The following is a 57,671-nucleotide window of genomic DNA, read 5'->3' as shown; positions in this document are numbered from 1 at the left end:
CCCGTGGCCGTGCTGGCGATCGTGAAGAAAGAGCACACCACCGATCCCGCGAAGATCCGCCAGATTCTCGAGGCGAATCCGAAGTTCAAGGAACGGCTGGCCACTTACGGCCTCGCGCCGTCCTATGGGCCGAAGAACATTCGCTCGGGCCCGGGTTTCATCACCAAGGAAAACCTCGACAAGGTTATCAAGTACGCAGGTCAGTACCGCTGATTCTTTACTCTAGCTAGTCACGCGCACGGCGGGCACCGCTTCGATTCCGGGCGGGCCGCCCGCCGCCACCGCGCATTTCACCGGCTGTCGTTCTCGCCACGCATCCTCGCGTGCGAGTCGCACACGGCCGGGCTCCAAGGAGACATCATGGGTGTAGCCGGCAAACACTTCCCACCGCACGTGAAGACGAACACCGGCGAGGCAGCGCCCTCGCTGCCCGATTCGGATGAACGGCTGCGCAAGGAATCCAGGTTCGGCCATGTGCTGAACCGCCCCGAATTCGCCGCGATTTCCGGCGCGGTACTGGTGTTTCTCGTTTTCGCGCTGACGGCCGGCAACTCCGGCATGTTCAATCTCGACGGCGTGATGAACTGGTCGCAGGTCTCCGCGTATCTCGGCATCCTCGCCGTGGGCGCGTGTCTTTTGATGATCGCCGGCGAGTTCGATCTCTCCATCGGCTCGATGATCGGTTTCGCCGGCATGATGGTCGCGATTCCCTCGGTGTATTTTCATTGGCCGATTTCGCTCGCGATTCTCTTCGCATTCGCCGGCTCCATGCTGCTCGGTGCGCTGAACGGCTATCTGGTGATGCGTACGCGGCTGCCTTCATTCATCGTCACGCTCGCGTTTCTGTTCATCTTGCGCGGCCTCACGCTCGCGCTCTCGATCATGTTCGCGGACCGCACGATCGTCTCCGGCGTCGGCGACCTTGCGCAGCAGGACTGGCTCGCGGATACGCTGTTTCACGGCGTCGCGCTGAACGGTCTTTTCACGATGCTCGCGCGTCACGGCATCGGCACCATGCTCGACAACGGCCACGCGCTCGTGCCGGGCATTCCCAAGGTGATTCTGTGGTGGCTCGCGCTCGCTGCGATCTGCGCATTCGTACTGGCGAAAACACGGGCGGGCAACTGGATTCTCGCCGTGGGCGGCGATGCCAACGCGGCCAAGAACGTCGGCGTACCGGTGCGTCGCGTGAAGATTTCGCTGTTCGTGCTGACCGCGTTCTGCTCGTGCCTCTTTGCGGTGCTGCAGGTGTGCGACATCGGATCGGCCGCGGCCGACCGCGGTTTGCAGAAGGAATTCGAAGCGATCATCGCCGCGGTGATCGGCGGCACCTTGCTCACGGGTGGCTACGGTTCGGTGATCGGCGCGTGTTTCGGCGCGTTGATCTTCGGCGTCGTGCAGATCGGCATTACCTACACCAATGTGAGTTCCGACTGGTTCCGTGTGTTCCTCGGCGTGATGCTGCTGATCGCCGTGCTGTTCAATCACTATGTGCGCCGCCGCGTCGCGCAATCGTAACGAGGAGACGACCATGTCCGATACGAATACCGCAGCGAATGGCGTGGACAGCTCGAACCCGAACGCGAGCGCCCCGCAGGAAGACGTGATCCTCGCTCTCGAGAACGTCAACAAATACTTCGGCAAAGTGATCGCATTGAGCGGCGTGACCTTGCGCCTGAAACGCGGTGAAGTGCATTGCCTGCTCGGCGACAACGGCGCGGGCAAGTCGACGCTGATCAAGACCCTTGCAGGCGTGCATCAGCCCTCTTCCGGCCAGTATCTGGTGGACGGCAAACCGGTGCTGTTCGAATCGCCCAAAGATGCGCTCGATCTCGGCATCGCCACCGTCTATCAGGATCTTGCGCTGGTGCCGCTGCTTTCCGTGGCACGCAACTTCTTCATGGGACGCGAGCCGCAAAAGAAGCTGTTCGGCTTCCTGAGCGTGATGGACCTCGAAACCAGCGCCACCACCGCGCGCGACAAGCTCGCCGAAATGGGCATCAATGTGCGCGACGCGCATCAGCCGATCGGCACGATGTCCGGCGGCGAGAAACAGTGTCTGGCGATTGCGCGGGCGATTCACTTCGGCGCGCGCGTGCTGATTCTCGACGAACCGACCGCCGCGCTCGGCGTGAAGCAGAGTTTCAACGTGCTGAAGCTGATTCACAAGGCGCGCGCCAAGGGCATCTCGGTGATCTTCATCACGCACAACGTGCACCACGCGTATCCGATCGGCGATTCGTTCACGGTGCTCAATCGCGGTAAATCGCTCGGCACGTTCACCAAGGACACCATCAGCAAGGACGAGGTGCTCGACATGATGGCCGGCGGCGCCGAGATGCAGAAGATGATTGGCGAACTCGAAGGCGCGACGATCTGATTCATTCGCGCGACGGGCGGGCGTCGATGCGCCCGCCGCCGCGCCCAGCTATTCAGGAAACTTCATGAATCACTCCAGCACATCCAGCGGGACCCCGTCCGCTTCGGCGCCGGCGAGCGGCAGCCGCTTCGCGCCGGGCCGCAGCCGCGACATCGTCTGCCTCGGCCGCCTTGCCGTCGATCTGTACGCGCAGCAAGTGGGCGCGCGCCTCGAAGACGTGTCGAGCTTCGCGAAGTATCTCGGCGGGTCGTCGGCGAATATCGCGTTTGGCTGCGCGCGGCTCGGCCTCGCGTCGTCGATGCTGGCGCGCGTCGGCAACGATCACATGGGCCGCTTTCTCACCGAGACGCTCACCAAGGAGGGCTGCGACGTCAGCCACGTGCGCATCGATCAGGAGCGTCTGACCGCCCTCGTGCTGCTCGGCCTGAAAGACCGCGATACTTTCCCGCTGATCTTCTATCGCGAGAACTGCGCGGACATGGCGGTCGATGAAGCGGATTTCGACGAGGCTTTCATTGCGTCGTCGAAAGCGCTACTGATCACCGGCACGCACTTTTCGACCGAACAGGTGAACCGCACGAGCCGCCGCGCGCTGGATTACGCGCGCCGCAACCAGGTGCGCACCGTGCTCGATATCGACTATCGTCCGGTTCTTTGGGGTCTTACCGGCAAAGCGGACGGTGAAACGCGCTTCGTCGCGAGCGAAGGCGTCACCGCGCATTTGCAGCGCATTCTGCCCTTGTTCGATCTGGTGATCGGCACCGAAGAGGAATTCCGCATTGCCGGCGGCAAGACCGAACTGGTCGACGCGCTCGCGATGGTGCGCGCCGTCACGCCGGCCACCTTGGTGCTCAAGCGTGGACCGCTGGGCTGCCAGATCATCGACGGCGCGGTGCCCGCCTCGCTCGACGACGCGCCGATTCACGGCGGCGTGGAAGTCGAAGTGCTGAACGTGCTCGGCGCAGGCGATGCGTTCGCCTCGGGATTTCTCTCCGGATGGTTACGCGATCAGCCGCTCGAAGCGTGCGCGCGCGCCGCGAACGCAAGCGGCGCGCTGGTCGTCTCGCGCCACGGTTGCGCGCCGGCCATGCCGACGCCCGCCGAACTCGATTACTTCCTGCGCGAAGCGAAGGCCGATCCGCAGCGCATGCGCCGCCCGGATCGCGACGCGACGCTCGCGCGTTTGCATCGCGTCTCGCCGGCTCGTAAACAATGGGACGAAGTGCTCGGCTTCGCCTTCGACCATCGCAACCAGTTCTTCGAACTCGCGCAGCAAACCGGTGCCGACGAAGCGCGCATTGCGCGTCTGAAGGGCCTGTTCGTCGAAGCCGTTGCGCAGACCGAAAGCGCGTTGGGATTGCAGAACCGCATTGGCGTGTTGATCGACGACCGCTACGGACAGGACGCGCTGAACGCGGCCACCGGGCGCGGCTGGTGGATCGGCCGGCCGGTGGAACTGCCGGGCTCCGTGCCGCTCGTGTTCGATCATGGCCGGTCGATCGGCACCACGCTGATCCCGTGGCCGCAGGAACATATCGTCAAGTGCCTCGTGCAGTTTCATCCCGACGAGCCCATCGAGCAGCGTCTCGAACAGGAAGCGCAACTCCGCGCGCTCTACGACGCGACCCAAGCAAGCGGCCATGAATTGCTGCTCGAAGTGATTCCGCCGAAACACACGCACCTGCCGCAGGCACCGGACACCGTGTATCGCGCGTTGAAGCGTCTGTACAACATTGGCATCTATCCCGAGTGGTGGAAGCTCGAACCGATGGACGCCGCGCAATGGCGCAACGTCGACGCGCTAATCGCCGAGCGCGATCCATATTGTCGAGGCGTGGTGCTGCTCGGTTTGTCGGCGGCCGTCGAGCAGTTGGACGAAGGCTTCCGCGCGGCGGCGCAATCGGCGACGTGCCGCGGCTTCACGGTCGGGCGCACGATCTTCCACGAGCCGAGCCATGCATGGCTCGCCGGAGAAATCGGCGACGACGAACTGATCGCGCGCGTGCGCCGCACCTTCGAGACACTGATCGCTTCGTGGCGTGCAACGCGTGGCGCGAGCGCCGCGCAAGCCGGCGCGCCGAACCATGTCCATCAGGAGCAAGCCGCATGAATCAGCGCGTATTGCATCACGACGCGGCGTCCGCCAACGACGCCAGCCACACTCGCGCGGGCTCGGGCGGCACGGTGCGCCTGACGACCGCGCAGGCGCTGGTCCGCTATCTCGCCGCGCAACGCGTCGCGACCGAGGACGGCCAAGGCACCGAGCCGTTATTCGGCGGCGTATTCGCGATCTTCGGTCACGGCAATGTGGCGGGGATCGGCGAAGCGCTGTATCAGCACCGCGATGAATTGCCCACCCTGCGCGCCCACAACGAACAGGCGATGGCGCACAGTGCTATCGCCTATGCGAAGGCGCATTTCCGCCGCCGCATGATGGCCGTCACGACGTCGATCGGACCGGGCGCCACCAACCTCGTGACGGCGGCGGCGCTCGCGCACGTGAATCGTTTACCGGTGCTGCTGCTGCCCGGCGACATTTTCGTCTCGCGCGCGCCCGATCCCGTGTTGCAACAGGTCGAGGACTTCCACGACGGCGGCGTCTCCGCCAACGACGCGCTCAAACCGGTGTCGCGTTACTTCGATCGCATCGTGCATCCGGCGCAATTGCTCAATGCGCTGCCGCGCGCCGTGCGCGTGCTGACCGATGCCGCGTTGTGCGGTCCCGTCACGCTCGCGTTGCCGCAAGACGTGCAGGCGCAGGCATGGGATTTCCCTGTCGATTTCTTCAAGCCGCGCGTCGTCACGTTTTATTCGCCCGCACCGCGCGTCGATGAAATCGAGGCCGCCATCGCGCGTCTGCGTCATGCGAAGCGGCCGTTGATCGTCGCGGGCGGCGGCGTGCTCTACGGCCGCGCCACCGATGCGCTGCACCGTTTCTCGACCACGCACGGTATTCCAGTCGCGGAAACGCAGGCCGGCAAAGGAGCGCTCGCCTGGAACGATCCTTTGAACGCGGGCGCGCTCGGCGTCACCGGCTCGCCCGCCGCGAATGCACTCGCGCACGACGCCGATTGTGTGCTGGCCATCGGCACCCGCTTGCAGGACTTCACCACCGGCTCGAACACCTTGTTCACGCAAGCGGACGTGATCGCGATCAACGCCAATGCCTTCGACGGTCTCAAGCATCGCGCGGTGGTGGTCGAAGCCGACGCGCGTCTTGCGCTCGACGCGCTCGCCGAACCCCTGCAAGGCTGGCACGCGGACCGCACGTGGACCACGCGCGCGCACAAACTCGCGGCGAGCTGGCGCGATACGGTGAGCACGCTCACGCATGCGCCGCAACGCGACACCGTGCTGCCTTACGAGGGCGATGTGATCGGCGCGGTGCAGCGTTCAAGCGCCAGTTCACCCGCGAACGATATCGTCGTCTGCGCGGCCGGTACCCTGCCCGCCGAATTGCACAAGCTGTGGCGCGCCGGCAAACCGGGCGCGTATCACGTCGAGTACGGCTATTCGTGCATGGGCTACGAGATTGCCGGCGGACTCGGCGTGAAGCTCGCACGGCCCGCGCGTGAAGTGATCGTGATGCTCGGCGACGGCAGCTATCTGATGATGAACAGCGAGATCGCGACCTCGGTGATGATCGGCGCCAAGCTGATCGTCGTGGTGCTAGACAATCGCGGCTATGGCTGCATCAACCGCTTGCAGCAGGCGTGCGGCGGCGCGCCGTTCAACAATCTGCTCGAGAACTGCGTGCAAGGGCCGCTCGGCGCGCCGCAGATCGATTTCGCCGCGCATGCGCGTGCCCTCGGCGCGCAGGCCGAACACGTCGCGAATATCGCGGAACTCGAGACTGCCCTGGAACGCGCCCGCGCTGCGGATCGCACCTACGTCATCAGCATCGATACCGATCCCGCCCGCACCACCGACGACGGCGGCTGGTGGTGGGAGGTGGCCGTACCGGAAGTGTCGTCGCGCCCCGCTGTGCGCGACGCGCGTGCGAAGTACGAAACGCAACTCGCGGCCCGCGCCGAACCGGCTGGCTCCGCGCAAAACACCGGCCCCACCGACAACGAATGAGGACGTCCGCATGACTGCTTTCGACGTACGTATCGGCATCAATCCGCTCTCGTGGATGAACGACGATCTGCCTTCGCTCGGCGGCGAGACGCCGATCGAGGTGGCGTTGACGGAAGGCCGCGAGATCGGCTATCAAGGCTTCGAACTCGGCAACAAGTTTCCGCGCGAACCGCAGTCGTTGAAGACGCTGCTCGCGCAATACGATCTCGCGTTGGTCTCCGGCTGGTATTCCGGACGCCTCGCGCGACGCAGCGTGGAAGAGGAAATCGCCGCCGTCGGCCCGCATCTCGAGCTGCTCGCGCAAAACGGCGCAACGGTGATGGTGTACGGCGAGGTCGCCGATTCGATTCAGGGCGCGTCGCAGCCGCTTTACCAACGCCCGCGTTTTTTCAGCGACGCGCAATGGGCCGAGTATGCGGCGCGCGTCGACGAATTCGCGCGTTATACGCTGAGCCGCGGCGTGCGGCTCGCCTATCATCATCACATGGGCGCTTATGTCGAGACGCCGGCCGACGTGGATCAATTGATGGCGCGCACCAGCGACGCCGTCGGCCTGCTGTTCGACGCGGGGCACATCACGTTTGCCGGCGGCGATCCGCTCGCCGTGCTCGACAAACATATCGGGCGCGTTTGCCACGTGCATTGCAAGGACGTGCGCCCCGCCGTGATGAAGCTTGCGCGCAATCGCAACTGGAGCTTTCTCGACGCGGTCATCGCCGGCGCCTTCACGGTGCCGGGCGACGGCGCGGTGAATTTCCCCGCGATCATCGAGCGCTTGAAGCGGCACGGTTATTGCGGCTGGCTGGTGGTGGAAGCCGAACAGGATCCGGTCGTGGCGCCGTCGTTCGAATATGCGCAGAACGGCTACAAGACATTACGCACGCTGGTCGATGCGCCGCTCGGCGCCGCCGGCGGCACTGAGCAGGAGGCAGCATGAGTTTATTGGTGAAGGCGCAGCGCGAAGGCCAGACGATCGCGCGAGTGACACCCGAGTCGGCGTGCTGGCGGTACGTCGGTTTTGCCGCTTACCGGCTGGGTGAGAACGAGGTCGTGCACGTGTTCGAACCGTCGCGTGAGGTGTGCATCGTCGTGCTCACGGGTGCAGTCGATATCGAAACCGCGGACACTAAATGGCGTTCGCTGGGTGCGCGCGACAGCGTGTTCGAAGACGCCGCGCCGTACGCGGTGTATCTGCCGCCGAACGTGCGGGTGACGGTCCGCGCATGTCGAGACGCCGAGATCGGCGTGGCGAGCGCACCGGCCAAAGGCGAATTGCCGGCGAGGTTGATCGAGCCTGCTTCGATGAAGCGCTCGACACGCGGCAAAGGACTGAACACGCGATACGTATGCGATATTCTTCCGCAGACCGAGCCCGCGGAGTCACTGTTGGTGGTGGAAGTCAGGACGCCCGGCGGACACGCTTCGAGCTACCCGCCGCACAAGCACGACACCGACAATGTCCCGCACGAAAGTTCGCTCGAAGAGACTTACTATCACCGGCTCGACCCGCCGCAAGGGTTTGCGTTTCAGCGCGTGTACACCGATATGCGCGACATCGACGAGTCGATGGCCGTCGAGAATCACGACGTCGTGATGGTGCCGCGTGGCTATCATCCGGTGATCGTGCCTTACGGGTATGACTCGTATTATCTGAACGTGATGGCGGGTGGACAGCGGGTCTGGCATTTCCGCAATGATCCGGCGCACGAGTGGATCATCAATAAGGACGCTTGATGTTGCGACCTGCGCGGCGCTTTCGAAAACACCGCGCAGGCTTCGCAAAAACTCATGCTACTTTCTGACGGCCAGATCGACATCCAAGCCGCCGTCCTCGCCCATCTTCACTGTTCCCTTCGACACGTCCTTGCGATAGCCGTACAGGTCGAACTTCATCGCACCGGGGTTCGAACTGTCCTTGATGAACGTGCGCGTATTCGTCACCAGCGAATTGAACATCTTGACGTCGCCGGATTCGATCCAGACGAAGCTCTTGCCCGCGCCCGCGGGCGGTTTCGCGGCGGCGACATTGCCGTCGCGCTTGAACTTCAGCACGAGACCTTCGTCGGTGACAGTGGCGCTCGCGAGACGCCCTTGCAAAACCGGCGGCGGAAACACCGTGTACTGATCGAACACCAACTCATTGTCCTTGAGCGCCACGCCTTTGCGCGTGAACGGCGTGAGCGAAGCGAGCGGAATATCTAGCGCACGCAGCAGGCCGGCCTGCGGCACGCCGAGCACTTTCACCGACGTCGGTTCATACACGAGATGCCGCCCATCTTTGGCGACGAGCGTGCCGCTCATCGTGGTCGGCAGCCACACGCCGGGAAAGTGATTCCACAACTTGATGCCACCCGTGACTTCGAGCTTGCCGTCCACCGGCTTCAATTGCAGGTCGTTGAGCGAACGCGGCTCGTAGTCGAGCAGATAGTCGTTGAAAAGCGCCGCCATTGCGGGCCAGGGCTCCACGACCTCGCCGCCGATGATGCGGATATCGTACTGATCAGGATCGTCCAGATCGACCGGTTGTCCCGGCTGTTTCGGCACCATCTGCGCGTCCAGTGAGCGCACGTGAAAACCGATGCGCCCCGCCACGTAGAAGTCGACGTTCTCGACGTGGATCAACGGCGCGGGTCCCGACGAACGACGCTCGTCAGTGAACACCGAACCTGGCGTCGTCATGCGTTGCCCGGAAAACGCCGCACGCGTGCCGACCGGAATCGCGTGCGCCACCGACGCGCTTTGCACAGACAGCGGCACGCGTTGCCACACGAGCCGCGCCTGCGCGAGCGCGGCCTGCTGCGCTCGAATGAAGCTGTCGTTAAAGCGCGCACTTGCGCTGCCTGTTTGTATCGGCGCGTCTTTGTCCACGCTGGCTAGCGTCGTATATGACGGCAGATGAACGTCCAGCGCGCCCGCTTCATCGAAGGTGAAATAGCCGGCCGCCATCTGTTCGCGGTAGTGGTACAGGTCCAAAACGAACGGCGCTTTGCCGTCGATCGGCGTGAGCGCCATGTCGATGTTCATCGGCATCGAGCGCATGAATTTCACGTCGCCGCCCTGCACCAGCATGCCGCGCGCGGGCATCGTCGCGGGCCAGACGATGTTCGGCACAGTACGGTCGCCGAGCCTGAAGCGCACGCCAGCGGCGCTCGTCTCGATCTGCGTGATCGTCATATGCAAGGCAGGCGGCGGCGTCAGCCTGGCCACCTGCATCACGACGTCGTCGCCATCGAGTCGCGCAATCGGCGTGTCCACTTTCAGCAGGTCGGCCATCTTCACGTGCGCGGCCTGCATCAGCTTGTCGGCGCCGACGCCGGCCACTTCGACATGATCGGCATGAAAGACGAGTTCGTCGGCATTGCGCATCGACAGCGATCCGCTCAGCACGATCGGCACCCATGTCTCGCGATGCATCTCGCCCGTAATGCGCAGGGTACCGCCGTCCTGCGGCACGACGCGCATATTGCGCAGCGGCGAGCCCTGATACTGGAACAGGTAACGGTTGAAGATCGCGGTGAGCTTCGCACTGTCGAGCGTGATCTCGCCGCGGTGGACGTTGATCGTCACGCTGGTCGGGTCGTCGAACACGATCGGCTGGCCAGGACGCGCCGGAGTCAGCGTCGCCGCCATGTCGTGAATCATGAAGCCGATGTCGCCGGTCACGCGGAAGTCGACGTCGCGCGCGAACATGAGCGAACCGTCGATGCCGGAATCGCGCAGCGTCAGCGGACGGCTGCGCGATTCGGTCATGCCGCTCGCCGACGGCACGCGCGCGGCGACGCTTTGCTCCGCGGCGAGTTGTTTGGCCTTGGCGAGTTCGAGTGCGGGACGTGTTGAAGATGCGGGTTGTGCGGCGAGTGCGGGATCCGGCGATGTGGCGGCATTCGCGCGGCTGTCGAAGGTGCTGGCATTGTTGCCCGCTGCAGCGGCTGTCGAGCTCCCTGGGCTTGACGGCGTGGACGCGGTGTCGCCGGTGGTCGAACTCGCGTCGGCGCAGGCGGACATCAGTAGCGCGGCCGTCAACAGCGCGGCGCCCGCGAAGATCGGCGAAAGCAAGGTGTGCTTCGGCTTCAGATCTTGCAGCGAACGCGTCCTCGCTCTATTTGCCGACGCCTCGCACAATGCGCGTTTCTGTCTCATGATGTCTCCTCCTGAAGCCGCGATGCGTCTTTCGCGCGCCCGGCACGACATGGTTCGTCGCGCATACGGTGGCTTTAAACAGCAAGCCGCGGTCGCGCGTCTTTTACCCGATTGTCTTTATTTGTCAGCGCGCTGCCGACAAGATTTCTGGAGGACGCTCACCAAACGATCAAGCGTTTGAATCGCTGCAACAATTGATTCGAAAGCCGCATGCACGGGGCGTGAGCGGCATGTCGGCAAATGGGATTCAAACGGTATGATTTGGCGCGATTCGAGCGCCGCGCGCGGGACGCATGACTCGGCCAATGCCCGAAAGATTCAACAGCACGGCAAGACGATCGCCAACCGCCATGCCGCGCCGCAATAAAACACCGTGGGCACGCGGCTCTCGCTCAACCCACGCCGAGCCAGTCCCGCATCACGTCGGTCCGCTGCAAGAAAGACGTGAGCGCACCATCGAACACGATTTCGCCATGCCCCATCACCGCAACGCGGCTGGCGATGTCCTGCGCGATCACGAGACGCTGTTCGATCAGCAGCATCGCCACGCCGCGATCGCGCAGCGTCCGCAAGCATCGGGCGACCTGCTCCATCACCAGACTTGCGAGACCCTCGCCGGGTTCGTCGATGACGAGCAGATCGGGGTCGCCGAGCAGCGCGCGGGCGAGCGTCAGCATCTGCTGCTCGCCGCCCGACAGCGCGCCCGCACGCGTGCGCTTTCGTTCGCGCAGCACGGGGAAAAGCGCGTAGGCGTCGTCGAAGTTGAAACGCGGCGCGCGGCCGCGGTCCTGTGGCGCGACACCAAGTTGCAGATTCTCGTGCACGCTCAGCGTCGGAAAAACGTCGCGATGTTCAGGCACGTAGCCGAGTCCGAGACGCGCGATCTCGAAGGTCCGCAGACCGCCGAGCGCGCGGCCCGCGAAACGCAACTCGCCTTCGCTGCGCACGAGGCCCATGATCGCGCGTGCGAGCGTCGAGCGGCCCGAGCCGTTACGGCCGACCAGCGCCAGCACTTCGCCCGCCTCGATGCTCAGCGTGACGCCGTGCAACGCCTGGCTCGCGCCGTACCACGCGTTCAGCGCGCGAATGTCGAGCAAGGCGCTCATGAGCCGAACCCTTCGCCGAGATACGCGGCGCGCACCGCCGCGTCCGCGCGAATCGCCGCCGGTGTGCCGCTCGCGATGATGCGTCCTTGCACAAGCACCGAAATGCGATCGGCGATCGCGAAAACCGCGTCCATGTCGTGCTCGACCATCAGCAGCGTGCGGCCCGCCGTGGTCTCGCGAATCAGTTCGATAGCGCGCGCCGCTTCCGCGCGATTCATGCCGGCCGTCGGCTCGTCGAGCAGCAAGGTATGCGCGCCCCCCGCGAGCGCGATGCCGAGATCGAGCGCGCGCTGCTCGGCATAGCTGAGCGTGCCGGCCTCAACGTGACGGCGCTCGCTCAAGCCGACTGCTTCGAGCACTTGTGAGGCGCGCGCGTCGACCGTGCGCGAGCCGCTGAAACGCTGCCACCAGCGCGTGCGGTCGCGCTCCGCCAGCATCGCCGCGCAGCGCAGGTTGTCGAACACGCTGAGGCGCGTGAACACGCTGGTGCTCTGGAAGCTGCGCGCGAGTCCGCGACGCGTGATCGCGGCCGGCGCGAGGCGCGTGATCTCGGCACCGAACAGATCGATGCGCCCGGCGTTCGGCCGCGCGCCGCCGGCGATCAGATTGAAGAGTGTCGACTTGCCCGCGCCGTTCGGACCGATCAGCGCGTGGCGCTCGCCGGGTTGGATCGCGAGATCGACGCCGCGCAGAATCTGCGTCGAACCGAAGCGTTTTTCGATGCCGTAGAGCGCGAGCGCGGGGATCATTGCGAGGCTCCGGCCATGTGCGTAGCGCTTGAGCGCACGGCTGTGAGAAGCGCTTGCGCGCGGATCGCGAGCGCCGGGATCATCGTGAGCCTCCGGCCATGTGCGTGGCGCTTGAGCGCACGGCTGTGAGAAGCGCTTGCGCGCGGATCGCGAGCGCCGGGATCATCGTGAGCCTCCGGCCATGTGCGTAGCGCTTGAGCGCACGGCTGCAAGAAGCGCTTGCGCGCGAATCGCGTAGTGCGCGGACAGTCCTCCCAGCGCGGCCAACACGAAGACTGTGGCGCCGAAGCAAAGCGGCGACGCGTTGATCCACGACGGCATACCGGGGACGTTGAACACCTCGCCATCCTCCGCACCAAATTGCACCGCGTAGGCCCATTGCACGGCGAGCACGGTGGCCACCGTCCACAGCAATGCGGCGGCCGTGCTCCACAGGTACGCCGCACGGCACCGGCGCCAGCCGTTTGCGGCCACACGTGCCATGAAACGCTGCATGAAGCCCGCCAATCCATCCGGCGAAATCACCACGACGACGATGAAGAACAGCCCCAGATAGAACAGCCAAGCCCGCGTGACACTCGCCACCGCAACGCTGAAAAACGTCAGCACGACCGCGCCCGCGACCGGCCCGAAAAACGCCGCCGTCCCGCCGATCACCGTGGCGATCAACACCGCGCCCGAGCGCATCATGCCGACGCTCTCCGTCGACACCAGTTCCACATTGATTAGCGCCAACGTCCCCGCGATACCCGCAAAAAACGCCGACATCACCACTACGCCATAGCGAATGCGACGGGGGTAGCAGCCGATCGCCGCGGCCCGCACCGGATTGTCGCGCACGGCGTTGGCAAGGCGCATGACAGGCGTACGCGAAAGCGCGAACATCGCCGCACACGCAAGCAGGCACCACACGGCGATCAGCACATAAGCCTCGCGCGCCGGGCCGAAGCTCCAACTTCCCAGCAACGGTCCGCTCGCGCGATCGATCGCCACGCCCGCTTCGCCGCCGAACCAGTCAGGCAGCGTCCACGCGGCGGCCGCCACGAGTTCGCCGAGACCGAGCGTGATCATCGCGAAAGCCGTGCCGGCGCGCCGCGTCGAAATGAAACCGAACAGCACGCCGCACAGCGCGCCGCCGATCCCGCCGACCAGCGGCAGCACCACGAGCGGCACGCCGATCCGGTTGAACACCTGCGCGGCCACCAACGCGCCAAGGCCGGAGTAAGCGGCATGACCGAACGACAGCAGTCCCGTCTCGCCGAGCAGCAGGTTGTATGAAAGCGCGAACACAATCATCGTCGCGGTCTGCGCGAGATAGGCGAGCAGCCAGCTTTGCGGCCAGATGAAAGGCGGCACGGCGAGCAACAGGATGAGCGCAAGCCACGGCGCAAGCATGCGCCATAGCGCGCACGGCGCGATCGCGGACAGCGCCGATGATTCGCTGGCCTCACGCATGATCGTCGCGCCGCCCGAAAAGCCCGCGCGGGCGCAGCGCCAGCATCGCCACCAGCAACAGATAGGGAATCAGCGGCGCGAGCTGCGCGAGCGTCAGCACGTCCCATTCGACGGGGAGCGTGGCGTCGAATATCGACAGCACGTCGCCCAGCGACACGTTGCTCGCCACGGCCAGCGTCTGCACGCAACCGACCAGCAGCGACGCCGCCAGCGCGCCGCTCAGCGAACCCAGCCCGCCGATCACGACCACCACGAACACGATCGAGCCGAGCGACTCCGCCATCCCCGGCTCGATCACGAAGAGCGGTGCGCCGATCACGCCGGCCAGCGCGGCGAGCGCCGTGCCGGCCGCGAACACGCCGGTGAACACGCGCGGCACGTTGTGGCCGAGCGCCTCGACGGCGCTCGCGTGCGTCAGCGCCGCGCGCACGATCAGGCCCGCCTTCGACACGCGCAACACCGCGAACAGCACGGCCAGCATGGCGAGCGACACCGCCATCATGAACGCGCGGTAGCGTGCGAAGGCCGCGCCATATACCGTGAAAAGCGGCCCGTCGAGCAAAGCGGGCACAGTGGCCGAGAGCGGATTCAAGCCCCAGCCGAGCTTGACCAGTTCGCCGAGCAGATACGCGGCGCCGAACGTCAGCAGCAACTCGGCGAGGTGGCCATGCACGCGCACGCGCCGCAACAGCCAACGCTCCAACGCCGCACCGATCAACCCGACGACAAAGGGTGCCACGACCAGCGCGCTCCAGAACCCCGCGTGCGCCGCCACCGAAAACCCGACGTACGCGCCGAGCATGTAGAAGCTCGCGTGCGCGAAATTCAGCACGCCGAGCATGCTGAAAATCAGCGTCAAGCCCGCCGACAGCATGAACAGCAGCAGGCCGTAACTGACGCCGTTCAGCAGGTTGATGACGAACGACTGCACGCGCCTAGTCCGGCTGTTCTGCGACGCTCAACGGTTCGAGCGCCGCGCGCAATTCGGCGGGCAAGTTCACCGGGCGCCTTGTGACGCGATTCACATACACATGCACGAAGTGTCCTTGCGCGGCGGGTTGATCCTCGCCTTCCTTGAAGAGACCGACCTGATAGCGCACGCTCGACGTGCCGAGCCGTATGACGCGCAGGCCCGCGTCGATCCGGTCGGGAAACACCAGCGGCGCGAAGTAGTTGCACTGTGTCTCGACCACGAGTCCGATCGTCTCGCCCTGCTCGAAATCGAGCACGCCGGTGCGGATCAGATACTCGTTCACCACGGTGTCGAAGTAGCTGTAATAGACGACGTTGTTCACGTGGCCGTAGACGTCGTTATCCATCCAGCGGGTGGGGATCGGCAGGAAATGCGGGTAGGCGCTGCGCGCGGCGGATGCGGGTTTGTTCATGCTGGCGGGGTTGTCTCGGGCGTTATCGTGAACGTTGTGCGGCCGTTGGTTTCGTCGAAGCGACTCGGTCAGCATGCGGCGCGAGCGCCTTCGCTACCGGCGCACGGTCAGACAGGAAATATAAGCCATGCCGCTCCTCGCTGAGCGCGGACTCATCGACATGTGTGTCGGCCGGCTCACTGTCCCGGTCTTTCGACAAACTCGAACGGCAAGCCGCGTCGCCGCATCCATTCGCCGAGCGCCTGGCCGGTGCCCGCGCGCCATGGCCGCAATTTGGCCGGCTCGACCAGCCGGTACTCCAGCAATTCCGGCGACAACGCAATCGTGCCGTACGCCTTCACGTGATACGCGATGATCAGTTCGTTCTTGCGGATGAACTCGTACACGCCGATCAGTTCGACCGTCTCCGCGTGCAACGAGGTTTCCTCGAGCACTTCGCGCGCAATGCCCTCTTCCGGCGTCTCGCCGTTTTCAAGGAAGCCCGTGATCAGCGCGAACATGCCCTCCTGCCAGGCGGCATTACGCGCCAGCAGAATCTTGCCTTCGTACTCGACGATCGCCGCCACCACCGGCAGCGGGTTGTTCCAGTGGACGTAGCCGCACGCCGGATCGGGGCAGGTCTGGCGGATGCGGCCGCCTTCGTGTTCGGCGTCGGCGCGCTCGGTCAAAGGCGTGGCGCAGCGTGGGCAAAATCGGTGTTCGGTCATGGCGAAGGGGACGTTCCGTTTGTCTTGTGTGATGGCTTGCAGCTTTTGGGGGTGACGCTCGGTTTGCGGTTGCCGTTCTAGTCGGTGCGCGAAATGGTGCTCGGACTCACGTTCTGGCCGGTGCGTGAAATCGTGCTCAGGTTCACGTTCTGGCCGGTGCGCGTCGGCGCCCAGGTTAGCGCGCGATCTCGACGCGCCAATGGCCCGGCACTTTAGCGCCCCTGGTCGAACACGGTCTCACGCCGTACACAACTCGCGCACCTCGGCGGCGAACCGCTCGACCGTTTCCGGCTGTGTATCCCACGCGCACATCAGCCGGCATCCGCCCGCACCGATGAATTCGTAGAACTTCCAGCCGCGCGCGCGCATGGCCTTGGCGGCCTGCGCGGGCAATTGCGCAAAAACCGCGTTCGATTGTCCGGGAAACATGATGCTCACGCCCGGAATTTCCTGCAACCGCGTCTGCAGCAGTTGCGCCATCGCGTTCGCATGACGCGCGTTGCGCAACCACACGTCGTTATCGAGCAGACCGAGCCACGGCGCGGAAATGAAGCGCATCTTCGAGGCCAGTTGACCGGCCTGCTTCAGGCGGTAGGCGAAATCGTCCGCGAGCGCGCGGTCGAAGAACACCACCGCTTCACCGACCGGCAAGCCGTTCTTGGTGCCGCCGAAACACAGCACGTCGACGCCCGCGCGCCACGTGATCTCCGACGGATGCACGTCCAGCGCGGCGACCGCGTTGGCGAAACGCGCGCCGTCCATATGCACTTTCAGATGACGCCGTTTGGCGATCGCGGCGATCGCGCGCACTTCCTCGACGCTGTAGACCGTGCCGACTTCCGTCGATTGGGTCAGCGTGACGACTTTCGGCTTCGGATAGTGGATGTCGGCGCGGCGCGTGACCACCGCTTCGATCGCATCCGGCGTGAGCTTGCCGCCGATGCCCGGCGCCGTCAGCAGCTTCGAGCCGTTCGAGAAGAACTCCGGGCCGCCGCATTCGTCGGTTTCGATGTGTGCGAGTTCGTGGCAAATCACCGAGTGATACGACTGGCACAGCGACGCGAGCGCCAGCGAATTGGCCGCCGTGCCGTTGAACACGAAGAACACTTCGCAGTCGGTCTGGAACAGTTCGCGTAGACGGTCGCACACCTGGTTGGTCCAGGAATCGTCGCCGTAGGCTGGTTCGTGGCCGCTGTTGTTGGCGGCGATCAGCGCGTCGAGCGCCTCGGGACAGATGCCGGCGTAGTTGTCGGACGCGAAATGTTGCATGGCTGGCGGCGCGTCCGGCAATGGGCGCGCTGGGATGACGGGAAAGCGGTCATTTTAGTGCGCTCGTCGGTTATTTGTTTTTCGGCGGATGCAGCGTGGGCAGCGACGCCTTTATCGATGTGCGCTCAGTTGCAGCCGCAATCGGGCATGCGGCCTCGGCCGCGCGGCATGCGCGCGACGACGATCAGCCCGGCCGCGCCCAGCAGCAACGCGCCCGCCGCCAACCACAACGCCGGCGAAAACGATCCGGTCTGCTCGGCGATCGGCGCGGCGACGAGCGGGCCGACGATCTGACCGACGCCGTAGGCCGCCGTCGCATAGCCCATCAGACCGGCAGCGTCGTCGCCACGCAGACGCCGGGCCTCGCGCATCGCGAACAGGGTGGTCGCGGTGAACGGCAAGCCGATCAGAATGCTGCCGAATGAGAAACCACCCGCCGTCGGCCAGACGATACCGAGGGCGATACCGCACGCCTGCAGCACATAGCAGCCGGCGAGCAAGGTGCGGTTGTCCCAATGCACCGGCAAACGCGCCGCCAGCAGCGCGCCGACGATCAGCGCCGCGCCGAACATCGGCCAGAACAGGTCGGGCCATGATGAGCCGGGCAATGCGTGACGTGCGATGACGGGTAGGAACGTCGCGGTGATGATGTAGCCGAAGCCGGGGACGCCATAGAGGAGGATGAGCCAGAGGGCGTCGGCGTGGTGGGGGGCGGCGTGGCGGCCGGCGCGGATCGTGGTGGGTTGGCTGGCGGGGTGTTGGATTGGTGCGGCTTGCGGCGCTGCGCTTTGGGTTGCTGCGCCGCGAGTTTCAGCGCCGAAGGTTCCGGCGCCTTGAGTTACTGTGTGTCGAGTTCCAGCACTTTGGAATTGAGCGCCATAGGTTCCAACGCCGCCGGTTCCGGCGCCTTGGGTTGCGGCGCGTTCCGGCGCGCCGAATTGGCCGGCGACACGTTGGCTCGTCGGGCCAACACTCGCCTGATCACCGCTACCAGAACCAACCATGCGCGCGCGCAGACTTTTTCCCCCACTGCCGGACGCCGCGCCGAACACTGGCCAAACCACAACCGACAGAATCGCGGCAATCAACCCAAACCCAAGCCACCCCACTGTGGCCCCATACCCACCGGCCACGCTGACCAGCAGGCCCGTGCCGACGATGCCCACGCCCGGCCCCGTGTAGATCACCCCGCCCCACCCGTGCGCACCAAGCTCGGCGAGCCGCCGCAAGCCCCACTGGGACGCGAATACGAACGTCCAGGCGCTAACCGCACCCGCGATGAACCGCACCGCCGCCCAGATCCAGAACTGGCTCGTCACGCCCATCATCAGCGTCAACAGCACCGTCGCGGCGAGCCCCGCGCGCACCATGCGCGCCGGCTCGATCCGCAGCGCCGCGCACGTGAGCGCGCCGATGAAATACCCCGCGTAGTTGAACGACGCCAGCCAGCCGCCATGCTGAATATCGAACTGCGGCTGACCGAAAGCGCTACCGTGAAGCATCAGCGGCAAGAGCGGCGTGAATGCAAATCTCCCGATACCGAGCGCAACAGCCAGCGTGACCATGCAGGCAAGCGCCGCGTGGCGGGCGGCGTGGCGTCCGGCGAAGCTGCCGTGAGCGGCGGATGCGAGATTGTTCATAAGCGGGCGGCGATAAATGCGGTCGGCGAATCAGATGGCTTACATCCATGGTAGCTTGACCTTTCAATCACGAAAAATGAATAATTCGGATATCACCCATCGTTTAGAGAGAATCATGGATCTGGCCGCCTTGACCATTTTTCGCGCCGTCGTGCGGGAAAACGGCGTGACGCGCGCTGCTGCCAAGCTCAACCGCGTGCAATCGAACGTCACCACGCGCATCAAGCAGCTTGAAGAGCAACTGGGCACCGACCTGTTCATCCGCGACGGCCGCCGTCTCGTGCTGACGCCCGCCGGCGAGACGCTGCTGCCCTACGCCGAGCGCCTGCTCGCGCTCGCCGACGAGGCGCGTCACGCGGTGCGCGAGGACCGTCCGAGCGGGCGGCTGCGTTTGGGCACGATGGAAAGCGTCGCGGCAACGCGTCTTCCCGCCCTGCTCGCCCGTTATCACCAGCAGTGGCCCGCCGTCGCGCTGGAACTCGAGATCGGCACGACCGGCAAGCTGATCGAGCGAGTGCGTGAATTCGAAGTGGATGCCGCGTTGGTGGCGACGCCGTTGGACCGGGCTGCGCTCGGCGAATTATTCGAGTCGGTGCCTGTGTTCAGGGAAGAACTGGTGATGCTGACGCCGCGCGGGCATCGCCCGATTCGCGACGTTCGGGACATTGCGCTGTCGACGCTGATCGCGTTCGAGCGTGGCTGTGCTTACCGGTCTTATATCGAGAAGTGGTATCTGGAGCACGGCGTGAGGCCGGCGCGCGTGCTGGAGCTGGGTTCCTATCACGCGATCGTGGCTTGCGTGGCCGCGGGCGCGGGGGTCGCGGTGGCGCCACGGTCGGTGCTGAATTTGCAGACGGATGCCAGCAATATCGCGGTCCACGAGCTGCCCGATATCGGCGTGATCGAGACGCTGCTGGTGTGGCGACGCGGGCACTTTTCGTCCGCGCTGAATGCGTTGAAGCAGGCGCTGGTGATGCGGCAGGATGCCGTGAGTTTGCCCGAGGCCGCGACGGCTGCGGAAGGGGCGTCCTGATTTTTTGACTGCACGGGCGCGGTGTGGCGCCAACCCACTACCGCACGCCAGACCCTCAAAAAAAACTTAGGCCACGCGACACGCCCAGATTCCGGCGCCCCGCGTGGCCCAATCACATCAGAATCAAAGCTGGCCTTCGACCCAACCCTTGACGCCGGCGAGTGCCGCCGGCAGATTCGCCGGCTCGGTGCCGCCAGCCTGCGCCATGTCCGGACGGCCGCCGCCCTTGCCGCCCACTTGCTGCGCCACGAAGTTGACCAGCTCGCCCGCCTTGACCTTCTTGCTGGCGTCCGCCGTGACGCCGGCAATCAGGCTCACCTTGCCGCCTTCGACCGAGGCCAGCACGATCGCCGCGCTCTTCAGCTTGTCCTTCAGCTTGTCGACGGTTTCGCGCAGCGTCTTGACGTCCGCGCCTTCGAGCGTAGCCGCCAGCACGTGCACGCCGCCGACTTCGATCGCCTGACCGGCCAGCTCGTCGCCCTGGCTCGACGCCATCTTCGACTTCAGCGCGCTCAGTTCCTTCTCCAGCGACTTCACCTGGTCCTGCACCTGCGTGATCCGCTGCGTCAGCTCCGAAGGTTGCGCCTTCAACACAGCCGCAGCCGCATTGATACGCGCGTCGAGGTCCTGCACGAAGCGCACGGCGTTGTCGCCCGTGATCGCTTCCACGCGCCGGATGCCCGCCGCCACGCCGCCTTCCATGACGATCTTGAAGAAGCCGATATCGCCGGTGCGATGCACGTGCGTGCCGCCGCACAATTCACGCGAGAAGCCCAGGTCGAGCACGCGCACTTCGTCGCCGTACTTTTCGCCGAACAGCGCCATCGCGCCGCCCTTCACCGCTTCGTCGAACGGCATGACGCGCACGATGCCCGGCGCGTTCGCCAGCACCTCGGCATTGACGATTTCCTCGACACGGCGGATTTGCTCGTCCGTCATCGGCGCGTTGTGCGCAAAGTCGAAACGGGTCTTGTCGGCGTCGACGAGCGAGCCCTTCTGCTGCACGTGCGAACCGAGCACTTCACGCAACGCCTTATGCATCAGGTGCGTGGCCGAGTGGTTGCGTTGCGTGCGAGCGCGGCGCACCGCGTCGATTTCCGCCTTGACGACGTCGCCCACCTTCAGCGTGCCCTGCTCGAGCGTGCCGTGATGACCGACCACGTCGGCCTGCACCTTCAGCGTATCGCTCACCGCGAAGCGCAAGCTCGCGTTGGCCAGCACGCCCTGGTCGCCGACCTGGCCGCCCGACTCCGCGTAGAACGGCGTGTGGTCCAGCACGACGACAGCCTGCTGGCCGTGGCTGACTTGCTGCACCGAGGCGCCGTCCACATACAACGCGACCACCTTCGCGTCGTCGAAGACGATTTCTTCGTAACCGTGGAACGTGGTCTTCGCGCCCGAGTATTCGAGGCCTTGCGCCATCTTGAACTTGCCCGCCGCGCGAGCCTGTTCGCGCTGACGCGCCATGGCTTCGTCGAAGGCGGCTTCGTCGACCGTCACTTCGCGCTCGCGGCACACGTCCGCCGTCAGATCCAGCGGGAAGCCGTACGTGTCGTGCAGCTTGAATGCGAGTTCGCCGTCGAGCGTCTTGCCGCCCTTGGCTTCGAGGTCGGCCAGCGCGCCCTCGAGAATCGACATGCCGTGTTCGATGGTCTCGAAGAAGCGCTCTTCTTCCTGACGCAGCACGTCGGTCACGCGTTGCTCGGCTTCCTTCAGTTCCGGGTACGCGCCGCCCATCTGCGCGACGAGGTCGGCCACCATGCGATGGAAGAACGAACCCTTCTTGCCCAGCTTGTAGCCGTGGCGGATCGCACGGCGCACGATCCGGCGCAGCACGTAGCCGCGGCCTTCGTTGCCCGGAATCACGCCGTCGACGATCAGGAACGAGCACGCGCGGATGTGGTCGGCGATCACCTTCAGCGAGTTGTTGGTCAGATCGCTCACGCCGGTTTCGCGCGCGGCGGCCTGGATGAGCGCCTGGAACAGGTCGATCTCATAGTTGCTGTGCACGTGTTGCAGCACGGCGGCAATACGCTCCAGACCCATGCCGGTATCGACGCACTGCTTGGGCAGCGGCGTCATGTTGCCTTGGGCGTCGCGGCTGAATTGCATGAACACGAGATTCCAGATCTCGATGTAGCGGTCGCCGTCTTCCTCAGGCGATCCCGGCGGGCCACCCCACACGTCCGGGCCGTGGTCGTAGAAGATTTCCGAGCACGGACCGCACGGACCGACGTCGGCCATTTGCCAGAAGTTGTCCGACGCGTAGCGCGCGCCCTTGTTGTCGCCGATGCGGATAATGCGCTCGACCGGCACGCCCACTTCCTTCGCCCAGATGTCGTGCGCTTCGTCGTCTTCGTGATAGACGGTCACCCAGAGCTTGTCTTTCGGCAGCTGGTACACGCCCGTCAGCAGTTCCCACGCGTAGTGGATCGCGTCGCGCTTGAAATAGTCGCCGAACGAGAAGTTGCCCAGCATTTCGAAGAACGTGTGGTGACGCGCGGTGTAGCCGACGTTTTCCAGATCGTTATGCTTGCCGCCGGCGCGCACGCTGCGCTGCGCGGTCGTGGCGCGCGAATACGGGCGCGATTCCGCGCCGAGGAACACATCTTTGAACTGCACCATTCCCGAATTGGTGAAGAGCAGTGTCGGGTCGTTGCCGGGCACAAGGCTCGACGAGCGAACGATCGTATGGCCCTTCGATTCGAAGAACTTGAGGAATTTCTCGCGGATTTCGGCGGCTTTCATAGCGGGCGGGGGACGGTCCTGGCTGTTACCGGCGGCATCGTGGGATGCGCCAACTGTTTGTTTCTTAAACGACTGATTATACGGGATCGGCGCCCGTGCGCGGCAGCTCGCCCCGCATGGTTGGCCGTTCGGCCAGGTTTGAGCGGGCGGCGTGGGACATGGCGGGACTTTGCGGGGCGCGTCATTCGTCCTATGCCGTTCGGCCGACTGCGCCCGCGCGCGGGAATCGCTTAAGATTGCCTCCATTCGCGGCGCCTTACGCGCAGCCTGGCTACATAGGAGACATCTACCAATATGGGCGCTCTCAGTCATATCCGCGTGCTGGATCTCACACGCGTGCTCGCCGGACCCTGGTGTGCGCAGACTCTCGCCGATTTCGGCGCCGACGTGATCAAGATCGAACGCCCCGAAGTCGGCGACGACACCCGCCACTGGGGGCCGCCGTACCTCAAGACGCCTGACGGCGAGGACACGCGCGAGGCCGCGTATTACCTCGCGGCGAACCGCAACAAGCGCTCGGTCACCGTCGACATCGCCTCGCCCGAAGGCCAGCGGATCATCCGCGAGCTGGCCGCGCAGAGCGACGTGGTGCTGGAGAACTACAAGGTCGGCCAGTTGAAGAAGTACGGTCTGGACTACGCGTCGCTCAAGGAAGTGAAGCCCGACCTCATCTACTGCTCAGTGACCGGCTTCGGGCAGACCGGGCCGTATGCGCAGCGCGCCGGGTACGACTTCATCGTGCAAGGCATCGGCGGCTTCATGAGCATTACCGGCGAACGCGACGGCCAGCCGGGCGGCGGCCCGCAGAAGGCCGGCGTCGCGATCGCCGACCTCATGACCGGCATGTATTCGACCATCGCCGTGCTCACCGCCCTCACCCATCGTGACCGGACGGGTGAAGGCCAGTACATCGACATGGCGTTGCTCGACGTGCAGGTCGCCATGCTCGCCAACATGAATTCGAACTACCTGGCGAGCGGCCAGCCGCCGGTGCGCTGGGGCAATGCGCATCCGAACATCGTGCCGTACCAGACCTTCCAGACGAGCGACGGCTGGATCATCGTCGCGGTCGGCAACGACGGGCAGTTCCGCAAGTTCGTCGAAGCGGGCGGCCGCCCGGAACTGGCGGACGACGAGCGCTTCGCCACCAACCCGGCGCGTGTGCGCAACCGCGAGATCCTCGTGCCGATTCTCGCGGACATGGTCCGCCTGCAGGGCAAGCAGCAATGGATTGCCGCGCTAGAAGCGGCAGGCGTGCCGTGCGGGCCAATCAACGATCTCGGCGAGGTCTTCGAGAATGAGCAGGTGGTGGCGCGCGGGCTACAGGTGGATCTCCCGCATCCGTCGGGCGGCACGGTCAAGCTGGTGCGCAATCCGATCAATATGACCGGCACGCCGCCTGAAGCGCTTGCGCATCCCCCCACGCTCGGCGAGCACACGGAGAGCATTTTGCGCGACGTGCTCGGGTATGACGAAGCGAGGATCGCGGCGTTGCGGGGGCAGTCGGTGATTTGAATCCGCTGGGGGCGCGCTGGTCGCGTTCAGCGCGGGCGTTACTCAGCGACGGTTTGGCGCGCCGAACGACTCCAGCCACTCGCGTCCTTGGTCCCAATCGCCGAGCCCGCTGTCCGCGTTGATATGGCCGCGCGGTCCGATGTCGATCCAGCGGCTGCCCCACGCGTTCGCACAGGTCTGTGAAAACGGCACGCCGCCGTAGGGATCATCGCTGCTGGCCACGACAATGGTCGGAAACGGCAGCCGCTCGAGCGGCACCGGTGCGAAACCGCGCGCGTCCTGTGGAAAATGCGCCTCGGCGGGATCGGGCAGCGCGACCAGCAATGCGCCCGCGACCTTCGCAAGTTGCGCGGCGCTCGCGTATTGCGACGCCCAGAAAGCCGTCGTGAGGCAGCCGAGGCTGTGCGCGGCGAACACCACGGGCGCGTCGGCGGCGGCCACGGTGGCGTCGAGCGTGCGGCACCAGGCGTCGCGCTCAGGGTGGTCCCAGTCCGGCATCGGCACCCGTACGAATGCCGGATTCAGCGCTTCCCAGCGCGTCTGCCAATGGCCGGCACCGGAGTTCTGGTAGCCTGGCAGCACCAGCGTGCCTGGTTGTTTTTGTCCGCTCATCGCGTTCCCCGTTGTTGGTCGTTATTCGCAGTTTATTGTTTTTGCCGATGGTTCTACCCGCGCCGCCGTGAGTCCGCATCAGCGCTTCAATGCATCACGCGCCCCACACCCACGCCGCGCGGATCCGCCGCCGGCTCAGGCGTCGTGCCCTCGATGCGAATCATCTGCACGTCGCCGTTGAACGACTGCCCCTCGAGTGTGTAGCCCCTGGCTTGCAATTGCTCGGCCAGTTCGCCCGTGATCGGACGATACGGCTCGAAATAGATCGTCTTCTGCGGCAGCAACTGATGATGGAAACGCATGGCGGCGAGCGCGTCGGTAGGCGACATGTTGAAGTCGTACAGATCGGTCATCACCTGGAAAATCGATGTCAGGATGCGCGAGCCGCCGGGCGTGCCGATCACGAGCGACACCTTGTTGTCCTTCAGCAGAATGGTCGGCGTCATCGACGACAGCGGCCGACGTCCGGGCGCCACCGTGTTCACTTCGGCGCTGCTTGCGCCGGACGCGCTCGCGCCGGCGGGCTTGGTGACGAAGTCGTCCATGGCGTCGTTCAGCAGGAAGCCGCCGCCGTCCACCACCACGCCCGAACCGAAGTCTCCGTTCAGCGTGTAGGTGTTCGACACGGCATTGCCCCACTTGTCGACTACCGAGAAATGCGTGGTTTGCGCTTTCTCCGGGGCCGCGTCGCCGAGGCCCGGCTTGACCTGCGCCGCGCCCGGCACTTCATCGGGTTTGACTTCGTCGGCGCGCTGCGCGAGGTAGGCGTCGTCGATCAGTTTGCCGACCGGCACTTTGTACGCATCCGGATCGCCCAGGTATTGCTGGCGATCGGCGAACACGCGGTCCTCGATCTGCGCGATCAGATGGATGTACGGCACGGAGTTCAGCTCGAGGCCGTCGAACGCCTGCTTCAGATCGGCTTTCATCTTCAGCATCTGGATCAGCCCGACGCCGCCCGAGCTCGGCGGCGGCGCAGTGACGACCTGATAGCCGTTCCAGTCGGCGGTAAGCGGCTGGCGCCACACCGCCTTGTATTGAATCAGATCCTGTTTCGTGACCAGACCGTGGCCGTACATCTGCTGGGCGATCAGATCTGCCGTGCGGCCCTCGTAGAACTCGCGCCCGCCGTCGCTCGCAATGCGCGACAACGTCTGTGCAAGCTCCGGCTGGCGGTACGTCACGCCCGCCTTGAGATTGGAGAAGTAGGCGTCGAAGTTGGTCTTGCCGGCGAAGCTCTTCGCCGCCACGTCGTGGCGTTGCTGCAACCACGGCTCGACCTGGAAACCGTCGGTGGCGTAGCGAATCGCGGGCGCCAGCACCTGCTTCCACTTCAGTTTGCCGAAACGCTGCTGCGCCTCCCACATGCCCTCGACCGTACCCGGCACGCCCACCGCGCGATGCCCGACGGCGCTCATGCCCGGCAGCAGGTTGCCCTTGTCGTCGAGATACATCTCGCGGGTCGCCTGTTGCGGCGCGCGCTCGCGATAGTCGAGAAAGTACGGCTTGCCGTCCATGAACACGGTCATGAAGCCGCCGCCGCCGAGATTGCCTGCGTCCGGCGCGGTCACGGCCAGCGTGAAGGCGATGGCGACGGCGGCATCCACCGCATTGCCGCCGGCGGCGAAGATCTGCTGCGCCGTGTCCGCGCTGTAGCGGTCCGGCACGGCCACCGCCGATGCGTCGAATACGGCCTTGGGCGGTGGCGTTTTTGCCAGCGCGGGCACGGGCGCGACGACGACGCCGGTGAACGCGGCGAGCATGGCGGACACCGTCAGGATCCGGGCCAGGGAAAGCGAGGTGAAAGGCGCGCGAGGCGCGCCGTGCGTCGGGACAGACATCCGAGAAACTCCGGCAACTAAGGGCGCCATGGTGCACGAACGGCAGGAATTCGTGCAAGGCGACAAAGGGCGGTGCGGCCTGTGTGGACGGCTGCGACGAGTGCACGCGCTGCGCGTCATGGCGCAAGCTGCACTGCCCCGGGAAACTATCGGGCGGCGGGCATGCGAGGCGAGGCGAGACGGCTGGTGCGCCGCCCCATGCGCGGTGATTTCTCGCTCGCGGCAGGTTGATGTTCCGCGATGACGGCCAGGCACTGCGCGGCATGGCCCGAACGCGGGCGCATACGGCCCATTGTGGCGTCCTGAAACCCCGCGCGGACGTGCCACGCAGCCCTCGCGGACGAAGCCGCGCCGCTCGCATCCTAAGTCGCCGGCGCGAGTGTGAACAAACCGTTTTACCTCCTGTTACAGCGCCGGCCTGACCCCTGAATTGCCGTCAAAACCGCTCAAACGTTGGCTGCACGCCGCACTCGCCTGCTGCGACGGGACTCGTCAGGTAGAATTGTCGGATAAGTGGACGCATTGCGCGCCCCCGACAGACTTTGACCTTCTCGCATGAATACCGAACGCAACGACGCGCCAGCGGCATCCAATTTCATCCGCAACATCATTGACGACGACAACCGCACCGGCAAGTGGGGCCAGCGCGTCGAAACGCGCTTTCCGCCCGAGCCGAACGGCTATCTGCATATCGGCCACGCCAAGAGCATCTGCCTGAACTTCGGCGTGGCGCGCAGCTACGGCGGCGTGTGCCATCTGCGCTTTGACGACACCAATCCGGAAAAGGAAAGCGTCGAATACGTCGACTCGATCATCGACGCCGTGCGCTGGCTTGGCTTCGAGTGGGAAAAAGGCGGCAAGGAAGAGCTCTACTACGCGAGCGACTACTACGACAAGCTGTACGAGTTCGCCGAACTGCTGATCGAGCGCGGCAAGGCCTACGTGGACAGCCAGTCGGCCGAGGAAATGCGCGCGAACCGCGGCTCGGCGACGGAAGTCGGCACGCCGTCGCGCTTCCGCGAGCGTTCGGTGCAGGAAAACCTCGACCTGTTCCGCCGCATGAAGGCCGGCGAGTTCCAGGAAGGCGAGCACGTGCTGCGCGCCAAGATCGACATGTCGTCGCCGAACTTCAATATGCGCGATCCGGTGATCTACCGGATCCGCTTCGCGCATCACTACCGTACCGGCGACAAGTGGTGCGTGTACCCGATGTACGACTACACGCACTGCATCTCGGACGCGTTGGAAAACATCACGCATTCGCTGTGCACGCTGGAGTTCGAGGACCATCGTCCGCTGTACGACTGGATCCTGAACGAGCTCGCCGAGGCCGGCATTTTCACGCGCCCGCTGCCGCAACAAATCGAGTTCTCGCGCCTGAACCTGACCTACGCGATCACCAGCAAGCGCAAGCTGCTGCAACTCGTGACCGAAGGCCACGTGGACGGCTGGGACGATCCGCGTATGCCGACCATCGTCGGCGTGCGCCGGCGCGGCTTCACGCCGGAAGCGATCCAGTTGTTCTGTGAGCGCATCGGCGTGACCAAGGTCGATTCGTGGATCGACATGAGCGTGTTCGAAGGCGCGCTGCGCGACGATCTGGACGACAAGGCGCCGCGCACGGCTGCCGTGCTCGATCCGGTCAAGCTGATCATCGACAACTTCCCCGAAGGCGTGAGCGAGCCGTGCAATGCGCCGGTCCACCCGCATCATCCGGAAATGGGCGTGCGGGAGTTTCCGATTTCGCGCGAACTGTGGATCGAACGCGACGACTACAACGAAACACCGCCGAAGGGCTACTTCCGCCTCTTCCCCGGCAACAAGGTGCGCCTGCGCTACGGCTACGTGATCGAATGCGTCGGCGCGGACAAGGACGAGAACGGCAACATCGTCGCGGTGCATTGCAACTACTTCCCGGACAGCAAATCGGGCACCGAAGGCGCGAACAACTACAAGGTCAAGGGCAACATCCACTGGGTCAGCGCGGCAGCCGCCTGCCCGGCCGAAGTGCGTATCTACGACCGCCTGTTCAAGGAACCGCAACCGGACGCCGGCGGCCGCGATTTCCTCGAAGCGCTGAATCCGGATTCGAAGCGCGTGGTCAACGCCTACCTGGAACCGGGCGCGCGCGAAGCGCTGCCGGAACAACGCTATCAGTTCGAGCGTCACGGCTATTTCGTTGCCGACCGCGTCGATTCCAAGCCGGGTAAGCCCGTATTCAATCGCATCGTCAGTCTGCGCGACAGTTGGGGCAAGCCGGCGTAAGCTGGAACGCACCCTTTTGCAGCGCATCTGAAGTTGGATACGGCGTGCGTCTTGATCGAAAGATGCACGCCGTTTTGTTGCATCATGTTCCATCGACAGTGACGGCGCGGCATCCGCCAACGCCAGTCCGGGAGGTCCGATGAAAGTTGCAGCCCGCCGCAGGGCGAGTACCCGGCGCACAACGGGGCGCATGGGGCGCGGCGCGCGTTTCGTCCATGGCGCGCGTTGCGCGCTCTTGGCGCTGACCACATTTGGCGCGGCGTCGTTCGCCTGCTCCGCTCAGACGGATGAACTCACCGGCACGCTGAAAAAAATTCACGACGACGGCGTGGTCGTGCTCGGCGTGCGTGAAGCGTCGATTCCTTTCTCCTACTTCGACGGCAAGGGCACGGTCGGCTACTCGCAGACCATCGCGCTGCAGATCGTCGACGAGATCAAGAAGACGTTGGGCATGCCGCAACTGAAGGTGCACGAGATCACCGTGACCTCGTCGAACCGTACGCCGATGTTGTTGAACAACCAGATCGATCTGGAATGCGGCTCGACCACACACACAGTGGAACGCGAAAACGTTGCCGCGTTCTCGAACAGTTTCTTCCAGTACGCCGTGCGCATGATCGCGCGTAAGAACAGCGGCATCACGGATTTTCCGGACCTGGCCGGCAAGGCGGTCGTGACGACCGCGGGCACCTCGGATGAACGCCTGCTGCGCCGCCTGAATACCGACAAGCATCTGAACATGCGCATCACCAGCGCGCGGGATCATTCCGAGGCCTTTTCCGCGCTCAAGGACGACCACGCGGTGGCCTTCGTGATGGACGAGCCGATCGTGTACGGTTTCAAATCGACCGATCCGCGTCCTGACGATTTCGTGGTGACCGGCACGCCGCTTGGCTACGAAGTCTACGCGTGCATGTTCCGCAAAGGCGATGAACCGTTTCGCACCCTCGTCAACGGCGTAATCACGCGCAGCCAGACTTCCGGCGAAGCCGAGCGTCTGTACAAGCAGTGGTTCACGCAACCCATTCCGCCGCACGGCATCAATCTGAACTATCCGCTGTCGGAGCAGAACCGCGCGCTGTTCGCGCATCCGAACGACCGCGCGCTCGACTGAACCGTCGGGCGGTTCACGCAGTCGCCAGACTCGTCACAGCTATAACGACCGATGCAGTTCCGCGAGCGACAGCGTGGTCTGAAAGAGCCGCGTGAGACTGCGGCTCGCATACTTGTCCACTTCGTCGGGGGCGGCCCAGCGGTAGGCATCCATTTCGGGAATCAGCGTGCCGTCGGAGCGGCGCGGAAAGAGCGACGTGCAGGTGCACACGCTCAGATCGAGTTCATCGGCGATGGCACGCGCGCCGAACAGATGAAGGTCCTTGTCGCGACGGTAGACGAATCGGCCGAGATCTTTCAGACGCTGGGGCTCGATGGCGATACCGGTCTCCTCGACCATCTCGCGCAGCGCCGTGACGTGCGGCGGCTCGCCTTCCTCGCCGTGTCCTTTTGGAATGTCCCAGTGCGACGTTTCGGTGGCGTGCGCGAGCAGCACGCGGCCGTCCGCGTCGAGCAAGACGATGCCGCACGAAATAATCCGCGTGCTCATCGCCACGCCATTTCAAGCAAACGCAACGATCCACCAACACGCACGCGCACGGCTTCGAGCCGCACCAGTTGCAGACCGGCGCGCGCCACCATCGAGGCCTGCATGCTCAGTGCTTTTTCTGCAATTGCCAGGTGCCGCTACCCTGCTTGCAGAACTGCGGGCGCAGGGTCATCGATTGCCCCTTGGCATTCAGCACGACACCGACGTCGCGGCAGGTGCGATCGCCGTCCTTGGCCGTACTGGCCATTGTGATCGCAGCGTCGATCTTCACGCTGTTGCCCGTGCCTTCGTTGACCCAGTTCGCGGTTTCGCCGTCCTGCTTGTCGTTCAGCGCGGAGATGACCGCCTTTTTGACGGAGTCGACGTCGCGCTGCTTCATGTAGCTGATCGGCGTGTCGTTCAGAAAACCGAGGTTCGCAGCTTGCGCGCCGATCGCACCACCCAGCAACAGGCTACCGGCGGTCAGTTGAGACAGGACACGGGTTCGCATCGACATGAAGGGTTCTCCTCGAAAGTATTCGGCGATCTCGAGCGCGCATGGCGTCTCGTGATCTGGACCCCAAAAGCATAGCATGTCCCCCTCGAAGGGACCGCCAGAAACGGCCGGGCTGTCAGCCGGAACAGGCCGCAAGAACGGGCACGCGGCGCGCGCCATTTCCTGAAGCACGCGTCGTCGGACACAGTGAGCGCCCTAATTTTAGGACAGCTCCCATTCCTAGCACCAGGACGCCTTCTTAAGATTGATGGGTTGCGCCTCCGCGCCAATCAGACTCTGAAGACGCCCCGCCATGCACACCCTCTCCGCCCTCGAAACCTTTGCTATCGCGCTTGCGCTGCTGTGTGTCGCGCTCGTGCCGGTTGCGATCAGCCGCGATCCGGGACTCGCGCGGCGCGTCGTGCGGATGGACGCATTGCCTCGCGCTCGCTGGCCCAATCTGCTGACGCGTGTTGGCGTCGCCTGCTTGTTGCTGTCCTTCGCCCTGCTGCTCGTCGGCTGCTATTACATGCTGGCGAGCGCCGGCCACTAATTCTGACCTGAGCGACCGGCTACGCCGGCAGCCATCGCGTCACCTGCCTCACTTCGCGGCCACTGAATCGGCCGCCCCGCTTCCCGCCTTATATCCGTCCGTCAGCGTATTCAGAAACGCGACCACGTCCTTGATTTCAGCTTCGTCGAGCGCCGGCTTGTCACCCGGCTTGCGGTCGAACGGCGGATCAGTATTCAGATTGGCCCAGTACTGCTGAGGCAGATCGTCGAACTTCCGCACTTTGCCTTTCGCAACCGGATAGAACTTCTCCGGGTTCGTGTCGCGCTCGGCATAGAAGCGCACCACCTGATCGAGCGAATGATAGATGCCGTTGTGGAAGAAGCTCTTCTTCAGCGCCACATTGCGCAGCGTCGGCGTGCGGAAGATGCCGCAAAACTCGGCGCGTCCCTTCAGATCGGTGCGCTCCGGGCCGCAGGCGCCGAGGTCGTGGAAACGTGGATCGCGATTCACCGACAGCGCGCGATTGCGCGGCACGCCGATCGCGATCAGACCGAAATCGCTGAACTGCGGCGGCGCGCCGTCCATGGTGCGCTGGCTGATGTGGCAGCTCGCGCAGTTGCCTTTTTTCTCGTCGTTGAAAAGTTGCAGGCCGCGCAGTTCGGCTTGCGTCAACTGTGCCTTGCCCGCCAGATACGCGTCGTACTTGCTGGTGTACGGATAGAAGGTTTCCGGCGTCTGCTCGAAGGTTTCGAGCGCTTGCAGCACGGCCTTGAAGGTGGCGTCGTCGCTATCGAAAATGTGTGCGCCGAAGGCCGCGCGGAAAGCGTCGGCGTAGGGCGCGGCCTTGACCGCCGCAGTGACCTTGGCCGGCGTGCTGCCCATTTCAAACGACGACAGCAGCGGGATGCGCGCCTGGTCGCCGCCACGGTCGACGCGGCCATCCCAGGTCAGGCCGCCGGTCGGTCCGGCGTCCACGCTTTCGTCGCCTTCGTCATCGGACTCGTGATAGTGCTCGGCGAACGCCGGCACCGATTGCAGATACTTCAGCGTCGGCGCGGCGCGCATGCCGGTGCGGTGCATGTCGTTGCCGCCGAGTTGCACCGACAACGCATTGGCCGGCGAAAACCCGTGGTCCGGACTGTGGCACGACGCGCAAGCGAGCTTGCCCGAACCGGAGAGCGACGCGTCGAAAAACAGTTGCTTGCCGAGCGCCGTCATCTGCCGCACGGATTCGTAGACTTGCGCACGGGACTGCCCCGCTTCATGGGCGGCCACCTGCACGGCCGACGCCGCCACCGGCGCGGACGAAGCCGATACGCCAGGGCTCGTGCTCGCCGCGGCACTCGTGACGGCTGCCGTCCCCGGCGCACCCGCATCGCACGCGGCCAGCGCCAAGGTCATGGCCGCGAGCGCGAACGCCGTCGCTTGCCGCATGCGCATCGTCGCGAGCCCGGCGCCATGCCGCGCCTCGACCCGAGCCATTATTTTCCGAATCCCCGTCAGACCTGGCCGCATATGAAAGTTGTGAGTTTGCGATAGTGAAGTCCGCGAGCGTATTTCATCCGCATGTCGTTTAAATGACATACAGCCGACGGTATTTTTCAATCAGAAGCGATTCGTAATTAATTACATCTTTCTGTCAAATTGCCTTGCCAAACTTTCGCCCGCGGTCATCCGTGTAAGGAGTTCAGATGGCCCGTCCCCAACGCGAGAGAGAGAAACCACATCAAATGAACAAGAAACTGATCTGCGCGACGCCTATCGCGATCGCAGCAGCGTTGAGCCTGTATGCGTGCGGCGGTGACAAAGTCAACGAACCGGACATCACGTCGATCAAGAATGTCGTGGTGATCTACGCGGAAAACCGCAGCTTCGACAACCTGTACGGCAACTTCCCGGGCGCCAACGGTCTGCAGAACGTGACGGCGGCGAGCGCCACGCAGGTGGATCGCAACGGCACCGTGCTCGCGACGCTGCCGCAGGTGTGGAACGGCCTGACGCAAACCGGCGTGACGCCGGTGGTCACGCAGGCCATGACGGCGAATCTACCGAACAGCCCGTTCGCCATCGACGATCCGAAGGGTTTCAACACGCCGATCACGGCCACGACCCGCGACCTGTACCACCGGTTCTACGAGAACCAGATGCAGATCAACGGCGGCAAGAACGACAAGTTCGCCGCGTGGGCGGATTCGGGCGGCCTCGTGATGGGCCACTACACGCTCGACGCCGACAAGCTGCCGCTGTGGAAGATCGCCCAGCAGTACACGCTCGCCGACAACTTCTTCATGGGTGCGTTCGGTGGTTCGTTCCTGAATCACCAGTGGCTGATCTGCGCCTGTACGCCGACTTATCCGAACGCGGACAAGAGCGTGGCGGCCAGCTCGATCTCGTCGGTGGAAAGCGACGGCGTCACGCTGAAGCTCGCGTCCAACTCGCCCGCTTCGGCATTGAGCGGCCCGCCCAAGTACGTGAATTCGGGCAACCTCACGCCTGACTTCTTCGCGATCAACACGATGCAGCCGCCGTATCAGCCGAGCGGCAACAAGGCGGCGACCGGCGGCGACGCGAATCTCGCCGATCCGACTCAGGCCACCACCCTGCCGGCGCAGTCGCAGCAGCACATCGGCGATCTGCTGAACAACGCGAAGGTGTCGTGGGCGTGGTACGGCGGCGCGTGGGGCGCGGCGGTGTCGGCGGCGCAAAACGGCACGTCGAATGTGATTTACGGCGCGAACCTGACGGCGCCGAACTTCCAGCCGCATCATCAGCCGTTCAACTACTTCGCCGACCTCGCGCCGGGCACCGCGAACCGCTCGCAGCATCTGCTGGACGGCGGTCTGGCCGGCTCGGAGTTCATCAAGGCGATCGACAACGGCACGCTGCCGCAAGTGTCGTTCTACAAGCCGCAGGGCAACCTGAACGAACACGCGGGCTACACCGACGTGGCGTCGGGCGACCAGCACATTGCGGACGTGATCTCGCATCTGCAGAAGAGCCCGCAGTGGAACAACATGGTGGTGGTCGTGACATACGACGAAAACGGCGGCTTCTGGGATCACGTGTCGCCGCCGAAGGCCGACCGCTGGGGTCCGGGCACGCGTATTCCGGCACTGATCATCTCGCCGTACGCGAAGAAGGGTTATGTCGATCACACGCAGTACGACACCACGTCGATCCTGCGCTTCATCACGCACCGCTTCTCGCTGCCGACGCTGCCGGGTATCGCGGCGCGCGACGCGGCGCTGGTCAGCAACGGCAGCAAGCCGATGGGCGATCTCACGGCCGCGTTGAACATCAAGCAGTGAGCGAAGGGCAGAAGGCGTTCGATTTCAGACGGACGGCGTTAAGCGGTAAGCAACAGTCCGCCTGAGGGCGAGACTTTGACAGGGCAGCTTCGGCTGCCCTTTTTTATGGCTGCGGCGCGGACTCGCAGTCCGACGCGTTTTCACGAGCGGCGTATGCTTCGACCCAGGACGCGAGCGTCTCTTCGATGGCGGCTCGATACCCTCCGCAACACGTGGCAGGCTTGCCCACTCATTCAGGAGTTCGACAGCATGACTGAAAAAACCATCAAGGTGCCCGGTCCCGATCATCCGATCACGGTCGAGCCGGCTAAAGCGCGCGTGGTCGTGACGGTCGCCGGCAAGGTGATCGCCGATTCGAAGAAGGCCCTCGTGCTGCGCGAAGCATCGTATCCGGAGGTGTATTACATTCCGCGCGACGACGTCGAGATGACGCTGCTGGAGCGCACCGATCACGCGACCTACTGTCCTTACAAGGGCGATTGCGCGTACTACAGCATTCCCTCGGGCGGCGAAAAGACTGTCAACGCGGTGTGGACTTACGAGTCGCCGTATGCGGCGGTGAAGGAGATCGCGCAACATCTGGCGTTCTATCCGAACCGCGTCGATTCGATCGATGTGAAACCGGCGGAGTGACGATCGCGCGCGGCGCGGCGGACGCAATACGCGACGCTCGCCGCGTGGTACGGCGAGCGCGCTCGCAAACATGAGAAGTACGGCAGGAGGGACTCGAACCCCCCACCCTCGGCTTAGAAGGCCGATGCTCTATCCAGCTGAGCTACTGCCGTATTGAAGTGAGGCGATGCAACCCTGCACGACGTGCATCGCCCGCAATGAGAACCCGCTTTCGGGCATTGGAACCTGTGCACCTGCAAGCCACAGGGTTCGTGGAATACCGAAATTCTAACTGACCGTGCCGCAGACGGGAAATCCACTCCGGCGCCTGGCAGACAATCCGCGCGCCACACCGGCCGTGCCAGTCACAAAACAAACGGGCCCGGCAGGTTGAGCCGGGCCCGGATTATAACCGATCGTTCCCTGCCCGCCAGCACGCGCTAACGGACATGGCGAACGCAATCACACCGGTTGCGGATGCAGCATGAACCAGCCGAGGAACACGATCCCGGCGATCACGCAATACACGCCGAACGACGCCAGACGTCCGCGGCCTTCGAAATAGCGCATCAGGAAACGCACGCTGAGATAGGCGGCGATCGCGGTCAGCACGCCGCCGAGCAACGCGTCGGCGAGTTGGCCCGGCGCATGGAACAGCTTCGGTAACTCAAGCACGCCGGCTGCGAAGATGATCGGCGTGCCGAGCAGGAACGAGAATTCCGCCGACTTCTCCGCCGTCAGGCCGGCCGCATTGCCGGCGATCATCGTCAGACCGCTGCGCGAGAAACCCGGAATCAACGCGCCGATCTGCGCGAGACCGACGAAAAACGCCTGACCGAAAGTCAGCTTCTCCGGCGCCTGATGCGCACGCGTACGCTGCAGGCGATCACCGAACCACAGCAGCACGCCGTTGACGATCAGCGCGATCGCGACGATCCGCAGGTCGTGAAAAAGCCGCTCGAGCCGCTTTTCCAGCAGCAGCCCGACCAGACCCGCCGGAATCGTGCCGATGATGAGCGCCCACATCATGTGCGCGTCGTCGTTGCGGCGGCCGCCGAACGACGCGAAGAAGCCGCGCACCAGCGCGCACCAGCGCTTACGGAAATACCACAGCAGCGCGAGCGCCGTGCCGAGATGCAACGCGACGAGGAACGGCAGCAATTGCGGCGCGTGTTTGTCGATATGCATACCGAACAGCGCGGGCACGAGCAACGTATGGCCGAGGCTGCTCACCGGAAACAGTTCGGTGACGCCTTGCAGCACGCTCAGGAAAATGAGAAACGACAGGTTCACGCGGGGCGTCCTTGTAAGGAAAATGTCGGGGACTGGCGCGCCGGATAAGGAATCCACGGCCGCCTCAAAGCGCACCGATTATGCCTGGCTGCAATGTCAGCGCCAAGCGTTTGGACCGTATTCGGGGAAATATTGTGCGTTGCGTCACAACTCGAAACCGTTGTTACGGCGCAGAAAAAGAAACGGGCCGCCGTGAATGGCCGCCCTGTGGGATCAGCAGAATGACGTGAAGCGAACTACGCGGTGTCCAGCAGAAGAATCATCCGCCAGACCGGACGCCCTTTGACCATCTGAGCAAGACGATGCGGGATGCCCGGATCAGCGTTCGAGCTTGTAAAAGAAGTAGACCGTGCTTGCCGCGAACATGCCGAACAACGTCACAGCCATTGCCATTGCGAGATCCATACAGCCTCCTGAGGCAGTCTCGCCCGGTCGTCGAAGTTACCCGGGCAGTCAGACGAATTATCAGCAAGGATGGCCTTGCGGCGACACCCGCAATTTCCCCAGAAGGGTTTCCCCGTAGCGGAAAGCAGCGCAAAATCATTCTCTCGCGTGGCGCCGCGCGGCAAATTCCGACGCTCGCACGCCAGGATGACGCCGCCTCCGGGCTACCTTGCATTTGCCTTCAACCTCTTACTCATCAGTCCATCGACCATGCCCCTCTTCCCGCAACAGGACATTCTCGAGATCGCCCAGGATGCCTCCGTGCTCCGTTTCGCGCCGCAAGCCGGCGGCCGTCTGATGTCGTGGACGATCGACGGCGAAGAAGTCATCCATTGGCCGGAGCATGCCGACTGGAGCCAGCCCGCGCGGATTCGCGGCGGCAATCCGTTGCTGTTCCCGTTTCTCGGCCGGCATCGTGTCGACGGCAAGATCGGCTACTGGCGTGACGCCCAAGGCACGGTGCGCGAGCTGCCGATGCACGGCTTCGCCCGCGACCTGCCGTTCGAAGCTCACGCCGACGTGCACGGCGCCGGCCTGCGCATGGTCCTGACCGACAGCGAGGCGACCCGCGGCGGCTATCCGTTCGGCTTCCGTTTCGAGGCCGCCTACGACCTCGTGGATGCGCACACGCTCGACGTCACGTTCACCACCACCAATACCGGCAACGCGCGGCTGCCCTACTACGCCGGCCATCACTTCTACTTCAGGCTGCCGCATACGCAGCGCGGCGAGACCTCGCTGGAGCTGCCGCGCACGCAACGGTGCTATCAGCAGGAGGACGGTTCGATCAGCGCCGCCGAGCCGGGCGAAGCGCGCTACACGCTCGATGAGGCGCGCATCCATGACCGCTTCCATTGCCTCGTCGGCACGCCGGATCAGCCGGTGCGGCTCGTCGCGCCGGGTCTCGACCGGCTCATCACGATCGACCTGCAACGGCCGGGCTCGGTGCCCTGGTACGCCGTGACCACGTGGACCGAAGCCGCGGAGTCGGACTTCTACTGCGTCGAACCGTGGCTCGGACTGCCGGACGCGATTCACAACGGCATGGGTCTGCGCTGGCTCGAACCGGGCCAGACCGAGGTCGCCGCGCTGCGTATCAGCGTCGCCAAGTTGGGTTGATTGCAGGGATTCCAGACCGAGTCGCGCGGCCGGCTTTGAGGCGGAATTCGAAGCGGGTTTCGCCAAAAATCTCGCTTCATTTCGCCGCATCCTGCGCCGCGCGAGCCTGCCGCGCTGCCCGCTTTTCGCGTGTTGCAGCGCAAAACCGTTAGAATCGAGCGCTTTGTATCCACCTGCCGCGTGATCGGGATCGGCGCGCGGCAGCGCTTTGCGAGGTCCAATGCGTAACACAACAAGAATGATGAAACGGCTCGCCTGCGCGTCGTTGGTGGCACTGCTCGCCGCGTGCGGGTCGGCGCCGGTGGGACCGGGTTTTTATCGGGTGGAACGGGGCGATACGCTGTCGAAGATCGCGCGCAGTAGCCGGCAACCGGTGCAAAGCATCGTGCGCTGGAACAATCTGACCAATCCGGACAGTATCGAGGTCGGCCAGGTGCTGCGCGTCGCGCCGCCGGGCGGCACGGCTTCGACCAGCGGCGCGGTACGCAGCAGTGGAAGCGGCAGCGCTTCGGCCACGCCACGTCCGGCGCCCGCCGATAGCGCGCCGTCCGCCGCGCCGGCTTCGACGATCTCGCTGGTATGGCCGGCCGACGGCACGGTCATCCGGCGTTTCGACGGCGGCAATTCGAAGGGCATCGATATCTCGTCGGCAGCGGGCACGCCCGTCATCGCCGCGGCGCCCGGCACGGTGGTGTACGCCGGCAACGGCTTGCGCGGCTACGGCAATCTGCTGATTCTCAAACACAACGCTGAATATCTGACTGCCTACGCCCACAACCGCGTGCTGCTGGTGAAGGAAGGCCAGTCGGTCACGCGCGGTGAGAAAATTGCCGAGATGGGCGACACGGATACTGACCGTGTGATGCTGCACTTCGAACTGCGCTACCAGGGCCGTTCAATCGATCCGTCGCGGGCGCTGCCGCCCCGCTAGAGGCCCGACTGAGGAGCGGGCACTGGCTGCCCCACCGGCGGCCGCCCTCGGTTCTCCCAGTGCCATCCGTGCTTTCCCGCCGCTCGCGCCGTCCGTTGCCGGGCACGCGCCCTGCAACCGCAGCCGAGGGAACCCGGCATGTTATAAAAGGCTCAATCAGGACACGACGTGGCTTCGCGTCACGTCTTCCACCGTTTATCTGTAAGGAATCTGTATGAAGAGCGCATTTGCGTCCGTCGCGACGGCCGCGGCGATCGGTCTCGGCCTGGCGACACTCGGCAGCCTCGGCGGCTGCTCCAGCACCACCACCATGACCTACCTGCCGAACGGCGACACCGGCTTTGCGATCAACTGCAGCGGCAGCGACGCAAGCTCGAGCTGGGCCGAGTGCTACAAACGCGCGGGCGAAGTCTGCGGCAATTACGGCTACGACGTGGTGTCGAAAGACGTCGACAACGGCGCGACCTCGGGCGGAACGGTCGGCGGTATCTTCGGCGCGAACGTGAAGAACCGGTCGATGGTGGTTCGCTGCAAGCAATAAGACGACGCCACGCGTGCCGCCGCCCGGACTAGCGGCGGCGCCAGCGTCCTGAGCGCGGATCGATGCGCGCGGCGAAGGCGATCAGCACGCCGAGCGCAACCGGGCAGATGCCGAGGAAAATGATTAACGCGCTCATGCTCGGGAAAGGGAAAGTAAGTTTTCATGATCCACTGCCCATGTGAATCCGCAGTGACTCGCACGTGACTCGACCATGAGCGCGGCGAAAAAAAAGCCCGGCACGAGGCCGGGCTAACGGGGGTTCGGCGCATATCGGCAAAGGACCGGTTCACCATGCGCCAGAACGAAATCTAACAATCCCCTTTTACAAGCGCAATATATTAATTTCGCAGTCAATGTGATGCGGCGTACTGATTCCGCGTTACGTGAACCGGAAAAGTCGGAAATAAGCAGGCTAAATACGCCCGCCGTTTCACATTAAGCGTTTCAAATGGCGCGACTCGAAACTCCGGCGTTGGCCGCCGGACCGCGCAAAGCAGGCGTCCGGCCGAAATCGCCCGCAAAAGGCCTGAGGAAAGGCCGCTGGCCGATTTCGGCTAACTCATCCAGTATGATTCGGACGCTTTACGTCCTGCGTAGCTTTAGTGCGCCACCGCACTCTTTCGCATTATTAACCGATATTGACCGGTTCAATTAAAGCAGTGATTTCTTCACAAGAAAATTCGCGAATGGCGAAAATATTAAAGAGATTCAAATCCGCCGACAAATTGTGCCACGAAAAATCGGGCGGCTTATTGATTCGACCAATCGAATGATAAGTATCGGCATCCAATCGTTCAAGCTGGCCGAATGGCTAAAATCGGCCGGCTAAAACACGCGCGCTCACATGACCCGCAAACCCAGCTCGGTGACGAGCACGGCCGCCTGGGCATGCGAGATCGTCGCGCCCTTGAAGAGCGCCGCGTCCACGAGCCGGACGCCGCTCAGGTCGGCTTCGCGCAGGTCCGCACCGTCGAAGCGCGCGCCCTTCAGATGGGCGTCCTTCAGGCTGCCGCCGTCGAAGATCGCTTCACGGAAGTCGACACCGGCGAGATCGGCATCGGAGAAATCCAGCTGTTGCAGCGTGGCTTTGCGAAACGACAGGCCGCGCAAGTGCGCGCCGACCAGCAGCGTTTCGACGAAGCTCAAACCCAGCGCCGTGCACGCCTCGAAATTGGCGCCGGTCAGCTTGCAGCTGTGAAACGACGCCGAAGCGAGTTTGGCGCGCCGCCAACTGGTGTTGTTCAGATCGCTCGACTGAAACGCCGCGTCGACCAGATCAGCCGACGCGAAATCCGCCTCGCGGCCACGGCAACGGACCCACCGGGTATGCGACAGCGTCGCGCCGAAAAACGAGGTCTCGACGATCGTGCAGCGATGAAACTCGGCGCCGCGCAGATCGAGCCGCGACAGGTCCACGCCTTCGAAATCGCAGTCGGTGAAATGAAGCGGCGCTTTATTGCCGGCGAGGCTCGCCGCGACGAGTCGCTCCACCTCGGCGCGCATGAGCGCGGCGTCGCTCACGACGTGAGCTTGGGCGCCCGAAGCCGGCGCCGTTGAATCCAGTGACATGAAGGTTCAGAATGAATTTCGAAGGACCCATAGCCTACCGGAACGCGCGCCGCGATGGCGCCGCGCGCCGATGGTTTATAGTAACGGCCCCGTCAGAACCCGCTTACGATGACTTCCAACGACGCCACCCATAGCCCGCTGTACGCCAAGCTGCTCGCCGAAACCGCCAAGATCGGCTGGCCCGAACTCGAACGCTTCTTCGCCCGCGGCATGCTGCTGCGTGTCGCGCGCGACCTCGATCTGGTGAGCGTTGCCGAAGCCATCGCCGGCGACGACACCACGCAGGTCACGCAATGGCTGTCCTCCGGGCTCGTCGAGCGCGTGCAGGCGGAAACCGCCGCCGACTTCACCGAGCGCGACCCGGATCTCTGGGCCGTCGTCGTCTCGCCTTGGGTGTGCGTGCAGGAACGCAATTGAGCGAAGCCGCGCGCGACGCGGACACGTCGGCCGCGGCACCCGCCGTCCCTGTGCACTGGCACCGCCGGGTGCTCGCGCTGGCGTTTCCCATCGTCCTCGCCAATCTGACGCAGCCGATTCTCGGCGCGGTCGACACCGCCGTCGCCGGCCATCTGGATGGCGCGTCGTATCTCGGCGGCGTGGCGCTCGGCGGCCTGTTCTTCAACTTCGTGTTCTGGGGTTTCGGCTTCCTGCGCATGGGCACGACGGGTCTGGTCGCACAATCGCACGGCGCGGACAACCACGCCGAGTTGCGCAACAACGTCGTACGCGCGCTGTTGCTGGCGGCCGCGATCGGCGCCGTCGTGCTGGCGCTGCAAATGCCGCTGATCGACTACGCATTGCGCGTGATCGGCGGCAGCGACGCGGTGCAACGCAACGCGCGGCTTTACTGTCACGCGCGCATCTGGGCCGCCCCGCTCGCCCTCGGCAATTATGTCGTGCTCGGCTGGCTGCTCGGCACGCAACAGGTGCGGCTCGCGCTGCTCTCGCAGGTGTTCATCAACAGCGTGAACATCGTGGCCGTGCTGCTGTACGTCTACGGATTCGATTGGGGCGTGGCCGGCATCGGCGCGGCCACGGCCACCGCCGATGCGCTCGGCTTCGTGCTCGGCGCCGCCCTGCTATGGCACGGCAGGCCGCGCGGCCTGCCCGCGCTGAACCGCGCCGCCTTGTTCGACGCTGCGGCGCTCAAGCGGCTGGTGGTGCTCAATCGCGACATCTTCGTGCGCACCTTGTGCCTGCTCTCGTCGTTCGGCTGGTTTGCGCATCTGGGCGCGAAGCAAGGCGACGCCACGCTCGCCGCCAACGCGCTGCTGCTCAATTTTCAGACCTTCATGGCCTACGGACTCGACGGTTTCGCGCACGCCGCCGAAGCGCTGGTCGGCGCGGCGATCGGCGCGCGCGACCGGCATGCTTTCACACAGGCGATCAAGGTGACGGCGTTGTGGTCCACGCTCGGCGCGCTGGGGTTCTCGCTCGTGTATTGGGGCACGGGCTCGTGGATCGTCGAACGTCTGACGGATCAGGCCGCCGTGCGCGCCACCGCTGAAATGTATCTGCCGTGGGCCGCGCTCTCGCCGGTGGTTTCCGTGTGGGGCTTTCTGCTCGACGGCGTCTTCATTGGCGCGACCCGCACGCGCGAGCTCATGATGTCGATGGTGGTGTCGTTCGCGCTGTTCGTGGCGGCGTCGTGGGCCTTGCTGGCGCTGTACGGCAATCACGGCCTGTGGGCCGCGATGCTGCTCTTCATGGCGCTGCGCGGTCTCACGCTCGCGCGCTATGTGCCGGGCGTCGTGCGCGGTATGGCGGGCACGGTGACTTGAGCGCTCAGGCGTCGCCCATTTCGCATCGCGGCACCCGGTTACGGCTTGAAACAAGCGCACACATATCGCGGGCGACGCCCGCCCTAGAATGACCTCAGCCCGCGCTCTCCGCGCGAAAAGTCTGCGCGGGTCAGAAGCGCCGGCGTGCCCGCGCCGGAGCTTCGCTCCCGCTATTCGTCCCCGTCACCGAGTCCGTTGTCAGCCGATGCTCAAGGTGTGGCCGGCGCAGGCACCATCGTGGGAGGACGGCTGTCGGTGGGCACGCCGTGGTAGTCGGCGGGATCTTGCGGCGGCGGGCCGCCGTGATGGCCGGACGGACCATTTGCACAGCCGGCAATGCCGGCAACCAGCAGCAACGCAATCATTGAAACGCGGATCATAGACAGGAGTCTCTCGAAGCAGAATGAAAGAGCGGCTGCCCGGCGCTGACCGGGCAAGCGCGAGCGCCGAGAGTCTACCTGCAAAGCGCATTCCACGACGCCGCGGCGAGCAGCCCTGCCCCTCCCATTTCGTTACGTGTGAGCTACTATAAAGTCACAGCCGCATCTCACAGGAGACTGCCATGGACGCTGAAACGATCGCGGGTCTGATCGGACTCGGAATAGGTCTGCTCGTGCTGCTCGTGTTGTCGATTTACGAATCGAGAACCTATCGGCGCGAACACGACGGCGAAGGCATGGTGCATCACTGGCTGACTCATCAGCACATGCCGCACTGGATGCGTCGCCGGCACTGAACGGAAACCCTGCTGCAGGCTGCGCCTGCGGCGATTCCGGATAATTAAACGGTTGATACGCTGCACCGCACGTGCGAGCCCGCGCTCGCACGTCGACTGCTTGCGTGGTGACGCCAGTCCCGCACTCACCTTCGGCGCGCAAGTTTTTCCTGCCTGCCGTTTCCCCTGATGCATCACCTCGCCACGACTGAAGCATCCAACCGCCCACCCTCTCCCCTCCGACCTTACTTTCCGTTTAGGCACATGCCTTGCTGCATGTAAGCCTGCAAGGAGCGCGCAGCTTGCGCGTCGAGCGTCCCGGCGCGAATGCGCCGAACCAACAGACCAAATGGCTCAGGCCAGACAGGGAGAACTCGAATGACCATCGGAACCATACTACTTATCGTGCTCATTCTTCTGCTGATCGGCGCGTTACCGAGCTGGCCGTACAGCAGCGGCTGGGGCTATCGGCCGACCGGCGTGCTGGGCGTCGTGCTGATCATCGTGATCGTGTTGCTGCTCATGGGACGCATATAACGCGGCCGAATCGCGCATTCGAGCCTCCGTTTCGCACCGGCGCAATTCGTGATTGACTCTGGCACCCAATGCCACGTAGAATCTCGGATTCGTCGGAGCGTAGCGCAGCCTGGTAGCGCATCTGATTTGGGATCAGAGGGTCGAAGGTTCGAATCCTTTCGCTCCGACCACGAAAAGCAATACGAAACCCGCGTAGCCTCCGGCTTCGCGGGTTTTTGCTTTTTGGGCTCTCAGGCTCGCACTCGCGATATACCGGAGCGCCTATACGGTCAGCCTGAGCGATCGCCTTGCGGCCTGGCGAGGCCGCGTGCGACAGTGACTAAAACCTGGCGCACGCCTGATCAGGCTCAAGCGCCGCAACCAGAGTCAAGGAGACACCCATGGATCTGATTCTCTGGCGTCACGCCGAAGCCGAAGACATCGCCAGCACCGATCTCGCGCGGGCGCTCACTACGCGGGGCCGCAAGCAGGCGCAAAACGTCGCCAAATGGCTGCGCACCCGGCTGCCCGACGACGCCGTGGTGCTCGCGAGCCCTGCCGTGCGCACCATCCAGACCGCCGAGACCCTCAGCGATCAGTACCGCGTGGTGCGCGAACTCGCCCCCAACGCGAGCGCGGACGACGTGCTCAACGCCGCCGGCTGGCCCAAGGGCATCGCGCAAACGGTGGTGATCGTCGGCCATCAACCGACGCTCGGTCACGTCGCCGCGCGGCTGCTCGGCGATAGCGACGCGAGCTGGCCGCTGAAGAAAGCCGGCGTGTGGTGGATCGCAAGCCGTGAACGCGACGGCGACGACCAGGCCGTGCTGCGCGCCGCCATGAGCCCCGATCTGGTCTGATTCGGATTCGCTTCAACCAGGCCGGCGGCCCATAAAATCCCACGCGGCGCACGAACACCGCCGGGCCGCTCGCATCGATCACGTGCTTCACCCACACCGCCAGGATCGCAGCGTCCCGGCGCTCGAATCGCTCCCATCCAATCCGCCACGCCCCCACATTTCGCGCGAAAACAACACTCGCCGACTCGGATCCGGACATTACAAGCCGGAGGCATGCAGCTTACGGGCAGTCATCCAATCGTCATGGGTTTGCCATGCGAGCGTCACCAGGCGTTACTACATTGGCGAAAAAAGAAATCTCCCTTTTTTCGACCAGGACCCCCCATGCGAGAACTGCCGACGCCTACCCTGCCCCTCGCTTCGATCTTCGAGTCGCGCCGTCTGCCGCGCGCCGAGGAAACGGTCACCGCCCAGCATCGCCTGCAAGTCACCTGGGCGCGCACCGACGAAGAGCTGCGCGAAGCCCAGCGTCTGCGCTACCGCGTATTCGCCGACGAAATGGGCGCACGCCTGACGGGCCCCGCGGGTCTCGACGTCGATTCGTTCGACTCCTACTGCGATCACCTGCTGGTGCGCGATCTCGACACGTTGAAAGTGGTCGGCACGTATCGCGCGTTGCCGCCGCATCAGGCCGCGCGTATCGGCCGCCTGTATGCGGAAAGCGAATTCGACGTGTCGCGTCTGACGCACCTGCGCGCCAAGATGGTCGAAGTGGGCCGTTCGTGCGTGCATCCCGACTATCGCAGTGGCTCGGTGATCATGTCGTTGTGGGCGGGCCTCGCCGCCTACATGAAGCACAACGGCTACGAGACAATGCTCGGCTGCGCGAGCGTGGCGATGGTCGACGGCGGCCACTACGCGGCGAATCTGTATTGCTCGCTGCGCGACAACGCACTGACCGCGCCGGAATATCGCGCGTTTCCGCACACGCCGCTGCCGGTCGATGAATTGCAGACGGGCGCCGAGGTGGCACCGCCGCCGCTGGTGAAGGGTTATCTGCATCTGGGCGCGAAGATTTGCGGCGCGCCGGCATGGGATCCCGACTTCAATACCGCAGACTTTCTGACACTGTTCCGTTTGTCCGATATCAATGCACGTTACGCTCGCCACTTCCTCGGCGATGCGCTGCCGCGCTGAGCGGACTGGTTCGTGTGACGCGCTTTGATGGGCGTCGGCGAATCAGAAACAAGCGGCCACAAAAAAGCCCGGCGATTTGCCGGGCTTTCTCATTCATGCGCCGTAAGCAATGCCTCAGTCGTCCGTATAAACCACACGATACGGAATGCCGACCTTCTCCCACTCCGCGGCCTCCTGAATCAGGCTGTAGTCGGTCAACGGATTGTTCGCCACCCACTCGTTCGGCAAGCGCACCTCGTAACCGCCGTTGACCTGCGCCACCGAGATGCCCGGCAAGCCGACGTCCGCACGCCGACGGCACAGCAGCGCCGCGAGCCGCAGACAGAACAGCAGCGGCCACTCCACTTCGCGCGTTTGCGACAGCTTGCCGAGCTTGCCCGCGTGACCGAGCACGAGCGCGGCGAGCCGCGCCTGGTCGGTGCGCGAAAAGCCCGGCATGTCGGCGTTGCTGGCGATGTAGGCCGAGTGCTTGTGATACGCGCTGTGCGAGATCGACAGCCCTATTTCGTGCAACGCCGCCGCCCAACCGAGGAACATGCGGTTTTCCGTGCGACGCTCTTCGTCGGGTTCCGCGAACTGGTCGTAGAAGCGCACCGAGAGTTCGCCGATGCGCCCCGCCTGCGCGCGATCCACGCCATAGCGGCGCATGAAGCCTTCCACCGTCACCGTGCGCATGTCCTCGTGCTGCGAACGGCCCAGCAGGTCGTACAGCACGCCGAGGCGCAGCGCGCCGTCCGTGGTATCGACATAGTCGACGCCGAGTTCGTCGAACACCGCGATCATGATCGACAGGCCACCGGCCAGCACCGGAATGCGATCGCCCTTCAACGCGACGAGCTTCAGCCGATTGACGTTCTCCGCCTTGATCAGCGCGCGCTTGAGCCGTTCGAGCCCACCGCGCGAGATACCGTGCGTGATGCCCGGATCGTTGAAGTTATTAGCCTCCACCAATTCGGCCAATGCGCGTGCAGTGCCCGATGAACCAATCGCCTGTTCCCAGCCGGTCTTCTTGTACTCGGCGGAAATGATCTGGATTTCGCGGCCCGCGGCGAGTTCGGCCTGACGCATCGTATATTCGTCGACGTTGCCGGCCGGGAAAAACGCACGGCTATGGCTCACGCAACCGATATACAGGCTCTCCATCTTGATCGGCGTGTAATGCGAGCCGATGATGAATTCCGTCGACCCGCCGCCAATGTCGACCACGAGCCGTTTGCCCGGGCTCGCGGGCACGGAGTGTGCTGCCCCCGCGTAGATCAGGCGCGCTTCTTCGCGCCCGGCAATCACTTCGATCGGGAAACCGAGCGCGGCTTGCGCCTCGCCGAGAAATTCGCCGGCATTCTTGGCGATGCGCAATGTATTGGTGGCGACCGCGCGAACGTGATCGGGATGGAAGTCGCGAAGACGCTCACCGAAACGCTTGAGCGCGTCCCAGCCACGCACCTGCGAAGCACGGTCGAGCATCTTGTCGCGCGATAGACCGGCGGCAAGGCGCACGGGCTCGCGCAAGGCATCGACCTGGTAAATCTGGCTGCCCGCGTCGGTTTCCTCGACCCGGCCCACGATCAGCCGGAAGCTGTTCGAGCCGAGATCGACGGCAGCGAGGAGGTGCGGAGTATTGACCATCGGGTAAGCGGACTCCATGCGCGCGAGCGCGGCGACGTTGGATGCGGAGGGCGCCGCGTATCCACTCGGTGCCTTGGGCGCCTTCTGGCCGGCCGCGCTGTTCAAAGACGCCATTCTAAGCGTACCGGGCCTCACGATGTCACCTCGCAGCAATGGGGGTGCCCAATGGTCCCATATCCACTGCGTCATAATGACGACATGCGACGATTACGGCGTAGAATTAAAAAATCGAGAATGTCATAACAACGTCATCATACTGTGAGAATTTCCGAGCGTCTTTCCGCCTCTCTTCCTGACATTCCATTCTCGCTGCCGATGTCCATCCGCTACCCCTTATTGAATCGCGAGCTGGGCATTCTGGGTTTCAACGAGCGTGTGTTGGCACAAGCTGCCGACCCAGCCGTCCCTTTGCTCGAACGCCTGCGTTTCATCTGCATCACCAGTAGCAATCTCGACGAATTCTTCGAAGTCCGCATGGCCGGACTGCAGGAACAGATGCGCGACAACCCCGGCGCACTGTCGCCGGACGGTATGTCGCTGCAGCACGTGTACGACCTCGTGGTCGAACGCGCGCAGAAGCTCGTGCATCGCCAATACACCATGCTGCACGACACGGTGCTCACCGCGCTCGAAGCAGAAGGCATCTATTTTCACGGCACGGAAGCGTGGAACGAAGCGCAGACCGAATGGGCGCGCAATTACTTCTTCGATGAACTGCTGCCCGTGCTCACGCCGATCGGGCTCGATCCGGCGCATCCGTTTCCACGCGTGCTCAATAAGAGCCTGAACTTCGTCGTCGAACTGGAAGGCAAGGACGCGTTCGGCCGTCAGGCGATGATGGGCATCGTGCAGGCACCGCGCGCGCTGCCGCGGCTCGTGCGCATGCCGCAAGACCTGTCGGGCTATCCGCATGGCTTCGTGCTGCTGAGCTCGCTGTTGCAGCGCTTTGTCGGTGAGCTGTTTCCGAACCTCGTCGTGCGCAGTTGCAATCAGTTTCGCATCACGCGCAATAGCGAACTGTTCGTCGACGAAGATGAAATCACCAACCTGCGTGTCGCGTTGCAGGGCGAATTGCCGGCGCGGCATCTGGGCAACGCGGTGCGGCTCGAAGTGTCGGCGGAAACGCCCACGCATGTCGTGCGGCGCCTGCTCGACGAAAGCGGCCTCTCCAACAAGGATTGCTATTACGCAGACGGCCCCGTCAATCTGGTGCGGCTCATGCAATTACCGGAGATGGTGGACCGCCCCGATCTGAAGTTCGTGCCGCACATTCCCGCGATTCCGTCGCAGATCGCCAACAGCGCCAATATGTTCGACGTGGTCGATCAGGGCGACGTGCTGCTGCATCATCCGTACGAGAGCTTTCAGCCGGTGCTCGAGCTGCTGTTGCAAGCGGCCAAGGATCCGAACGTGGTCGCGATCAAGCAGACCATCTATCGCACCGGCACCGATTCGCCGCTGATGGACGCGCTGATGCAAGCCGCACGCAACGGCAAGGAAGTCACGGTGGTGGTCGAACTGCTCGCGCGCTTCGACGAGGAAACCAACATCAACTGGGCCTCGCAGCTCGAAGCGGTCGGCGCGCACGTGGTGTACGGCGTGGTGGGCCACAAGTGCCACGCGAAGATGATGCTGATCGTGCGGCGCGTGTCGGTGGGCGGCAAGACCACGCTCAAGCGCTATGTGCACCTCGGCACCGGCAACTACCATCCGCGTACGGCGCGTCTTTACACCGACTTCGGCCTGATGACCGCGGATCAGAAAATCTGTGAAGACGTGCATCACGTGTTCCAGCAGTTGACCGGCATCGGCGGAGAACTGAAGCTGCATGAGTTGTGGCAATCGCCGTTCACGCTGCATCCGAAACTGGTCGAAGCGATTCGCGCCGAAGCCGAGCATGCGCGCGCCGGCAAGAAAGCGCGCATCGTCGCGAAGATGAACGCGCTGCTCGAACCCACGGTGATCGCCGAATTGTATGAAGCCGCGAAGGCCGGCGTGAAAATCGATCTGATCGTGCGTGGCGTGTGTTCGTTGCAGCCGGGTGTGGCTGGGCTTTCGGAGAACATCACCGTGCGCTCGATCGTCGGGCGCTTTCTTGAACATCACCGCATCTTCTACTTCTACGACGGCGGCAAGGAACAGGTCTATTTGTCGAGCGCCGACTGGATGGACCGCAATTTCTTCCGGCGCGTGGAAGTCGCTTTCCCGATCAATAACCGCCGTCTGAAGCGGCGTGTGATCGCTGAAGGCCTGTCAGCATTTCTCGGTGACAATCAGTCTGCGTGGCTCATGCAAAGCGACGGCCATTACCGGCGTCGCCGGCCGGGCAAGTCCTCGCGCAACGCGCAGATGAGCCTGCTTGGGAAATTCTGTTCGTAACGCGCTAGCGATTGCGCTCGCTTCTGCGAGCCCGCGACACGCGTAAAAAAGCCCGCTACTACGTGCGGGCTTTTTTTCAGGCCGATGTGTTGACGTTCAAGCCGGCGCAGGCTGCCGGCGCGCCGTGCGATACACCGGGAAGCGCACGGTGAACGTGCTGCCACGTCCCTCTTCGCTCTTCACATCGAGCTGCGCATCGTGACGTTGCAGCACATGCTTGACGATCGCGAGGCCGAGGCCCGTACCGCCGGTGTCGCGTGAACGGCTGCGATCGACGCGATAGAAACGCTCCGTCAGCCGCGGAATGTCCGCAGAGGGAATGCCGAGTCCGCTGTCCGTCACGGAAAACACCGCATTGCCACCTTGCGCGTGCCAAGCCACCTTGATCGCGCCGCCATCCGGCGTGTAGCGAATCGCGTTCGTGACGAGATTGCCGAACGCGCTGAGAATTTCCGTTTCGACGCCGGTGACGGTGAGCCCTTCATCGGCATCGAACACGATCTTGTGATGATCGCTCGACAGGTTTTCCGCGTCGTCCCGCAGATGCCGCAACACCGCGCGCATATCGATCATCTGGTCGCTCGGCGGCTTGTTGTCGCCTTCGAGTTTGGCGAGCACCAGCAGATCACTGACGATATGGCGCATGCGCGAAGCCTGCTGCTCCATCAGTTCGAGATAGCGCGAACGTTCGGCTTCGCTCAACGGCAACTCGCGCATGGTCTCCAGAAAACCCGAGAGCACCGTGAGCGGCGTCTTCAGTTCATGCGAAACGTTGGCGACGAAGTCGCGCCGCATCGCGTCGGTCCGCTCGAGTTCGGTAATGTCTTGCGAGAGCACCAGCTTGCGGTTTTCGCCGTACGGAAATACCTGCACCGACAGCACGTTCTGACGCTTGTCGCCCATGCCGCGCATGATCAGCATTTCTTCGTAGCGATGCGAATTCAGATAGCGAACGAAGTCCGGTTGACGCACCAGATGCGTGATGTGCTGGCGCAGATCGCGCTTCGCGTCCAGGCCGAAATGAAGTTCGGAGATCGCGTTGCACCACTCGATCTGATCGTGATCGTCGAGCATCGCCACGCCGTTCGGCGAGGCCTGGATCGCCTGAATAAAGCGCGAATGCTGTTGCTCGACCGAGCGTACCTGGGCGTGCCAGCGCTTCGCGAGCTTGTGCAGACGGTAGTAGATTTCGCCCCAGATGCCGGGGGCGCTCGGCACTTCGCCGTAAACCGGCGCGTCGAGCAAACGCCACAAACGCTGTTTATGAAAGGTGCTGAAAAGGCTCTGCGCGAGCAGCATGACAATCGCGAGGACGAGCGCTGCCTTGACGTTCACGAGTGCGCCGACCACCACGCACAGAACAGCCAGCAGCACGACCGACACGATGGAGCGCGCCCAGATGATGTTCATGGTCTAGCGATCGAAGAGAAAAGCCCATGCGCCGTGATGGAAATCGCGGCGCCTATCGTTGCGAAGATGACGTATCCGACGCGGACTCGAACGCCGCGACCGGTGAGCGAGCGTCAGGCGCTCTTCGCAAGCCGGTAGCCGCTGCCGCGTACCGTCTCAATCATAGCATCGCACCCGGCCGGCTTGAGCGCCGCGCGCAGGCGCTTGATATGCACGTCCACCGTGCGCTCTTCGACGAACACGTGATCGCCCCACACCTGATCGAGCAGTTGCGTGCGGCTGTGCACGCGCTCCGGGTGGGTCATGAAAAAGTGCAGCAGCCGGAATTCCGTCGGGCCGAGATCGAGTTTGATCTCGCTGCCTTCCGCATGCGCGGCCACGCGGTGCGTCGCCGGATCGAGCTTGAGACCGTTGATCGCGACCACGTCTTCGGTCAACTGCGGCGCGCGGCGGCGCAACACCGCCTTGATGCGCGCCATCAGTTCTTTCGGCGAGAACGGCTTGGTGACGTAGTCGTCGGCGCCGATTTCGAGGCCGAGCACCTTGTCCTGCTCGTCGCCACGCGCGGTCAGCATGATGATCGGAATATGCTTCGTGCGCTCGTTGTTACGCAAGTCGCGCGCGAAGGCGATGCCCGATTTTCCCGGCAACATCCAGTCGAGCAGGACGAGGTCGGGCAATACGTCGCTGATCAGGTTCTGCGCCTGCTCCGCGTTGTACGCGCGAATCGGGCAGTGTCCGGCGTGTTGAAGATTGACCGAAATCAATTCGGAAATGGCGGGCTCATCTTCAATGACGAGAATGCTGCTGGGCATCGGCACCTCTGGTCCTTATATCTGGATTAACTGAGTGCTTCGCGTTCGAGCGCGTCGCGCGACTTGTGCCGCACGTCCGTGCCCTTGACGATGTAAATGATGAATTCGGCGATGTTCTTCGCGTGGTCGCCGATCCGCTCGATCGCCTTGGCGATAAAGAGGAAGTCGAGGCCCACCGAGATCGAACGCGGATCTTCCGTCATGTACGAAATCAGCTTGCGCACGAAGGCGCGGAATTCTTCGTCGATCGCTTTATCGTCGCGCACGATCTGCGCGGCGGCGACCGTGTCGAGGCGCGCGAACGCGTCGAGCGCGCGGCGCAGAATCGACACCGCCATCTCGCCCGACAACTTGATTTCGGCGATGTTGATGGTGCGCGAGGCGCCGTCTTCCATCAAACGCTTGGTGCGCTTGGCGATTTTTTCGGCTTCGTCGCCGGCGCGTTCGAGATTCGTGATGGTCTTCGAAATCGCGATCAAGAGACGCAGATCACGCGCGGCCGGCTGACGGCGCGCGATGATGTTGCTGCACTCTTCGTCGATTTCCACTTCCATCTTGTTCAGGCGCTCTTCCGCGGCGATCACCTGTTCGGCGATGTCGAGATCGAATTCGTTGAGCGCCTGCATGGCCTTGACGATCTGCGATTCGACCAGGCCGCCCATTTCGAGCACCTTGGAGGAAACCAGATTCAGGTCGGCGTCGAACTGGCTGGACAGGTGTTTGTCGGACATGTCGTACTCCCTTGTTTTGCTCGGCGTGTTAACCGAAGCGGCCAGTGATGTAATCCTCGGTTTCCTTGCGGACCGGCTTGATGAAGATCTTTTCGGTATCGCCGAATTCGATCAACTCGCCAAGGTACATATAGGCAGTGTAGTCCGAACAGCGGGCCGCCTGTTGCATGTTGTGCGTGACGATCACCACCGTGTAATCGCTCTTCAATTCGGCGATCAGTTCTTCGATACGGCCCGTCGAAATCGGGTCCAGCGCCGAACACGGTTCGTCGAGCAGGAGCACTTCCGGACGGATCGCGATACCGCGCGCAATGCACAGACGCTGCTGCTGGCCGCCCGACAGACCGTAGCCGCTCTGACCGAGCTTGTCCTTCACTTCGTTCCACAGCGCGGCCTTGGTCAGCGCCCATTCGACGCGGTCGTCCATTTCCGAGCGTGGCAGCGTTTCGAACATCTTCACGCCGAACGCGATGTTGTCGTAAATCGACATCGGAAACGGCGTCGGCTTCTGGAACACCATGCCGATCCGCGCGCGCAGCAGCGAGATATCGCGCTTGGAGGTCAGCAGGTTTTCGCCGTCCATCAGGATCTCGCCTTCGGCGCGTTGTTCCGGATAGAGCGCGTACATCTTGTTCAGCGTACGCAGCAGCGTGGACTTGCCGCAGCCCGACGGGCCGATGAACGCGGTCACCTTGCCTTCGGGAATCTGCAGATTGATGTTCTTCAGCGCGTGATACTTGCCGTAGAAGAAGTTCAGGTCGTTGATCTCGATCTTCGGGCGCGACGACGCCTGCGACTGGCCGCTCTGGGCGGGATCGAAACCGGCGGGCGCAGTGGGACGCGCGATCGGATTGAGTTGAGTTTCTGCCATATTCATCGGATTACACTCCGCCCTTACTTGTTCGAGAAGATCGTGCGCGCGAGGATGTTCAGTCCCAGCACCGCGAGCGTGATCAGGAAGACGCCGGCCCACGCGAGCGATTGCCACTGCGCGAACGGGCTCATCGCAAACTTGTAGATCGTGACCGGCAGGTTCGCGACCGGCTGGCCCATGTCCATCGAGAAGAACTGATTCGACAGCGCCGTGAAGAGCAGCGGCGCGGTTTCGCCTGCGATACGCGCCACGCCGAGCAGCACGCCGGTGACGATACCCGCGATCGACGCCTTCAGCGTGATCGACAGCACCATCTTCCACTTCGGCGTGCCGAGTGCGAAAGCCGCTTCACGCAGTGCGTTCGGCACCAGTTTCAGCATGTTTTCCGTGGTGCGGATCACGATCGGGATCTGCAGCAAGGCAAGCGCGAACACACCGGCCCAGCCGCTGAAGTGACCCATCTTCGCGACAACCAGCGCGTAGACGAACAGACCCACCACGATCGACGGCGCCGACAACAGAATGTCGTTGATGAAGCGCGTGAGGCTCGCGAGCCAGCCCTTCTGACCGTATTCGGCGAGATAGACGCCCGCCAGAATGCCGATCGGCGTGCCGACGAAAGTCGCTAGCCCAACCAGCATCAGGCTGCCGACGATGGCGTTGGCGAGACCGCCGCCATCGGTGTTCGGCGGCGGCGTCGATTGCGTGAACAGTTCGACCGACAAGCCGCCGATACCGAGGCGCAAGGTCGTGTACAGAATCCAGATCAGCCACAGCAGACCGAATGCCATCGCGGCGAGCGACATGGTCAGCGCAATCGCGTTCTTCATGCGGCGGCGGCCTTGCAGGCGCACGCGCATGGCTTCGAGCGCGACGGCGTCGTTCGAACCCGGCATATTCAAAGTGGGCTGGCTCATTTCGCGCCCTCCCCTTTTTCGAGGCGAAGCAGCATGACCTTGGAGATCGCCAGCACGACGAAAGTAATCACGAACAGAATGAGGCCGAGTTCCATCAGCGCCGACGTATGCAGGCCCGGATCCGCTTCGGCGAATTCGTTGGCGAGCGCCGACGTAATGCTGTTGCCCGGTGAAAAGAGCGACACGTTGTCGAGCAGATTGGTGTTGCCGATCACGAACGTGACAGCCATGGTCTCGCCGAGCGCGCGGCCCAGACCCAGCATCACGCCGCCGATCACGCCGCTCTTGGTGAAGGGCAGCACGATCTTCCACATCACTTCCCACGTCGTGCAGCCAATGCCGTACGCCGATTCCTTCAGCAGGACCGGCGTGACTTCGAACACGTCGCGCATCACCGAGGCGATGTACGGGATGATCATGATCGCGAGAATCACACCCGCGCACAGAATGCCGATGCCGATCGGCGCGCCCTGAAACAGTGCCCCGACGACCGGAATGCCGCCGAGCACCGCGCCGAGCGGCTTTTCGAACCACGTCGCGAAGATCGGCGCGAACACCAGCAGACCCCACATGCCGTACACGATCGACGGAATCGCGGCGAGCAGTTCGATCGCGATGCCGAGCGGCCGGCGCAGCCAAGCGGGCGCGAGTTCAGTCAGGAAAAGCGCGATGCCGAAGCTGACAGGCACCGCGATGATGAGTGCGATGATCGACGTGGCGATCGTGCCGTAGATCGGCACCAGGGCGCCGAATTGCTTGCTGGGTGGATCCCAGTCGGCGGTCCACAGGAAGCTGAGACCGAATTGCTTGATCGACGGCATGGACGCGACGATCAGCGAAACGATGATGCCGCCGAGCAACAGCAATGTGATGATGGCGGCAAGGCGCGCGAGACCGCCGAAGATCACGTCGCCGGCGCGGCTAGGCGCTTTCTGCTGCGACGCGCTGCCGGGCGGGGTCGACCTGCTCGCGCCGGACGCTAATTGGATATCGGACATGAGAGCCTGATGGACCTGTTTCCAGTTGCCGTATGACACGTGTCGTGCGGCCGGTAATGCCGGTGGTTAAAGCCATTGGCCGTCCTCGCTTGAGGACGGCCAACGTGTTACGTACTACGGATGCTGAGCGCTGTGCTCATTGCTTCTCTTACTCGGCGATTGCCTTGCCCGAAGCGTCCTTCACCTTCGCCTTCCATTGCGTGCGGATTTCCGCCACGACCGAATCCGGCAGCGAGATGTAGTCCAGATCGTTTGCGGCTTGCGTGCCGTTCTTGAACGCCCAGTCGAAGAACTTCAGCGTTTCGGTGCCTTGCGCCGGCTTGTCCTGCGCCGTGTGCAACAGCACGAACGTCGCACCGACGATCGGCCATGCGTTCTTGCCCGGTTCGTTCGTCAGGATCTGGTAGAACGACTTCGACCAGTCCGCGCCTGCAGCCGCTGCCTTGAAAGTGTCCGTCTTCGGCTCGACCACCGTGCCCGACGAGTTCTTCAGCGCGACATACGTCATGTGGTTCTGCTTCGCGTACGCCCATTCCACGTAGCCGATTGCGCCCGGCAGACGTTGCACGAAGGCCGCGACGCCGTCGTTGCCCTTGCCGCCCGTGCCCGTCGGCCAGTTGACCGTCGAACCTTCACCGACCTTCGTCTTCCAGTCCGCGTTGACCTTCGACAGGTAGTTCGTCCAGATGAAGCTGGTGCCCGAACCATCGGCGCGGCGAACCACGGCGATGTCGGTATCCGGCAGCTTGACCTTCGGGTTCAGCGCAACGATCGCCGGATCGTTCCACTTCTTGATCTTGCCCAGGTAGATGTCGCCGAGCACTTCGCCCGACAGCGTCAGTTCAGCCGGCTTCACGCCCGGCACGTTGACGACCGGCACCACGCCGCCGACCACCGTCGGGAACTGGAACAGGCCTTCCTTGGCGAGTTCGTCGTCCTTCAGTGGCGCGTCCGAACCGGCGAAGTCGACGGTCTTCGCGACGATCTGCTTCACGCCGCCCGACGAACCGATGCCTTGATAGTTGACCTTGCCGCCGCCGGACTTCTGATACGAATCGGCCCACTTCGTGTAAATCGGTGCTGCGAAGGTGCTGCCCGCGCCGGTGATGTCTGCGGCTTGCGCTGCGATCGCGAAAAGCGCGCCAGCGACGCCAGCGAACACGGTTTGCATCAATTTCATGAGACCTCCAAAGGTGTGAGCGGTGTGAGCGAGTAACACGAACACCGCGAAGCTTAGGGTCTCTTTGTGACAGTAACGTGACTGACCGTGAAACGGATGTGACAGTGGGATTACAGGCCTGAAAGGCGCTTGAACGGAGAAATTGCCGGTTTCGCGACGTTCGGGGCGTCGCTCTACAGATTAGGCGAAAAAGATGGGGCGCGAACGTTTGCGGGTGCGCGTTGGGGGTTAGGGGGATGTGGCGCGGGTGGTGCGGCAATGGGCCGCGGGTGGAAAGATGGCTGGTGGGGCCGAGGGTTTGGCGGTGTGGGTTTGGCGGTGTGGGTTTGGCGCTGTGGGTTTGGCGCTGTGGGTTTGGCGCTGTGGGTTGGCGCTGTGGGTTGGCGCTGTGGGTTGGC

At 63.9% G+C, this 57,671-nt stretch carries 50 protein-coding genes and 2 tRNA genes (1 of these 52 running past the window's edge); 25 read left to right on the top strand and 27 right to left on the bottom strand.

Features of this window, described 5'->3' with window-relative positions; all coding sequences use genetic code 11:
- The 7 genes from PQR42_RS38435 to iolB form a co-directional block, all read left to right on the top strand.
- Positions 1–213 carry the final stretch of a sugar ABC transporter substrate-binding protein gene (locus tag PQR42_RS38435; protein ID WP_408206644.1) on the top strand. Its footprint begins 834 nt before the window's first position, so the window shows 213 of its 1,047 coding nt (coding positions 835–1,047); the start codon falls outside the window, past its left edge; the stop codon is at positions 211–213.
- Between the two features lie 147 nt (positions 214–360).
- The gene (locus PQR42_RS38430; RefSeq protein ID WP_408385961.1) at positions 361–1,518 is read left to right on the top strand and encodes an ABC transporter permease; all 1,158 of its coding nucleotides are present in this window, start codon (positions 361–363) and stop codon (positions 1,516–1,518) included.
- Between the two features lie 13 nt (positions 1,519–1,531).
- Positions 1,532–2,380, top strand: a complete 849-nt coding sequence (locus PQR42_RS38425) for an ATP-binding cassette domain-containing protein (RefSeq protein ID WP_408385959.1) — start codon at positions 1,532–1,534, stop codon at positions 2,378–2,380.
- 64 nt (positions 2,381–2,444) lie between these two features.
- Entirely contained in the window at positions 2,445–4,490 is a 2,046-nt protein-coding gene (locus tag PQR42_RS38420; RefSeq protein ID WP_408385957.1) for a bifunctional 5-dehydro-2-deoxygluconokinase/5-dehydro-2-deoxyphosphogluconate aldolase, read from the top strand.
- Entirely contained in the window at positions 4,487–6,460 is a 1,974-nt protein-coding gene (gene iolD, locus PQR42_RS38415; protein ID WP_408385956.1) for a 3D-(3,5/4)-trihydroxycyclohexane-1,2-dione acylhydrolase (decyclizing), read from the top strand. The genes PQR42_RS38420 and iolD overlap by 4 nt, the downstream gene beginning before the upstream one ends.
- Positions 6,461–6,470: 10 nt before the next feature.
- The gene (gene iolE / locus PQR42_RS38410; protein WP_408385954.1) at positions 6,471–7,397 is read left to right on the top strand and encodes a myo-inosose-2 dehydratase; all 927 of its coding nucleotides are present in this window, start codon (positions 6,471–6,473) and stop codon (positions 7,395–7,397) included.
- A complete protein-coding gene (gene iolB / locus PQR42_RS38405; RefSeq protein WP_408385952.1) occupies positions 7,394–8,194 on the top strand; it encodes a 5-deoxy-glucuronate isomerase in 801 nt (266 codons plus the stop codon). The genes iolE and iolB overlap by 4 nt, the downstream gene beginning before the upstream one ends.
- A gap of 57 nt (positions 8,195–8,251) precedes the next feature.
- On the opposite strand, the gene PQR42_RS38400 is transcribed toward iolB, so the two are convergent.
- The 9 genes from PQR42_RS38400 to PQR42_RS38360 all read right to left on the bottom strand — a co-directional run bounded on the left by PQR42_RS38400 (position 8,252) and on the right by PQR42_RS38360 (position 18,911).
- Entirely contained in the window at positions 8,252–10,600 is a 2,349-nt protein-coding gene (locus tag PQR42_RS38400; RefSeq protein ID WP_408385950.1) for a hypothetical protein, read from the bottom strand.
- 392 nt (positions 10,601–10,992) lie between these two features.
- A complete protein-coding gene (locus PQR42_RS38395; RefSeq protein WP_408206660.1) occupies positions 10,993–11,706 on the bottom strand; it encodes an ABC transporter ATP-binding protein in 714 nt (237 codons plus the stop codon).
- Complete coding sequence (locus PQR42_RS38390; RefSeq protein ID WP_408385948.1) at positions 11,703–12,455, bottom strand: ABC transporter ATP-binding protein; 753 nt, start codon at positions 12,453–12,455, stop codon at positions 11,703–11,705. The genes PQR42_RS38395 and PQR42_RS38390 overlap by 4 nt, the downstream gene beginning before the upstream one ends.
- Positions 12,456–12,617: 162 nt before the next feature.
- A complete protein-coding gene (locus tag PQR42_RS38385; RefSeq protein ID WP_408385946.1) occupies positions 12,618–13,910 on the bottom strand; it encodes a branched-chain amino acid ABC transporter permease in 1,293 nt (430 codons plus the stop codon).
- Complete coding sequence (locus PQR42_RS38380; protein WP_408385944.1) at positions 13,903–14,841, bottom strand: branched-chain amino acid ABC transporter permease; 939 nt, start codon at positions 14,839–14,841, stop codon at positions 13,903–13,905. Before PQR42_RS38380 ends, PQR42_RS38385 begins: the two co-directional genes overlap by 8 nt.
- A gap of 4 nt (positions 14,842–14,845) precedes the next feature.
- Positions 14,846–15,295: an acyl-CoA thioesterase gene (locus PQR42_RS38375; RefSeq protein WP_408385942.1), complete on the bottom strand. Its 450-nt coding sequence runs from the start codon at positions 15,293–15,295 to the stop codon at positions 14,846–14,848.
- Positions 15,296–15,471: 176 nt separating this feature from the next.
- Complete coding sequence (locus tag PQR42_RS38370) at positions 15,472–16,002, bottom strand: NUDIX domain-containing protein (RefSeq protein ID WP_408385941.1); 531 nt, start codon at positions 16,000–16,002, stop codon at positions 15,472–15,474.
- A 237-nt stretch (positions 16,003–16,239) separates the two neighbouring features.
- A complete protein-coding gene (locus PQR42_RS38365) occupies positions 16,240–17,271 on the bottom strand; it encodes a threonine aldolase family protein (protein WP_408206673.1) in 1,032 nt (343 codons plus the stop codon).
- A gap of 125 nt (positions 17,272–17,396) precedes the next feature.
- A complete protein-coding gene (locus tag PQR42_RS38360; RefSeq protein ID WP_408385939.1) occupies positions 17,397–18,911 on the bottom strand; it encodes a YbfB/YjiJ family MFS transporter in 1,515 nt (504 codons plus the stop codon).
- A gap of 115 nt (positions 18,912–19,026) precedes the next feature.
- On the opposite strand from PQR42_RS38360, the gene PQR42_RS38355 reads away from it, so the two are divergent.
- Positions 19,027–19,944 (top strand): LysR family transcriptional regulator, encoded by a 918-nt coding sequence (locus tag PQR42_RS38355; protein WP_408206677.1) that lies wholly within the window; start codon positions 19,027–19,029, stop codon positions 19,942–19,944.
- 123 nt (positions 19,945–20,067) lie between these two features.
- Here PQR42_RS38355 and alaS read toward each other — a convergent pair whose 3' ends face one another.
- The gene (alaS, locus tag PQR42_RS38350) at positions 20,068–22,692 is read right to left on the bottom strand and encodes an alanine--tRNA ligase (RefSeq protein ID WP_408385937.1); all 2,625 of its coding nucleotides are present in this window, start codon (positions 22,690–22,692) and stop codon (positions 20,068–20,070) included.
- A 294-nt stretch (positions 22,693–22,986) separates the two neighbouring features.
- Between alaS and PQR42_RS38345 the strand changes: the two genes are divergently transcribed.
- On the top strand, positions 22,987–24,207 hold the full coding sequence (locus tag PQR42_RS38345; protein WP_408206681.1) for a CaiB/BaiF CoA transferase family protein: 1,221 nt from the start codon (positions 22,987–22,989) through the stop codon (positions 24,205–24,207).
- Positions 24,208–24,249: 42 nt separating this feature from the next.
- On the opposite strand, the gene PQR42_RS38340 is transcribed toward PQR42_RS38345, so the two are convergent.
- The gene (locus PQR42_RS38340) at positions 24,250–24,819 is read right to left on the bottom strand and encodes an RBBP9/YdeN family alpha/beta hydrolase (RefSeq protein WP_408206683.1); all 570 of its coding nucleotides are present in this window, start codon (positions 24,817–24,819) and stop codon (positions 24,250–24,252) included.
- Between the two features lie 86 nt (positions 24,820–24,905).
- Positions 24,906–26,660, bottom strand: a complete 1,755-nt coding sequence (gene ggt / locus PQR42_RS38335) for a gamma-glutamyltransferase (protein ID WP_408385935.1) — start codon at positions 26,658–26,660, stop codon at positions 24,906–24,908.
- A 555-nt stretch (positions 26,661–27,215) separates the two neighbouring features.
- Between ggt and PQR42_RS38330 the strand changes: the two genes are divergently transcribed.
- Together PQR42_RS38330 and PQR42_RS38325 are read left to right on the top strand one after the other, a co-directional pair.
- A complete protein-coding gene (locus PQR42_RS38330) occupies positions 27,216–28,925 on the top strand; it encodes a glutamine--tRNA ligase/YqeY domain fusion protein (RefSeq protein WP_408206687.1) in 1,710 nt (569 codons plus the stop codon).
- Positions 28,926–29,064: 139 nt separating this feature from the next.
- Positions 29,065–30,039, top strand: a complete 975-nt coding sequence (locus tag PQR42_RS38325) for a transporter substrate-binding domain-containing protein (RefSeq protein WP_408385933.1) — start codon at positions 29,065–29,067, stop codon at positions 30,037–30,039.
- A gap of 39 nt (positions 30,040–30,078) precedes the next feature.
- On the opposite strand, the gene PQR42_RS38320 is transcribed toward PQR42_RS38325, so the two are convergent.
- A complete protein-coding gene (locus PQR42_RS38320; protein WP_408206691.1) occupies positions 30,079–30,528 on the bottom strand; it encodes an NUDIX hydrolase in 450 nt (149 codons plus the stop codon).
- 106 nt (positions 30,529–30,634) lie between these two features.
- Entirely contained in the window at positions 30,635–31,024 is a 390-nt protein-coding gene (locus PQR42_RS38315; RefSeq protein ID WP_408206693.1) for an RT0821/Lpp0805 family surface protein, read from the bottom strand.
- 292 nt (positions 31,025–31,316) lie between these two features.
- Here PQR42_RS38315 and PQR42_RS38310 point away from each other — a divergent pair, with 292 nt between their 5' ends.
- Positions 31,317–31,556: a hypothetical protein gene (locus PQR42_RS38310; protein ID WP_408206695.1), complete on the top strand. Its 240-nt coding sequence runs from the start codon at positions 31,317–31,319 to the stop codon at positions 31,554–31,556.
- A 48-nt stretch (positions 31,557–31,604) separates the two neighbouring features.
- On the opposite strand, the gene PQR42_RS38305 is transcribed toward PQR42_RS38310, so the two are convergent.
- Positions 31,605–32,999 carry a cytochrome-c peroxidase gene (locus tag PQR42_RS38305; RefSeq protein ID WP_408385931.1) on the bottom strand — a complete coding sequence of 465 codons (1,395 nt, stop codon included), beginning with the start codon at positions 32,997–32,999 and terminating at the stop codon, positions 31,605–31,607.
- A gap of 248 nt (positions 33,000–33,247) precedes the next feature.
- Here PQR42_RS38305 and PQR42_RS38300 point away from each other — a divergent pair, with 248 nt between their 5' ends.
- Complete coding sequence (locus PQR42_RS38300) at positions 33,248–34,825, top strand: acid phosphatase (protein ID WP_408206699.1); 1,578 nt, start codon at positions 33,248–33,250, stop codon at positions 34,823–34,825.
- A 249-nt stretch (positions 34,826–35,074) separates the two neighbouring features.
- Positions 35,075–35,458 (top strand): DUF427 domain-containing protein, encoded by a 384-nt coding sequence (locus PQR42_RS38295; protein ID WP_408206701.1) that lies wholly within the window; start codon positions 35,075–35,077, stop codon positions 35,456–35,458.
- Between the two features lie 78 nt (positions 35,459–35,536).
- Here the strand turns inward: PQR42_RS38295 and PQR42_RS38290 are convergent.
- Together PQR42_RS38290 and PQR42_RS38285 are read right to left on the bottom strand one after the other, a co-directional pair.
- Positions 35,537–35,610 (bottom strand) — tRNA-Arg (locus tag PQR42_RS38290).
- A gap of 289 nt (positions 35,611–35,899) precedes the next feature.
- On the bottom strand, positions 35,900–36,730 hold the full coding sequence (locus PQR42_RS38285) for an undecaprenyl-diphosphate phosphatase (RefSeq protein ID WP_132373630.1): 831 nt from the start codon (positions 36,728–36,730) through the stop codon (positions 35,900–35,902).
- A gap of 654 nt (positions 36,731–37,384) precedes the next feature.
- Between PQR42_RS38285 and PQR42_RS38280 the strand changes: the two genes are divergently transcribed.
- The 3 genes from PQR42_RS38280 to PQR42_RS38270 all read left to right on the top strand — a co-directional run bounded on the left by PQR42_RS38280 (position 37,385) and on the right by PQR42_RS38270 (position 39,765).
- The gene (locus PQR42_RS38280) at positions 37,385–38,293 is read left to right on the top strand and encodes an aldose epimerase family protein (protein ID WP_408495180.1); all 909 of its coding nucleotides are present in this window, start codon (positions 37,385–37,387) and stop codon (positions 38,291–38,293) included.
- Positions 38,294–38,513: 220 nt separating this feature from the next.
- A complete protein-coding gene (locus PQR42_RS38275) occupies positions 38,514–39,224 on the top strand; it encodes a peptidoglycan DD-metalloendopeptidase family protein (RefSeq protein ID WP_408206707.1) in 711 nt (236 codons plus the stop codon).
- 214 nt (positions 39,225–39,438) lie between these two features.
- Positions 39,439–39,765 carry a hypothetical protein gene (locus PQR42_RS38270; RefSeq protein ID WP_408385886.1) on the top strand — a complete coding sequence of 109 codons (327 nt, stop codon included), beginning with the start codon at positions 39,439–39,441 and terminating at the stop codon, positions 39,763–39,765.
- A gap of 840 nt (positions 39,766–40,605) precedes the next feature.
- Here the strand turns inward: PQR42_RS38270 and PQR42_RS38265 are convergent.
- Complete coding sequence (locus PQR42_RS38265; protein ID WP_408385884.1) at positions 40,606–41,334, bottom strand: pentapeptide repeat-containing protein; 729 nt, start codon at positions 41,332–41,334, stop codon at positions 40,606–40,608.
- A gap of 108 nt (positions 41,335–41,442) precedes the next feature.
- Here PQR42_RS38265 and PQR42_RS38260 point away from each other — a divergent pair, with 108 nt between their 5' ends.
- Both PQR42_RS38260 and PQR42_RS38255 read left to right on the top strand, forming a co-directional pair.
- The gene (locus PQR42_RS38260) at positions 41,443–41,751 is read left to right on the top strand and encodes a DUF2288 domain-containing protein (RefSeq protein WP_408385882.1); all 309 of its coding nucleotides are present in this window, start codon (positions 41,443–41,445) and stop codon (positions 41,749–41,751) included.
- Positions 41,748–43,115, top strand: coding sequence for an MATE family efflux transporter (locus PQR42_RS38255; RefSeq protein WP_408385880.1), 1,368 nt, complete (start codon positions 41,748–41,750; stop codon positions 43,113–43,115). The genes PQR42_RS38260 and PQR42_RS38255 overlap by 4 nt, the downstream gene beginning before the upstream one ends.
- Positions 43,116–43,324: 209 nt before the next feature.
- Here the strand turns inward: PQR42_RS38255 and PQR42_RS38250 are convergent, their stop codons facing one another.
- Complete coding sequence (locus PQR42_RS38250; protein WP_408206715.1) at positions 43,325–43,495, bottom strand: hypothetical protein; 171 nt, start codon at positions 43,493–43,495, stop codon at positions 43,325–43,327.
- Between the two features lie 182 nt (positions 43,496–43,677).
- Between PQR42_RS38250 and PQR42_RS38245 the strand changes: the two genes are divergently transcribed.
- From PQR42_RS38245 to PQR42_RS38225, 5 genes are all read left to right on the top strand, one after another.
- Positions 43,678–43,851 carry a hypothetical protein gene (locus tag PQR42_RS38245; RefSeq protein ID WP_408206717.1) on the top strand — a complete coding sequence of 58 codons (174 nt, stop codon included), beginning with the start codon at positions 43,678–43,680 and terminating at the stop codon, positions 43,849–43,851.
- Between the two features lie 357 nt (positions 43,852–44,208).
- Positions 44,209–44,367, top strand: a complete 159-nt coding sequence (locus tag PQR42_RS38240; RefSeq protein ID WP_007181032.1) for a DUF3309 family protein — start codon at positions 44,209–44,211, stop codon at positions 44,365–44,367.
- A gap of 93 nt (positions 44,368–44,460) precedes the next feature.
- Positions 44,461–44,537: transfer RNA gene (locus PQR42_RS38235), tRNA-Pro, on the top strand.
- A 210-nt stretch (positions 44,538–44,747) separates the two neighbouring features.
- Positions 44,748–45,206 (top strand): phosphohistidine phosphatase SixA, encoded by a 459-nt coding sequence (sixA, locus tag PQR42_RS38230; RefSeq protein WP_408206720.1) that lies wholly within the window; start codon positions 44,748–44,750, stop codon positions 45,204–45,206.
- A 324-nt stretch (positions 45,207–45,530) separates the two neighbouring features.
- The gene (locus tag PQR42_RS38225) at positions 45,531–46,343 is read left to right on the top strand and encodes a GNAT family N-acetyltransferase (RefSeq protein WP_408495177.1); all 813 of its coding nucleotides are present in this window, start codon (positions 45,531–45,533) and stop codon (positions 46,341–46,343) included.
- A gap of 114 nt (positions 46,344–46,457) precedes the next feature.
- Here PQR42_RS38225 and ppx read toward each other — a convergent pair whose 3' ends face one another.
- Positions 46,458–48,083 (bottom strand): exopolyphosphatase, encoded by a 1,626-nt coding sequence (gene ppx / locus PQR42_RS38220; RefSeq protein ID WP_408385878.1) that lies wholly within the window; start codon positions 48,081–48,083, stop codon positions 46,458–46,460.
- Positions 48,084–48,284: 201 nt separating this feature from the next.
- Between ppx and ppk1 the strand changes: the two genes are divergently transcribed.
- Positions 48,285–50,348, top strand: coding sequence for a polyphosphate kinase 1 (gene ppk1 / locus PQR42_RS38215; RefSeq protein WP_408206724.1), 2,064 nt, complete (start codon positions 48,285–48,287; stop codon positions 50,346–50,348).
- A gap of 96 nt (positions 50,349–50,444) precedes the next feature.
- On the opposite strand, the gene phoR is transcribed toward ppk1, so the two are convergent.
- From phoR to pstS, 7 genes are all read right to left on the bottom strand, one after another.
- The gene (phoR, locus tag PQR42_RS38210) at positions 50,445–51,758 is read right to left on the bottom strand and encodes a phosphate regulon sensor histidine kinase PhoR (protein WP_408206726.1); all 1,314 of its coding nucleotides are present in this window, start codon (positions 51,756–51,758) and stop codon (positions 50,445–50,447) included.
- A 113-nt stretch (positions 51,759–51,871) separates the two neighbouring features.
- Positions 51,872–52,573: a phosphate regulon transcriptional regulator PhoB gene (gene phoB, locus PQR42_RS38205; protein ID WP_006051991.1), complete on the bottom strand. Its 702-nt coding sequence runs from the start codon at positions 52,571–52,573 to the stop codon at positions 51,872–51,874.
- 26 nt (positions 52,574–52,599) lie between these two features.
- Positions 52,600–53,304 carry a phosphate signaling complex protein PhoU gene (gene phoU, locus PQR42_RS38200; protein WP_091792610.1) on the bottom strand — a complete coding sequence of 235 codons (705 nt, stop codon included), beginning with the start codon at positions 53,302–53,304 and terminating at the stop codon, positions 52,600–52,602.
- A gap of 28 nt (positions 53,305–53,332) precedes the next feature.
- Positions 53,333–54,181, bottom strand: a complete 849-nt coding sequence (gene pstB, locus PQR42_RS38195) for a phosphate ABC transporter ATP-binding protein PstB (RefSeq protein ID WP_132373617.1) — start codon at positions 54,179–54,181, stop codon at positions 53,333–53,335.
- 17 nt (positions 54,182–54,198) lie between these two features.
- Complete coding sequence (gene pstA / locus PQR42_RS38190; RefSeq protein ID WP_408206729.1) at positions 54,199–55,095, bottom strand: phosphate ABC transporter permease PstA; 897 nt, start codon at positions 55,093–55,095, stop codon at positions 54,199–54,201.
- A complete protein-coding gene (pstC, locus tag PQR42_RS38185) occupies positions 55,092–56,093 on the bottom strand; it encodes a phosphate ABC transporter permease PstC (RefSeq protein WP_408385877.1) in 1,002 nt (333 codons plus the stop codon). Before pstC ends, pstA begins: the two co-directional genes overlap by 4 nt.
- Before the next feature lie 148 nt (positions 56,094–56,241).
- A complete protein-coding gene (gene pstS / locus PQR42_RS38180; protein ID WP_408385875.1) occupies positions 56,242–57,273 on the bottom strand; it encodes a phosphate ABC transporter substrate-binding protein PstS in 1,032 nt (343 codons plus the stop codon).
- Positions 57,274–57,671 lie beyond the last annotated feature (398 nt).

The sequence above is a fragment of the Paraburkholderia sediminicola genome (genome assembly GCF_046027355.1).
Classification (GTDB): Bacteria; Pseudomonadota; Gammaproteobacteria; order Burkholderiales; family Burkholderiaceae; genus Paraburkholderia; species Paraburkholderia sediminicola_B.
The sequence above is the reverse complement of the archived record's forward strand: the minus strand, read 5'-3'. Positions and strand labels throughout refer to the sequence as shown.

Coding starts and splice junctions, on each gene's coding strand:
- PQR42_RS38330 (WP_408206687.1), top strand. CDS start 27,216: ATGAATACCGAACGCAACGACGCGCCAGCGGCATCCAATTTCATCCGC.
- PQR42_RS38395 (WP_408206660.1), bottom strand. CDS start 11,706: ATGAGCGCCTTGCTCGACATTCGCGCGCTGAACGCGTGGTACGGCGCG.
- PQR42_RS38305 (WP_408385931.1), bottom strand. CDS start 32,999: ATGGCTCGGGTCGAGGCGCGGCATGGCGCCGGGCTCGCGACGATGCGC.
- pstA (WP_408206729.1), bottom strand. CDS start 55,095: ATGAGCCAGCCCACTTTGAATATGCCGGGTTCGAACGACGCCGTCGCG.
- PQR42_RS38370 (WP_408385941.1), bottom strand. CDS start 16,002: ATGACCGAACACCGATTTTGCCCACGCTGCGCCACGCCTTTGACCGAG.
- PQR42_RS38245 (WP_408206717.1), top strand. CDS start 43,678: ATGGACGCTGAAACGATCGCGGGTCTGATCGGACTCGGAATAGGTCTG.
- PQR42_RS38365 (WP_408206673.1), bottom strand. CDS start 17,271: ATGCAACATTTCGCGTCCGACAACTACGCCGGCATCTGTCCCGAGGCG.
- PQR42_RS38420 (WP_408385957.1), top strand. CDS start 2,445: ATGAATCACTCCAGCACATCCAGCGGGACCCCGTCCGCTTCGGCGCCG.
- PQR42_RS38225 (WP_408495177.1), top strand. CDS start 45,531: ATGCGAGAACTGCCGACGCCTACCCTGCCCCTCGCTTCGATCTTCGAG.
- PQR42_RS38375 (WP_408385942.1), bottom strand. CDS start 15,295: ATGAACAAACCCGCATCCGCCGCGCGCAGCGCCTACCCGCATTTCCTG.
- PQR42_RS38385 (WP_408385946.1), bottom strand. CDS start 13,910: ATGCGTGAGGCCAGCGAATCATCGGCGCTGTCCGCGATCGCGCCGTGC.
- PQR42_RS38300 (WP_408206699.1), top strand. CDS start 33,248: ATGAACAAGAAACTGATCTGCGCGACGCCTATCGCGATCGCAGCAGCG.
- pstS (WP_408385875.1), bottom strand. CDS start 57,273: ATGAAATTGATGCAAACCGTGTTCGCTGGCGTCGCTGGCGCGCTTTTC.
- pstB (WP_132373617.1), bottom strand. CDS start 54,181: ATGAATATGGCAGAAACTCAACTCAATCCGATCGCGCGTCCCACTGCG.
- PQR42_RS38315 (WP_408206693.1), bottom strand. CDS start 31,024: ATGTCGATGCGAACCCGTGTCCTGTCTCAACTGACCGCCGGTAGCCTG.
- PQR42_RS38345 (WP_408206681.1), top strand. CDS start 22,987: ATGGGCGCTCTCAGTCATATCCGCGTGCTGGATCTCACACGCGTGCTC.
- PQR42_RS38400 (WP_408385950.1), bottom strand. CDS start 10,600: ATGAGACAGAAACGCGCATTGTGCGAGGCGTCGGCAAATAGAGCGAGG.
- PQR42_RS38325 (WP_408385933.1), top strand. CDS start 29,065: ATGAAAGTTGCAGCCCGCCGCAGGGCGAGTACCCGGCGCACAACGGGG.
- alaS (WP_408385937.1), bottom strand. CDS start 22,692: ATGAAAGCCGCCGAAATCCGCGAGAAATTCCTCAAGTTCTTCGAATCG.
- PQR42_RS38390 (WP_408385948.1), bottom strand. CDS start 12,455: ATGATCCCCGCGCTCGCGCTCTACGGCATCGAAAAACGCTTCGGTTCG.
- PQR42_RS38250 (WP_408206715.1), bottom strand. CDS start 43,495: ATGATCCGCGTTTCAATGATTGCGTTGCTGCTGGTTGCCGGCATTGCC.
- iolD (WP_408385956.1), top strand. CDS start 4,487: ATGAATCAGCGCGTATTGCATCACGACGCGGCGTCCGCCAACGACGCC.
- phoB (WP_006051991.1), bottom strand. CDS start 52,573: ATGCCCAGCAGCATTCTCGTCATTGAAGATGAGCCCGCCATTTCCGAA.
- phoU (WP_091792610.1), bottom strand. CDS start 53,304: ATGTCCGACAAACACCTGTCCAGCCAGTTCGACGCCGACCTGAATCTG.
- PQR42_RS38260 (WP_408385882.1), top strand. CDS start 41,443: ATGACTTCCAACGACGCCACCCATAGCCCGCTGTACGCCAAGCTGCTC.
- ppk1 (WP_408206724.1), top strand. CDS start 48,285: ATGTCCATCCGCTACCCCTTATTGAATCGCGAGCTGGGCATTCTGGGT.
- PQR42_RS38275 (WP_408206707.1), top strand. CDS start 38,514: ATGCGTAACACAACAAGAATGATGAAACGGCTCGCCTGCGCGTCGTTG.
- PQR42_RS38295 (WP_408206701.1), top strand. CDS start 35,075: ATGACTGAAAAAACCATCAAGGTGCCCGGTCCCGATCATCCGATCACG.
- PQR42_RS38360 (WP_408385939.1), bottom strand. CDS start 18,911: ATGAACAATCTCGCATCCGCCGCTCACGGCAGCTTCGCCGGACGCCAC.
- PQR42_RS38270 (WP_408385886.1), top strand. CDS start 39,439: ATGAAGAGCGCATTTGCGTCCGTCGCGACGGCCGCGGCGATCGGTCTC.
- pstC (WP_408385877.1), bottom strand. CDS start 56,093: ATGTCCGATATCCAATTAGCGTCCGGCGCGAGCAGGTCGACCCCGCCC.
- PQR42_RS38355 (WP_408206677.1), top strand. CDS start 19,027: ATGGATCTGGCCGCCTTGACCATTTTTCGCGCCGTCGTGCGGGAAAAC.
- iolB (WP_408385952.1), top strand. CDS start 7,394: ATGAGTTTATTGGTGAAGGCGCAGCGCGAAGGCCAGACGATCGCGCGA.
- ggt (WP_408385935.1), bottom strand. CDS start 26,660: ATGTCTGTCCCGACGCACGGCGCGCCTCGCGCGCCTTTCACCTCGCTT.
- PQR42_RS38320 (WP_408206691.1), bottom strand. CDS start 30,528: ATGAGCACGCGGATTATTTCGTGCGGCATCGTCTTGCTCGACGCGGAC.
- PQR42_RS38425 (WP_408385959.1), top strand. CDS start 1,532: ATGTCCGATACGAATACCGCAGCGAATGGCGTGGACAGCTCGAACCCG.
- phoR (WP_408206726.1), bottom strand. CDS start 51,758: ATGAACATCATCTGGGCGCGCTCCATCGTGTCGGTCGTGCTGCTGGCT.
- PQR42_RS38240 (WP_007181032.1), top strand. CDS start 44,209: ATGACCATCGGAACCATACTACTTATCGTGCTCATTCTTCTGCTGATC.
- ppx (WP_408385878.1), bottom strand. CDS start 48,083: ATGGCGTCTTTGAACAGCGCGGCCGGCCAGAAGGCGCCCAAGGCACCG.
- iolE (WP_408385954.1), top strand. CDS start 6,471: ATGACTGCTTTCGACGTACGTATCGGCATCAATCCGCTCTCGTGGATG.
- sixA (WP_408206720.1), top strand. CDS start 44,748: ATGGATCTGATTCTCTGGCGTCACGCCGAAGCCGAAGACATCGCCAGC.
- PQR42_RS38430 (WP_408385961.1), top strand. CDS start 361: ATGGGTGTAGCCGGCAAACACTTCCCACCGCACGTGAAGACGAACACC.
- PQR42_RS38340 (WP_408206683.1), bottom strand. CDS start 24,819: ATGAGCGGACAAAAACAACCAGGCACGCTGGTGCTGCCAGGCTACCAG.
- PQR42_RS38310 (WP_408206695.1), top strand. CDS start 31,317: ATGCACACCCTCTCCGCCCTCGAAACCTTTGCTATCGCGCTTGCGCTG.
- PQR42_RS38265 (WP_408385884.1), bottom strand. CDS start 41,334: ATGTCACTGGATTCAACGGCGCCGGCTTCGGGCGCCCAAGCTCACGTC.
- PQR42_RS38280 (WP_408495180.1), top strand. CDS start 37,385: ATGCCCCTCTTCCCGCAACAGGACATTCTCGAGATCGCCCAGGATGCC.